Origin of the sequence: Veillonella parvula (genome assembly GCF_032550495.1) — a bacterium.
GTDB classification, from domain to species: Bacteria; Bacillota; Negativicutes; order Veillonellales; family Veillonellaceae; genus Veillonella; species Veillonella parvula_G.
In genome coordinates this window covers 57,672-115,342 of the sequence record NZ_JAWFZJ010000001.1, presented here as the reverse complement: position 1 = coordinate 115,342, position 57,671 = coordinate 57,672, and the positions used below count along the sequence as shown (strand labels likewise).

67 protein-coding genes (2 of these 67 cut by a window edge) are annotated in these 57,671 nt (G+C 41.8%); 4 read left to right on the top strand and 63 right to left on the bottom strand.

Annotated features, from left to right (window positions below):
* Nucleotides 1-996, bottom strand: the 5' portion of a protein-coding gene (locus E6X37_RS00580; RefSeq protein ID WP_004696461.1) for an acetate/propionate family kinase. It extends 210 nt beyond the left edge of the window; the window shows 996 of its 1,206 coding nt (coding positions 1-996); its start codon is at nt 994-996; its stop codon lies beyond the left edge, outside the window.
* Between the two features lie 3 nt (nt 997-999).
* Nucleotides 1,000-1,563, bottom strand: a complete 564-nt coding sequence (locus E6X37_RS00575; RefSeq protein ID WP_077708578.1) for a hypothetical protein — start codon at nt 1,561-1,563, stop codon at nt 1,000-1,002.
* A 186-nt stretch (nt 1,564-1,749) separates the two neighbouring features.
* Between E6X37_RS00575 and E6X37_RS00570 the strand changes: the two genes are divergently transcribed.
* A complete protein-coding gene (locus tag E6X37_RS00570; protein ID WP_077708579.1) occupies nt 1,750-3,063 on the top strand; it encodes a tRNA(Met) cytidine acetate ligase in 1,314 nt (437 codons plus the stop codon).
* A 122-nt stretch (nt 3,064-3,185) separates the two neighbouring features.
* Here E6X37_RS00570 and pyrR read toward each other — a convergent pair whose 3' ends face one another.
* The 47 genes from pyrR to E6X37_RS00335 all read right to left on the bottom strand — a co-directional run bounded on the left by pyrR (nt 3,186) and on the right by E6X37_RS00335 (nt 43,226).
* A complete protein-coding gene (gene pyrR, locus E6X37_RS00565; RefSeq protein ID WP_004696466.1) occupies nt 3,186-3,707 on the bottom strand; it encodes a bifunctional pyr operon transcriptional regulator/uracil phosphoribosyltransferase PyrR in 522 nt (173 codons plus the stop codon).
* A 93-nt stretch (nt 3,708-3,800) separates the two neighbouring features.
* Entirely contained in the window at nt 3,801-4,724 is a 924-nt protein-coding gene (locus E6X37_RS00560) for an RluA family pseudouridine synthase (RefSeq protein WP_038125489.1), read from the bottom strand.
* An 86-nt stretch (nt 4,725-4,810) separates the two neighbouring features.
* Nucleotides 4,811-5,254: a signal peptidase II gene (gene lspA, locus E6X37_RS00555; protein ID WP_287507655.1), complete on the bottom strand. Its 444-nt coding sequence runs from the start codon at nt 5,252-5,254 to the stop codon at nt 4,811-4,813.
* A 228-nt stretch (nt 5,255-5,482) separates the two neighbouring features.
* Nucleotides 5,483-5,800, bottom strand: coding sequence for a hypothetical protein (locus E6X37_RS00550; RefSeq protein WP_316689363.1), 318 nt, complete (start codon nt 5,798-5,800; stop codon nt 5,483-5,485).
* A gap of 178 nt (nt 5,801-5,978) precedes the next feature.
* Nucleotides 5,979-6,452: a hypothetical protein gene (locus E6X37_RS00545; protein WP_316689362.1), complete on the bottom strand. Its 474-nt coding sequence runs from the start codon at nt 6,450-6,452 to the stop codon at nt 5,979-5,981.
* 3 nt (nt 6,453-6,455) lie between these two features.
* Entirely contained in the window at nt 6,456-6,974 is a 519-nt protein-coding gene (locus E6X37_RS00540; RefSeq protein ID WP_316689545.1) for an N-acetylmuramoyl-L-alanine amidase family protein, read from the bottom strand.
* Nucleotides 6,946-7,299 (bottom strand): hypothetical protein, encoded by a 354-nt coding sequence (locus E6X37_RS00535; RefSeq protein WP_314985213.1) that lies wholly within the window; start codon nt 7,297-7,299, stop codon nt 6,946-6,948. The genes E6X37_RS00540 and E6X37_RS00535 overlap by 29 nt, the downstream gene beginning before the upstream one ends.
* Nucleotides 7,300-7,301: 2 nt before the next feature.
* A complete protein-coding gene (locus tag E6X37_RS00530) occupies nt 7,302-7,754 on the bottom strand; it encodes a hypothetical protein (protein ID WP_293909772.1) in 453 nt (150 codons plus the stop codon).
* Nucleotides 7,755-8,663 carry a lysyl-tRNA synthetase gene (locus E6X37_RS00525; RefSeq protein WP_316689361.1) on the bottom strand — a complete coding sequence of 303 codons (909 nt, stop codon included), beginning with the start codon at nt 8,661-8,663 and terminating at the stop codon, nt 7,755-7,757. It lies immediately after the preceding gene.
* 14 nt (nt 8,664-8,677) lie between these two features.
* Nucleotides 8,678-9,004 carry a hypothetical protein gene (locus tag E6X37_RS00520; protein WP_278469880.1) on the bottom strand — a complete coding sequence of 109 codons (327 nt, stop codon included), beginning with the start codon at nt 9,002-9,004 and terminating at the stop codon, nt 8,678-8,680.
* 15 nt (nt 9,005-9,019) lie between these two features.
* On the bottom strand, nt 9,020-10,018 hold the full coding sequence (locus E6X37_RS00515) for a hypothetical protein (protein WP_316689360.1): 999 nt from the start codon (nt 10,016-10,018) through the stop codon (nt 9,020-9,022).
* Nucleotides 10,005-10,310 (bottom strand): hypothetical protein, encoded by a 306-nt coding sequence (locus E6X37_RS00510; protein ID WP_316687653.1) that lies wholly within the window; start codon nt 10,308-10,310, stop codon nt 10,005-10,007. Before E6X37_RS00510 ends, E6X37_RS00515 begins: the two co-directional genes overlap by 14 nt.
* An 8-nt stretch (nt 10,311-10,318) precedes the next feature.
* Nucleotides 10,319-14,269 carry a host specificity factor TipJ family phage tail protein gene (locus E6X37_RS00505; RefSeq protein ID WP_316689359.1) on the bottom strand — a complete coding sequence of 1,317 codons (3,951 nt, stop codon included), beginning with the start codon at nt 14,267-14,269 and terminating at the stop codon, nt 10,319-10,321.
* A gap of 3 nt (nt 14,270-14,272) precedes the next feature.
* Nucleotides 14,273-14,599, bottom strand: a complete 327-nt coding sequence (locus tag E6X37_RS00500; protein WP_278621825.1) for a C40 family peptidase — start codon at nt 14,597-14,599, stop codon at nt 14,273-14,275.
* A complete protein-coding gene (locus tag E6X37_RS00495; RefSeq protein ID WP_278621826.1) occupies nt 14,583-15,188 on the bottom strand; it encodes a DUF1833 family protein in 606 nt (201 codons plus the stop codon). The genes E6X37_RS00500 and E6X37_RS00495 overlap by 17 nt, the downstream gene beginning before the upstream one ends.
* A gap of 1 nt (nt 15,189) precedes the next feature.
* Entirely contained in the window at nt 15,190-15,522 is a 333-nt protein-coding gene (locus E6X37_RS00490) for a hypothetical protein (RefSeq protein WP_316060849.1), read from the bottom strand.
* A 2-nt stretch (nt 15,523-15,524) separates the two neighbouring features.
* Nucleotides 15,525-18,722, bottom strand: a complete 3,198-nt coding sequence (locus E6X37_RS00485) for a phage tail tape measure C-terminal domain-containing protein (RefSeq protein WP_316689357.1) — start codon at nt 18,720-18,722, stop codon at nt 15,525-15,527.
* Nucleotides 18,712-18,897 carry a hypothetical protein gene (locus E6X37_RS00480; protein WP_315307183.1) on the bottom strand — a complete coding sequence of 62 codons (186 nt, stop codon included), beginning with the start codon at nt 18,895-18,897 and terminating at the stop codon, nt 18,712-18,714. Before E6X37_RS00480 ends, E6X37_RS00485 begins: the two co-directional genes overlap by 11 nt.
* Before the next feature lie 143 nt (nt 18,898-19,040).
* The gene (locus E6X37_RS00475; protein ID WP_004697615.1) at nt 19,041-19,319 is read right to left on the bottom strand and encodes a hypothetical protein; all 279 of its coding nucleotides are present in this window, start codon (nt 19,317-19,319) and stop codon (nt 19,041-19,043) included.
* A gap of 11 nt (nt 19,320-19,330) precedes the next feature.
* A complete protein-coding gene (locus E6X37_RS00470; RefSeq protein ID WP_316603902.1) occupies nt 19,331-20,293 on the bottom strand; it encodes a phage tail tube protein in 963 nt (320 codons plus the stop codon).
* A 14-nt stretch (nt 20,294-20,307) separates the two neighbouring features.
* Complete coding sequence (locus E6X37_RS00465; RefSeq protein WP_316689355.1) at nt 20,308-20,784, bottom strand: hypothetical protein; 477 nt, start codon at nt 20,782-20,784, stop codon at nt 20,308-20,310.
* 6 nt (nt 20,785-20,790) lie between these two features.
* Nucleotides 20,791-21,471, bottom strand: coding sequence for a hypothetical protein (locus E6X37_RS00460; protein WP_316689354.1), 681 nt, complete (start codon nt 21,469-21,471; stop codon nt 20,791-20,793).
* Nucleotides 21,471-21,776: a hypothetical protein gene (locus E6X37_RS00455; RefSeq protein WP_316102063.1), complete on the bottom strand. Its 306-nt coding sequence runs from the start codon at nt 21,774-21,776 to the stop codon at nt 21,471-21,473. The genes E6X37_RS00460 and E6X37_RS00455 overlap by 1 nt, the downstream gene beginning before the upstream one ends.
* Before the next feature lie 52 nt (nt 21,777-21,828).
* Nucleotides 21,829-22,167, bottom strand: a complete 339-nt coding sequence (locus E6X37_RS00450; RefSeq protein WP_316689353.1) for a DUF2190 family protein — start codon at nt 22,165-22,167, stop codon at nt 21,829-21,831.
* 28 nt (nt 22,168-22,195) lie between these two features.
* On the bottom strand, nt 22,196-24,085 hold the full coding sequence (locus tag E6X37_RS00445; protein WP_316689352.1) for a prohead protease/major capsid protein fusion protein: 1,890 nt from the start codon (nt 24,083-24,085) through the stop codon (nt 22,196-22,198).
* On the bottom strand, nt 24,085-25,566 hold the full coding sequence (locus tag E6X37_RS00440) for a phage portal protein (protein WP_316689351.1): 1,482 nt from the start codon (nt 25,564-25,566) through the stop codon (nt 24,085-24,087). Before E6X37_RS00440 ends, E6X37_RS00445 begins: the two co-directional genes overlap by 1 nt.
* Nucleotides 25,563-25,769 carry a hypothetical protein gene (locus E6X37_RS00435; protein WP_316689350.1) on the bottom strand — a complete coding sequence of 69 codons (207 nt, stop codon included), beginning with the start codon at nt 25,767-25,769 and terminating at the stop codon, nt 25,563-25,565. Before E6X37_RS00435 ends, E6X37_RS00440 begins: the two co-directional genes overlap by 4 nt.
* A gap of 15 nt (nt 25,770-25,784) precedes the next feature.
* Complete coding sequence (locus tag E6X37_RS00430; protein WP_394802672.1) at nt 25,785-27,425, bottom strand: terminase gpA endonuclease subunit; 1,641 nt, start codon at nt 27,423-27,425, stop codon at nt 25,785-25,787.
* A 145-nt stretch (nt 27,426-27,570) separates the two neighbouring features.
* A complete protein-coding gene (locus E6X37_RS00425) occupies nt 27,571-28,107 on the bottom strand; it encodes a hypothetical protein (protein ID WP_316689348.1) in 537 nt (178 codons plus the stop codon).
* Nucleotides 28,108-28,398: 291 nt separating this feature from the next.
* Complete coding sequence (locus E6X37_RS00420; protein ID WP_293909725.1) at nt 28,399-28,653, bottom strand: DUF1492 domain-containing protein; 255 nt, start codon at nt 28,651-28,653, stop codon at nt 28,399-28,401.
* A 309-nt stretch (nt 28,654-28,962) separates the two neighbouring features.
* Nucleotides 28,963-29,217, bottom strand: coding sequence for a hypothetical protein (locus E6X37_RS00415; RefSeq protein WP_278471841.1), 255 nt, complete (start codon nt 29,215-29,217; stop codon nt 28,963-28,965).
* The gene (locus tag E6X37_RS00410) at nt 29,189-29,734 is read right to left on the bottom strand and encodes a DUF3310 domain-containing protein (RefSeq protein ID WP_278471842.1); all 546 of its coding nucleotides are present in this window, start codon (nt 29,732-29,734) and stop codon (nt 29,189-29,191) included. Before E6X37_RS00410 ends, E6X37_RS00415 begins: the two co-directional genes overlap by 29 nt.
* Before the next feature lie 16 nt (nt 29,735-29,750).
* Nucleotides 29,751-31,133, bottom strand: coding sequence for a DEAD/DEAH box helicase (locus E6X37_RS00405; protein ID WP_316689347.1), 1,383 nt, complete (start codon nt 31,131-31,133; stop codon nt 29,751-29,753).
* Nucleotides 31,133-31,429, bottom strand: a complete 297-nt coding sequence (locus tag E6X37_RS00400; RefSeq protein WP_316689346.1) for a VRR-NUC domain-containing protein — start codon at nt 31,427-31,429, stop codon at nt 31,133-31,135. Before E6X37_RS00400 ends, E6X37_RS00405 begins: the two co-directional genes overlap by 1 nt.
* A 271-nt stretch (nt 31,430-31,700) precedes the next feature.
* Nucleotides 31,701-34,175: a virulence-associated E family protein gene (locus E6X37_RS00395; RefSeq protein ID WP_316689345.1), complete on the bottom strand. Its 2,475-nt coding sequence runs from the start codon at nt 34,173-34,175 to the stop codon at nt 31,701-31,703.
* A gap of 12 nt (nt 34,176-34,187) precedes the next feature.
* A complete protein-coding gene (locus E6X37_RS00390) occupies nt 34,188-36,152 on the bottom strand; it encodes a DNA polymerase (protein WP_316689344.1) in 1,965 nt (654 codons plus the stop codon).
* Between the two features lie 12 nt (nt 36,153-36,164).
* Nucleotides 36,165-36,884 carry a DUF2815 family protein gene (locus E6X37_RS00385; protein WP_316687625.1) on the bottom strand — a complete coding sequence of 240 codons (720 nt, stop codon included), beginning with the start codon at nt 36,882-36,884 and terminating at the stop codon, nt 36,165-36,167.
* A gap of 2 nt (nt 36,885-36,886) precedes the next feature.
* Entirely contained in the window at nt 36,887-38,071 is a 1,185-nt protein-coding gene (locus tag E6X37_RS00380; RefSeq protein ID WP_316689343.1) for a DUF2800 domain-containing protein, read from the bottom strand.
* Entirely contained in the window at nt 38,071-38,640 is a 570-nt protein-coding gene (locus tag E6X37_RS00375; protein WP_316689342.1) for a RodZ family helix-turn-helix domain-containing protein, read from the bottom strand. Before E6X37_RS00375 ends, E6X37_RS00380 begins: the two co-directional genes overlap by 1 nt.
* Entirely contained in the window at nt 38,633-39,598 is a 966-nt protein-coding gene (locus tag E6X37_RS00370) for a DNA-methyltransferase (protein ID WP_316689341.1), read from the bottom strand. Before E6X37_RS00370 ends, E6X37_RS00375 begins: the two co-directional genes overlap by 8 nt.
* Nucleotides 39,573-40,055 carry a DUF4406 domain-containing protein gene (locus E6X37_RS00365; RefSeq protein WP_316689340.1) on the bottom strand — a complete coding sequence of 161 codons (483 nt, stop codon included), beginning with the start codon at nt 40,053-40,055 and terminating at the stop codon, nt 39,573-39,575. The genes E6X37_RS00370 and E6X37_RS00365 overlap by 26 nt, the downstream gene beginning before the upstream one ends.
* Complete coding sequence (locus E6X37_RS00360; protein ID WP_316689339.1) at nt 40,052-41,428, bottom strand: DEAD/DEAH box helicase; 1,377 nt, start codon at nt 41,426-41,428, stop codon at nt 40,052-40,054. Before E6X37_RS00360 ends, E6X37_RS00365 begins: the two co-directional genes overlap by 4 nt.
* A 158-nt stretch (nt 41,429-41,586) precedes the next feature.
* A complete protein-coding gene (locus E6X37_RS00355; RefSeq protein WP_316689338.1) occupies nt 41,587-42,093 on the bottom strand; it encodes a hypothetical protein in 507 nt (168 codons plus the stop codon).
* A 13-nt stretch (nt 42,094-42,106) separates the two neighbouring features.
* Entirely contained in the window at nt 42,107-42,340 is a 234-nt protein-coding gene (locus E6X37_RS00350; RefSeq protein ID WP_316689337.1) for a hypothetical protein, read from the bottom strand.
* 97 nt (nt 42,341-42,437) lie between these two features.
* On the bottom strand, nt 42,438-42,740 hold the full coding sequence (locus tag E6X37_RS00345) for a hypothetical protein (RefSeq protein ID WP_316689336.1): 303 nt from the start codon (nt 42,738-42,740) through the stop codon (nt 42,438-42,440).
* A gap of 12 nt (nt 42,741-42,752) precedes the next feature.
* A complete protein-coding gene (locus E6X37_RS00340) occupies nt 42,753-42,962 on the bottom strand; it encodes a hypothetical protein (RefSeq protein ID WP_287511831.1) in 210 nt (69 codons plus the stop codon).
* Nucleotides 42,963-43,019: 57 nt separating this feature from the next.
* The gene (locus tag E6X37_RS00335; RefSeq protein WP_316689335.1) at nt 43,020-43,226 is read right to left on the bottom strand and encodes a helix-turn-helix transcriptional regulator; all 207 of its coding nucleotides are present in this window, start codon (nt 43,224-43,226) and stop codon (nt 43,020-43,022) included.
* Between the two features lie 171 nt (nt 43,227-43,397).
* On the opposite strand from E6X37_RS00335, the gene E6X37_RS00330 reads away from it, so the two are divergent.
* From E6X37_RS00330 to E6X37_RS00320, 3 genes are read left to right on the top strand one after another with little or no spacing between them, the layout of a single operon-like run.
* Nucleotides 43,398-44,048 (top strand): XRE family transcriptional regulator, encoded by a 651-nt coding sequence (locus E6X37_RS00330; protein ID WP_316689334.1) that lies wholly within the window; start codon nt 43,398-43,400, stop codon nt 44,046-44,048.
* Between the two features lie 24 nt (nt 44,049-44,072).
* Complete coding sequence (locus E6X37_RS00325; RefSeq protein ID WP_316689333.1) at nt 44,073-44,795, top strand: PDZ domain-containing protein; 723 nt, start codon at nt 44,073-44,075, stop codon at nt 44,793-44,795.
* A 52-nt stretch (nt 44,796-44,847) separates the two neighbouring features.
* The gene (locus E6X37_RS00320) at nt 44,848-45,945 is read left to right on the top strand and encodes a tyrosine-type recombinase/integrase (RefSeq protein ID WP_316689332.1); all 1,098 of its coding nucleotides are present in this window, start codon (nt 44,848-44,850) and stop codon (nt 45,943-45,945) included.
* Nucleotides 45,946-46,015: 70 nt separating this feature from the next.
* Here the strand turns inward: E6X37_RS00320 and E6X37_RS00315 are convergent, their stop codons facing one another.
* The 14 genes from E6X37_RS00315 to E6X37_RS00250 form a co-directional block, all read right to left on the bottom strand.
* Nucleotides 46,016-46,180: a DUF362 domain-containing protein gene (locus E6X37_RS00315; RefSeq protein ID WP_004696472.1), complete on the bottom strand. Its 165-nt coding sequence runs from the start codon at nt 46,178-46,180 to the stop codon at nt 46,016-46,018.
* Nucleotides 46,181-46,671: 491 nt separating this feature from the next.
* Nucleotides 46,672-46,935 (bottom strand): SemiSWEET family transporter, encoded by a 264-nt coding sequence (locus E6X37_RS00310; RefSeq protein ID WP_004696474.1) that lies wholly within the window; start codon nt 46,933-46,935, stop codon nt 46,672-46,674.
* Nucleotides 46,936-47,175: 240 nt separating this feature from the next.
* Nucleotides 47,176-48,477: an SLC13 family permease gene (locus tag E6X37_RS00305; protein ID WP_004696476.1), complete on the bottom strand. Its 1,302-nt coding sequence runs from the start codon at nt 48,475-48,477 to the stop codon at nt 47,176-47,178.
* Nucleotides 48,478-48,515: 38 nt separating this feature from the next.
* A complete protein-coding gene (locus tag E6X37_RS00300) occupies nt 48,516-48,773 on the bottom strand; it encodes a hypothetical protein (RefSeq protein WP_004696478.1) in 258 nt (85 codons plus the stop codon).
* A 193-nt stretch (nt 48,774-48,966) separates the two neighbouring features.
* Nucleotides 48,967-50,088, bottom strand: a complete 1,122-nt coding sequence (gene mmdB, locus E6X37_RS00295; RefSeq protein ID WP_004696480.1) for a methylmalonyl-CoA decarboxylase subunit beta — start codon at nt 50,086-50,088, stop codon at nt 48,967-48,969.
* Between the two features lie 70 nt (nt 50,089-50,158).
* Entirely contained in the window at nt 50,159-50,542 is a 384-nt protein-coding gene (mmdC, locus tag E6X37_RS00290; protein WP_008601436.1) for a methylmalonyl-CoA decarboxylase subunit gamma, read from the bottom strand.
* Nucleotides 50,543-50,643: 101 nt separating this feature from the next.
* Nucleotides 50,644-50,811 carry a methylmalonyl-CoA decarboxylase subunit epsilon gene (gene mmdE, locus E6X37_RS00285; RefSeq protein ID WP_004696483.1) on the bottom strand — a complete coding sequence of 56 codons (168 nt, stop codon included), beginning with the start codon at nt 50,809-50,811 and terminating at the stop codon, nt 50,644-50,646.
* A 23-nt stretch (nt 50,812-50,834) separates the two neighbouring features.
* Nucleotides 50,835-51,182, bottom strand: a complete 348-nt coding sequence (mmdD, locus tag E6X37_RS00280) for a methylmalonyl-CoA decarboxylase subunit delta (protein ID WP_008714293.1) — start codon at nt 51,180-51,182, stop codon at nt 50,835-50,837.
* A gap of 73 nt (nt 51,183-51,255) precedes the next feature.
* A complete protein-coding gene (mmdA, locus tag E6X37_RS00275) occupies nt 51,256-52,785 on the bottom strand; it encodes a methylmalonyl-CoA decarboxylase subunit alpha (RefSeq protein WP_008714294.1) in 1,530 nt (509 codons plus the stop codon).
* Between the two features lie 150 nt (nt 52,786-52,935).
* Nucleotides 52,936-53,358, bottom strand: coding sequence for a methylmalonyl-CoA epimerase (gene mce / locus E6X37_RS00270; protein ID WP_004696488.1), 423 nt, complete (start codon nt 53,356-53,358; stop codon nt 52,936-52,938).
* A gap of 51 nt (nt 53,359-53,409) precedes the next feature.
* Nucleotides 53,410-54,348 carry a methylmalonyl Co-A mutase-associated GTPase MeaB gene (gene meaB, locus E6X37_RS00265; protein ID WP_004696489.1) on the bottom strand — a complete coding sequence of 313 codons (939 nt, stop codon included), beginning with the start codon at nt 54,346-54,348 and terminating at the stop codon, nt 53,410-53,412.
* A gap of 79 nt (nt 54,349-54,427) precedes the next feature.
* Nucleotides 54,428-54,823 carry a cobalamin B12-binding domain-containing protein gene (locus E6X37_RS00260; RefSeq protein ID WP_004696492.1) on the bottom strand — a complete coding sequence of 132 codons (396 nt, stop codon included), beginning with the start codon at nt 54,821-54,823 and terminating at the stop codon, nt 54,428-54,430.
* 28 nt (nt 54,824-54,851) lie between these two features.
* Nucleotides 54,852-56,498 (bottom strand): acyl-CoA mutase large subunit family protein, encoded by a 1,647-nt coding sequence (locus E6X37_RS00255; RefSeq protein ID WP_004696495.1) that lies wholly within the window; start codon nt 56,496-56,498, stop codon nt 54,852-54,854.
* Nucleotides 56,499-56,526: 28 nt separating this feature from the next.
* On the bottom strand, nt 56,527-57,671 hold the 3' portion of the coding sequence (locus E6X37_RS00250; RefSeq protein ID WP_118091359.1) for an acetyl-CoA hydrolase/transferase family protein. It continues 361 nt past the right edge of the window; only the last 1,145 of its 1,506 coding nucleotides appear in the window; its start codon lies beyond the right edge, outside the window — the gene reads right to left on this strand; its stop codon occupies nt 56,527-56,529.

The window sequence follows — 57,671 nt, the reverse complement described above, 5'->3', positions numbered from 1 at the left end:
AATACCAGCAGTAAAGATGATAGCATCTACACCGCCCATAACAGCAGCAAAGGCACCGATTACACGGCGAACTTTGTAATGGAACATATTCAATGCCAATTGTGCGCGTTTATTGCCGTTAGCAGCAGCTTCTTCAATCACACGGAAGTCATTGGATACACCAGAAATCCCTAATACACCGGATTCTTTATTCATAACTCTATCGATTTCTTCATAGGTCATACCTGTTTTTTCCATCAAGAATGGAACGATAGCAGGGTCAATATCACCTGTACGCGTACCCATGATCAAACCGGACAATGGAGTAAAGCCCATTGTAGTATCGATGGAGCGACCACCTTTAATAGCAGCCACAGAGGAACCATTACCCAAGTGGCATGTGATGATACGAAGATCAGTCATATGTTTACCCATTAATTCTGCACAACGTTGTGCTACATATTTATGGGACGTACCATGGAAGCCGTAACGACGAATACCATAATCTTCATAATAAGAGTAAGGAAGCGCATACATATATGCTTCTTTTGGCATAGTTTGATGGAATGCAGTATCAAATACAGCAACTTGAGGTACACTCGGCATAATAGCTTCACAAGCTTCAATACCTTGAATGTTTGGTGGGTTATGTAATGGTGCAAGAGAAGCACATTCTTCCAACGCTTCCATAACTGCTGGTGTAATCAATACGGAATCAGCAAATTTTTCACCGCCGTGTACTACACGGTGACCTACAGCATCAATTTCATCCATCGAAGAGATAACACCAAATTCAGCATCAACTAAAATATCTAGCAAAATACGAAGCGCTTCTTTATGGTTCAAAATTGGTTCAACGCGTTCTAATTTATCTGCATTAGGACGTTTGTGAGTGAAGATAGCATCTTGATCACCAATCTTTTCAAAAAGGCCTTTTGCCAATTCTGTTTCAGTTGTCATATCAAGTAATTGATATTTCAAAGAAGAACTACCGCAGTTAACTACTAATACGTTCATCGATTAACCCTCTTTCTGTTGTGTAACTTGAATCTTGTTTTGAATTTCTTTGCTGATATCAGCACCTACCTGATCCTTTTCAGGATATTGGTAGATTATATTCCACAATACGCCATGATCTAAGAATACGTATTGAGAAAAGCTAAATGTTTGCCCTTGTGTTGTATACGTCACATCAAGCTTCTTTGCAGATGTACCTTGTAAAGCTACAGATTCTTCCTTGATGGTTGCGCCCATCTTCGTGAATTCAGACTTGCTGCGATTTAAAAACTCATCAACCGTAGGCAATGGTTTATTGTCACCAGCACGCAATGCTTCAACTTCAATCACCATATGTTCTGTAACGGAACCATAAATATCAATTGGATACCCATCATCAGTCATATTTTTTGTACTTTTACCCATTTCATAAGGCAAGGCAATGGTAATTTCAGATTGACCAACACGGATAACTTGATGGCCAAAACTATATGTATCCATTACATTTGTAGAGCCACATCCCGCCATTGCTAGCAGCACAGCACCGAGCAGAGTCCCTTGTAATGTACGTTTCCAATTTTGTTTCATCATATACCTCACATCAATTCAGCATTTACAGTTAATTATAGCCTATAGTGTCAAGAAAATCTATACTAAACTTAATATTTACACATAACATCATTTCTATAAACAAGCCTTTTATATGGATATCATGAAATGTAGTTTACAGCATTTCTTCGCTTTGTTACACTAACAATAATGAAAGGAGTCACTATGAAAACAATCGGTATCATCTGTGAATATAATCCATTTCACAATGGACATGCGCATCAATTACATACCTTAGCACAAGAGCATCCTGAAGCGCTGCGCATTTGTATCATGAGTGGTTCCTTTGTACAACGAGGAGAACCTGCTATTTTTTCTAAATTTGACCGTGCTCGTTGGGCTATTCTCGGTGGTGCAGACATCGTTATCGAGCTACCTACACTCTATTCTTTGGGTAGTGCACAACTGTTTGGAACAGGCGCTATTCGCATGGTAAAAGCTTTACATATCGATGCACTCTCCTTTGGTTCTGAAACGGCTGATCTAGATACACTCGTTGATATAACTAAACGTATGGATTGTGAAAGTACTCAAATAGTATTACGGACCTATATTAACGAAGGCATGTCCTATGGCTCTGCCTTCCGTAAAGCCCTTAATACAGAGATGCTCAACACCCCTAATGCACTGTTAGGACTTGAATATATTCGGGCAGGACTTACCTATTATCCTTCCTTAAAATATATACCAATCTTACGCACATCAGATCATCACGACGCGAATATTACAAAAGATTTTCCTTCTGGTACAGCATTGCGTAAACTCATAACAGAAATGGCTACAGGTAGTAACAATTGTAATAAAAATAGTATCTACACTTTTACAGATATAGATACAACGACAAGTACAAATTCAAATTCAACTGCAACTGCAACTACATTAACAAAATTAAATGCACTAAATAGTAAAATAAAATTACAACTTCAGTCAATCGTTCCTAAAACTATTGCAGACGATATGACTAATATAATTTCTAATGGTGCTTATGTAAACTATAACCGCTACTATGATATGGTCCATACCTTAAGTCGTCGTACTTCAACTAAGGAGCTAGAAAGCTTTGGAGAGTTCAACGAAGGCATTGAACACTTATGGTCCAAAGCGGCCCAACAACCTACGTGGAACTTGGCTATGAAGCAAATAAAATCAAAGCGCTATACCTATGCCCGTTTACAACGAATGGGAGCCTATCTCACCTTAGGAATACAAAAAGATTTACTACAAAGTGCTATACAGGAAGCGCCACAATATGCTCGCTTGCTAGCCTTCAACGATAGAGGTCGTCAATGGCTTCGAAATGATTTTGAAATACCACTTATTCAAAAATGGGCCAAAGCACCTAATGAATTAAATACGTTGGGACAAACGATGCATCAAATCGATACATTAGCTACAGATATACAAGCCTTATGCTTACATAATGAAGTTAAACGAATAGGTCATATGGACTACACCTATACGCCACAATACATAAAATAAGCAGAACTACAATCTGGTAGAAACATTCTGCACATAAATATAAGAGTCAAATAATTTAATTTTATTAAGATAATCATCTTATTATATGATAATACTCAAAAAATAAGGGGTTACAATACAGATTATTCCTGTATTGTAACCCCTTCTTCACCATCCAGATCAGCGACGGCAACGCGTACACTTTCAAGATGTGATGTAGGAATATTTTTACCTACATAGTCCGCTCGTATAGGCAATTCACGATGACCACGATCGACGAGGACGGCCAATTGAATAGATCTTGGTCTGCCAGCCGTCATTAATGCATTTAAAGCAGCACGAATAGTACGGCCCGTATACAAAACATCATCTACAAGGATAATTGTCTTTTCCGTTGTATCAATCGTACACGGTTCCCCCTCTTTAGGACGAGCATCACGATCATCACGATACACTGCAACATTCAAAGACTCACAATCAATATGAATACCTTCTATACGCTCAATTTCCGCTTGTAAACGTTTTGCCAAAATGACACCACGCCGTTCAATACCTACAATTAACGCATTAGATAAACCTTTATTGCGTTCTAAAATTTCATGACTAATACGACGAATCGCACGCATTATAGCGTCTTGATCCATTAGTAAGCGTTTCTTTTCCATATATACGCCCTTACAGCATAGGATTGTTCTATGCCCCTATATCCAAATAAGTAGTAAAAATAAGTACTTAGACAATCAATGTAAACATTTAGACTATTTTCGTTTATCTTCACGGTAGGTCTTAGCAAATTCTAAGCACGCCTCAAAGTCAGCTGGTACCGGTGCTTCAAAGTGCATTTCTTCACCTGTAATAGGGTGTTTAACATCTAACGATTTAGAATGTAATGCTTGCCCTTCTATAGGAAAATCCATACGTCTATATCCATAAAATGGGTCATTAACAACAGGATGTCCAATATGAGCAAAGTGAACACGAATTTGATGGGTTCTGCCAGTCTCCAAATTACATTCAACCAATGTTTGATGACCATAACGCTCCAATACTTTAAAATGTGTTACTGCATCTTTACTGTTTTCAAAGACAACAGCCATTTTCATACGGTCCTTAGGATGGCGTCCAATAGGCGCCTTTATAGTCCCCTTTTCTTCTACAATATTGCCTTGTACTAGCGCCCAGTACGTACGTCTTGCAGAATGTACTTTTACTTGCTCTGCTAGACCAATGTGTGCTGCATCATTTTTTGCCACCATCATAACACCAGACGTATCTTTATCTAAGCGATGCACAATACCTGGCCTAATTTCACCATTAATACCTGATAGGTCCTTACAATGGAATAATAGAGCATTTACAAGGGTTCCAGAATAATTCCCTACTGCAGGATGTACCACCATGCCACGAGGTTTATTAACAATAACAATATCGTGATCTTCGTATAAATAATCTATAGGGATATCCTCAGGTTTAACCTCAATCGATTCGGGCTCTGGGATTTCTACATGAATGACAGTATCAGGTGTAAGCCGAAGATTAGCCTTTCCTACTTTATCACCTACTGTAACATGACCACCTTTAATTAAACTTTGAATATAGCTACGAGATCCTTCCATCTGTTCAGTTAAAAATACATCTAGTCTCATGCCTTCTTGCTCAGCACTTACAATATATTCATTCATCCTCTATTCCTCTTTGAGTCAAGTATAAGATATATATTTATTGACGAATCAAGTCAATGATCTATAAAGGACCCTAATAATGAAAGCTATTCATGGTCCTCTTTCAATGAAAACAAATAAAATACAACAAAAGCTACACCTATGCAAATACCAATATCTGCCACATTAAAAATAGGCCATACACGAAAATCAAAAAAGTCCACTACCCCATGAATCATGTATCGGTCAATGCCATTACCAATTGCACCTGCGACTAATAAGGCGGATCCGATTTGCAAAGTCCAATGGCCCTTAGCTAATCGCTTCCAATAAAAAGCACAAACAGCTAATAGAACAAAAGCCACTAGTAAGAAAAACCATCGTTGATTCGCTAACATGCCAAAGGCTGCACCGCGATTAATAATATAGGTAAGATGAAATACATTAGGAATAACAGGTAAAGATTCACCTAACAAAAAATGATTCATTACATAATATTTAGTTAATTGGTCCAATAATAACCAAATGATAAGTACTGTATAAAACAAGATTAACTCCCTTACTATAATATAATTCTTAATAGTCCTATTATACTAAGTTACGCAAATTTAGGCAAAATAAAAAGCCCCTCAATGAGGGGCGTGTTTTATTTGTGATTACTCAGCGGAAATTATTTAAAAGTGCCATCTATCCTCGTTATTACTGGATTTTATGTGTTTTAGGTTGAGCAACGGTTAAGCAACCGTTTTAAACTTAAACTGATTTTAAAGCTCTCACATTTATATTTCTCGAATAGAATAGTGAAGTCTAAAGAATTTGATAAGCTTTAAAACGTTGGCTCGATTATACTTTGACGGAGCAGAAATCATTAATGTTTTATCACTATTAACATATACTGCCTTTACATTATCTGTCCAAATAAAATCAGGAAAATGCTCGACCAATCTAAGGTCCTCCCATGTTTCCCTACCAACAAGAAGTATGCCTTTCCCTAGCTTCTGCTGCATGGAGCATATTATATCCCACGCAGCAGCGTAGTTATCTACGATTATTGCATCCCTCATGAAATGTGGGTCCTTGTTAAATACTTTCAGCATTACTCCCACCTCCTATTATTACCATAATTACACCATAATTTTATCTTATCTGCAATTACTATTTATAAACAAAAAAAGACCTTACCAGGACATACGCCCAGTAAGGTCTTTTGTGTATTTACCATTAATCCACACGTCCGCCCTCGTATGGTAGGGAGATGCTTGGATCACCTCTCAGTCATCGATGAATTACTACTCCGATTGTCGCACCCGCTCCCAGTATTTGGGATAGGTTGCGTTGCATCTTGAGTCGATGGATTGTTTTCTTGTCGTTCTCGACTTTCTCTTTCAATTCTATCAAAGAGCTCTGCATTTCTGATAAGGTAGCGTCTTGCTTCACTAAGTCCGCTTTGGCTTTGTCCAATTCGGTCGTTAATTTGTTGATTGTATCGTGTGCTTCGTTCAATTCTTGTCGCTGCTTCACGGCTATAGTCTGTGCTTCTGTCAATGGAACGCTGGATGCTTCGATTAAGCTCAACGCTTTCGCGTTGTTGCTTTTCAATTCGTTCCACTGACTCACGGGCACGCTGATAGTCGGTTCCGCTTGGTTGGTAGAAGATATATCTGAGGCAAAGACAGATGACGAGCCCAATACCACCGATAATAATATAGCGGTAAGTAGGGTGATTAAGTAAAATTTTGATTTTGTCATACATTATTCCCCTCCTATAAAGTCCGTAATGCCCCTTGCTATAGCACGCACTATAGTATCAAGGTCATTGTTAAGTAGTGCTAGGTCTTCATCATTATCAATGAATGCCATTTCAACTAACACGGCTGTTGCATCTGTGCCGTTTAATACCCATAAATCTTGACGTTCCTTAACGCCGCGATCCACGGTATTAATGCTGCGAATGATTTGTGATTGAATGTCATTCGCTAAGCGTTGCCCGTTAAAGGACTTAAATAATGTTTCAGTGCCACGTGCCTGCGTATTGAATGCGTTACAGTGGAGTGATACAAATATATCTGCGCCCCATTCATTGGATTCAGCACACACAAGACCTAAGTCATCATTTTGTAGGGTGCGCACTTCGCATCCTGCCGTTTGTAAATAACAAGCCAATAACTTACCCGCATCACGAGCAACGTCGCATTCACGACGTCCTGTGTTAGGATTTACTGCTCCGCTATCCAGGTCAATATCATGACCTGGATTTATAAATATTTTCATCATTATTACTACCTCCTTCTAATTTATCAGGGACACCATTATTGTTTCTATCCAACCAAAGTCCTAGGAAGCCTACTACGGCTGTCAATACACTAGGAATGAATATATGGTCAATAATATTGAGCCCAACATCAATCAGCTTATTAGTTTCACTTGATACATAGCCCCTAGCAAATGCCATAACATACTCTGTTATGACTAGCCAAATAGGAATTAGCATAACAAGTACTAGAATCCGTGTCGCTAGTACTCCAGTAGGTCTAATATTAGCAACACGAACAGCACCATATGCTGATTTCAGTCGGTTCATGATTTGATATTTCATTATCAGTCACCTCCTATATCGTCCGTATTAAGTGTGATACTTCTTCCTATTGGCATATTGTTTAGAACTTGGATATGCATCAGTTCAGTACTCAGACTTTGAACTGTGGTTTCAAGGTTATTAAGCCGGTGAAATTTCGCTGCATCTCGTTCTTCCAACTTGACCAATTGCTTTAGTATTTCCTGATTACTTTTTGTTAAATCAGCAATACTGTTGATTGCATCGGATAACTTATCGTCATAGTCCTTACGCTGCTTATCCAGGCGCCGAGCCAAATGGTCATCTAATTCTTGCTTAACCGCAACTAACGAGGTATGTTCTAAGAACCACACCATCGCACGAAACGAACCCCGCAGAGCAGCCCAGATGACCCCCAAGAGGGTCACCCAAAAGCCAATATCCGCAAAATATGGAGGTATTCCGAAGTCCATTAGCAATAATCTAATTTCGTCCATTTAGGCCTCCGTTTTCTCCCATTTCTCGTTATAAAGATTCCATTTTTTAGTATGGTCTGGATTGTAGACCTCTAATGAAATTCTCTGCATCATAACATTTCGTGGCGGATGAGATTCCTCGCTAACAGTCATTTTATTAACCCTAATGAGGTCATAAGATTTTAAATCAAGGTTATCATCTGCCCATACAAATGCGGGGATATTGATTACGGCAAGAGAACTGTTAGCGAAAGCATCCCTATCAATATCAGTGGCCTTCGGCAAATTGATAATGTTGTGATCGGTTCCAACGAATGCTAATGCACCAACCTTAACAACGTTTGGACAGGTAAGTTCACCCTCTAAGTCACTACGGCCATAGAACTGCTTAGGCAGAATCTCTGTGGCCGTTTCCGGATTGAATTCAACAAGACCTTTGATTTTAACAGTATCAACGACATGATCGATTAAGTTAAGATATTCAAGATAAATATCATCTGCACCATAAGGCTGAATTCTAATAGTGGCACTTCCGGATTGGATTTCAACAGACTCCTCCTCACCGCGCACTCGAACTTTAAAGCCATCTTGCCCAGTTACTCGAATTTCAGTATCCCCTTTTCTTGGTTCGTTAAATGTAAGTGGTGCATAAGGCTGTTCAGCCAACGCATGGACAATAGCAGTTAATATCGCTTCAAGGGTACCGCTATTAATAAGAATGTTCTTACCTTGAAGTGCTGACATAACTCCTGATAAGTTAGGCAGCTTTGCTTTTAAGGATTCCAACCACTGCTCCTCGGTTCCTACGAATCCATGTGCTAAAGCGATTTCATAAGCACTTTTTCCATTATCACCTACCATGGTTGCTTTTACTTCCGCCTCTACTTTAATCGGACTTTCAATTCTTACTGGTAACACTTTGTTTTGCATAATACATTCCTCCTCTAATCATGCATGGCCACATCCTGAATTATGTTGACTACCCCCATGCCCAGTTTGTAGTATCGGCTAGGCTCCGATTCCTTATATGCAAAAGCATCATACACATGCTCACCAAAGGACTTAATTTCTAGGGTATCCTTTCCGGAAATATTGAATGTCGCAATCTTCCCAGATGCTACCCCTTGCACTTTAATAACAAGCGGACCACTTGCTCGCTTTCGTATGGCGAATACTGACTTAAACCCTGTCAAATCCACATTGTCATCTTGGACTGCGTAAACTATCCCGAAATCCTCGCCAATATTGAGGTCTATATCTTTTACATTCATTATTTATCATCTCCCTTAATTGAATGGAATCGTACCTTGTTTATCGTACCCGGTCACATCGACCACCAAATACTGAGATGTGGTTTTACCCGAGCAACCTACAGGATACGTGGTGACTGTATTCCAATCAATGAACTGATACGATTTCAGCGATACGGTACTCTCATCGTGAAATCTGAACGTTTGCCACACTCGCCCCGTGTGTGACTTTTTATCTCCGTTATTGATATTGGGCCCCCAAACGGATACATCGATTACAGACATGGGTATAATCGCAACCTTGACGCCATAAGTCTTTGGATCACGGGCCATGTTTGTAAAAGTATCCGGAACGTAGTTTGATAACTGGTTATACCAATCATGCGCATAGTGATCGATTATGCGTAGGTACCTGATGCGGCTATCATATATCACATCATTCTGCAGATTGTAATCTGCTACCCAGGATGCTTTATAGTACTTGTGACGGCCAAGCACTTGCAATGCCGTATTAGGCTTACTACTTCCTACCTTGTCAACAAATCGAATACGAGGTGTATTTGCATTAGCCACAACATCCTCGAAATAGCCGAAGCAATAAAACTTGATGCCGGCTTTCACTTCATCAACCATTGCTTGCGTTACCTTTTCGCCTGGCTTAATTACATCCACTACCAGCACCATTAATCGTTCACGACGTTTATGAACCCACTGAGCTGCGAATTCATATCCTTGTGGAACTGATACTGCTATAAGAGGTGCATCACCATGATATGCGTAATTAGTGACATAAAAGACCTGGATTACATTAGCCTCCCCTGCGATATATCCGTATTGGAATTTACTTGTAGGTACCATCATAGGAGTGTAAGCTGCGGGCTTGAGTGGAATTTGAACTGTTGGCGTTATCCCCCTCATTGCCCCAGTGTAAAGAACTGCATCTTTTTGTTTAGGAAAGCTAAGATATACTAGATTATCATAGGTATCGTTTATAATCGTGACACCTTCTTTATTCTGGATGTTAATAAATTCCATACGCCAACCACCCTTCATATGTAAGATCTTTAAATTGACGATTGATATTATATTCATCCTGGGACACCGCAAAATAATATGTTATGACATTGCCCCTAACCTCTGCCACTAAGTACTGCCCCATGGCTGCGGCCCAGACATGTTGCCCAGACTGTAAACCATTCACAGTAATTTGTTGACGTCGATTTGGGATGTCAGATACATATATCCGCCCCTCGATACGCGTGAGCCTTTCCTTGAGATTTAGTATGATATTGCCGTTAGCATCATAAGCTAATACATGCGGTTCCATAATACCTCCTACCAGCATCCAAGCTTAATCCGAGGGTTGTTATCATCATCAAAGCCTGTAATAAGATTATCCTGAATCTCAACACGAGCGCCCGTCTCTTTCGAACGAAGTAACCCGATTGTACCGGACACCGCCGATAAACTATCAACATGTAATTTGTCGGCAGTAACTGCGTTAGCCTGAATCATCTTATTAACAATGACGTTATCGTCGAACTTAGTCGCTCCAGTGATGTGAATCAATTTCCCCGCAATGTATACTCCGGACTGACTGAGGTTAATGCGAGATACCAACTCACCACCATCAATCTCACCAATACTTTTTTTAACTTGCAAATCAATGCTACCAGCTAACTCAGTAATGCGAGATTCCGTATGTGACGCCAAATTCGTAATTCTTCTAGTGGTCTCTTCAGAATTCTTATTGAATTTCTTATCAAGCTCTTTAATTCGCTCATCAACTTTATTCAATCCAAGAGACTCAAGGTCTAGCAAGCTCGCATCAATTTGTGTCTTAATCACGACTTGCTTCTCGTTAACAAGTCCATCTCCGAACACATCAACAAACGAGCAACGTATCCGGTATATTCCGGCTGAGTTCGAATATGTCAGCATGGTGCTAGTAGTTTCAAAATCATCGGTGCGTTCATCTCCGATCACGTGGCATCTGATTGCGTATGCTTGTGCCGGCTTAGTAGAGAAGTAAAGATTAAATCCACCTAACTGGCTTTTTACTACAAGATTAGGCGCGGCCAACTGCGGAACGTTATACTCGTACATTGCTGCAGTCGAGTATTTGCCCAACGTGCTGCGAGCATATAAATAAACAGTATCCGCTCGTTTAGATAGGGTAAGTACAGCAGAGGTACCTTTAACTCTTGCCAATAAAGCATTCGTATCTTTACCAGGATTATTATCGGTACGTAATTCGTAATAGTCGACGTCAGCATTCAGTACCTCATCCCATGATGCGGTGGCATTTCTACCGAAAGTAATACCGAAGTTGCTAGGCATATCAGGTATCGCGTCCATCGGTTTGACTATCACATCAACCATTTGAGCTGTTTCTGCCCGGTTACCAAATCGGTCAACCGAAATCGCTTTGATTCTATACTCCTCACCTGGACCTAATGATTTGATAATAACCTGACTATTACTACTGCCAGCGTACTGCCATTCTTGCCCTGGCACAGGCTTTCCGCTTTTAGCGGTTAGCATATACCAAACCTCCGCCACATCAAAGTTAGCCGGATTACTAGGTGGATCAAATAGTACTTGTAAGTCGTAATACACGCTTTTATCTGCAGTCTGATTGTATCGACTGAGTACGTGCAAATTTTGCACATCCTCCGGTGCTTGCATTTTGGGTATATTAATCGATTTAGTGACACCTGTAGTAAGCTGCCCTAAATCATTAATTGCCTGCACGCGTACTTCATAGTTCGCGCCTAGCAGCACATCGGATATTGTGGTAGCGTTTGTGGATGCTGGGTAGTTTCCAACATATGTCCACGTATCGCTCTTTACATTTCGGTAATTCACGACTACATTTGAGACTTTTCCATCGCGAGGTAACTGCCATGTTACACCTATACGTGAGTACATGATGCCGTTAGCACCATAGACATCGCTCACTAACCCTACTGATTGAATATCAGATGCACCGTGATTCGTATAATCAATACTTGGCACCGTGCCATCATCTGATACATAGAGTTCTGGATAGTATTCCATGCATTGGATCTTACGAGTCATTTCTGATAGCGTCTTTGTAATAGCCAACACCCGAAATGGCTTAGCCGATTTAGAAATCTCTCCGAATGCATATACCGCATCAGGCTGCACTGGTATAGCCTCTTTAACAATCACATTGAAACCCGATACATTTACTACGTTAAACGTAGAGACGATATCCGTAGCGTTGCTACGAATCAGCAACTGATAATTCTTCCCTGGTTGTACCGACACTTCCTTGTCGAGTGTAATCGTCTGGCCACTTACCGCAACCACACGACCGCCCTCGCCCCATTCAGGTATGTCGTGCTGTATTAGAATAATATCTCCTACCGTGCACGCTATGGCATCCGTAAACGCCTCTATTGTCACAGTACGTATTTCATATTTATTGCATCGCAAGAAATGCTTACCGTGTTTATATGCCTGTTCAAGGCTAGTACACCCCATGAGTTCAACTTGTGCCGGATTTGTTAGTGTATCCGACTCGTCGTAAGTGTCACCATATACCGGAATGACGTCTCGCTCATAATCCTTATCCTTGTTAAGGAACGATATTTCAACAGAGTTAGCCCTAGCCTCCACACCTTGAAACTCTTCAGTAAAGCTGCCGTGTTTGATATTGGCTACAGTAAACAACTGTACCGGTGTAGATTGATAATCGCTAACGCATGTGAACCTGGTTCCTACAGGAATTACCTTCCCTCGACCTACTGCCTCTGGATACTTTAACGCATCCCATAATCGCATAGCGGTGTCGTATATATAATTGAATGTAAACCCATTCGTTTTACACTTATCCGCCCATGCCTTAAATGCGTTATAGTCAAGGCGCATATGGGGCTGTCCGAATACAATATATTCACCGCCAATCTTACGGCAGATGTGGATTAAATCATATGCAGCCCATGCCGGATTATCCGCTGGTTGAGCTTCGTACTTATTGATATACGGATTGAACACATACACCTCTGAACGTTCTTGAATCCATGTCACTTTTGGATCAGTTCCACTTAGTTGAGATGTGGCCAAAGCCTTAATTCCAATGAGGGCTTTCCCTGGATGCACGAAATCGTCATATATAATTTGAGTTAGTTGTACCCAGTAGACCTTATTAACATGACGCAGGCTTTTCCCATCTTTCGCACTGCATCGCATACGAATTTCGTAGCGAGCCTTTTCGAGATTGTCGAATCGAAATACACGATAAAACGCATTATTTGTCGCCTCTTCAATTCGTCCTGCGTAATCAGATGTATTCGTCACGCTATTGTCTGACTTAATAAAGTTCCACGCATCCCGACGCTTAATGTGACCGGCCATGCCTTTTTGATTTGCTAAAGGTAATGCCTGCCAGGACTCATCGCCTACCTTACGGATTTCTGCTTTCAACGTGACAGACGTACGGTCAGCGCCGCCGCTATCATTTGAATAATATAATCCGTTTGGGAATCCAACAGTTAACTCTATCGCGTCACACGCATCGCCTTGTACCTGTTGCGTATTCCATGATTCAGTCAATTCATAGTTTAGGGATTGATCCGCAAAGTTATCATTGAAATTTTGGATAACTGTTTGGTCATTTGTGCCCTTTCTGATATCCACCTGCACATCTTTATAATTACTGATTGGGTTAGCGTTTATACGAATATCTTCTATCTTTGATAACTCGCCCTCACCGGCACAGTATAAGAGATTAAGATATTGCTTTTCACCATCACTAATTACATGGCGGGATAATAATAACCCAGCGCTTTTCATTCGGCCATACGTAACGGCTAAAGGGTAACCTTGTCCGGTAACAGTTTCAGTACCTCCCCAGCCATATGTATTTGACTGTTCGGAATTCGAACGGTCAACCTTAGGGGCAGTTAACTTTGAAATGATAGCATTACCTATCATCCCTACCGCCATAGCAATTACTGACCGCCAAATTAAGCTTTGTATACCAAAGATAGCACCCGAAGCGATACCACCGGTAAATACAGCCATCCCGATTGATAGAAGAACACCAAAGAATTTACCCTCAACTCGGGGCATTACTACAATGTAGTCTTCATCGTTCACAACTGTATCAGGCGCTGCTTCATGTCCATTTACTGAGTACGCCCATTCACCAGGTGCACTGAAGTAATAGCTGATAGACTTGCCCTGTTTAAATGGCAAATATTTTGTATCCCGTTGCTCTGGCTTGAACGGATTATTTACAATGATTACATTAACCATCTGCTACTCCTTCCTTTCATAAATGTGCTTCAATCGAGGCACGTATTTTGATATATGCTCTATACAGGTGCCACTGTGTTCAGTAGCGTGTATAAATTTACCTTCACCAAGATAAACCCCTACATGATCGAGATTTTTACCATATAGCGCAAATACCAAAACACTCCCTGGCATTGGCTCACGAACCTCGCGCCATTCATCCATTTGGATTTGGGTATATTCGGGTAGTGATATTCCACTACGCCGATATACCTCAACAACTACATCCCAGCATTTCATTTCCGAGAATGGGGTACCTATCATATCAGTCAAATCACTTATTGGATGCATACAGTCCTCCTTGCGGGATAGTAGGTTCTCCGCCAAATCGTGTACTGTTCCCCAATTCACGACATCGCGCTAGGGTTTTATTGCATTGATTTTCGTGACCCTTATATCCACACTGAACCCCTTTAAATTTGAACGGACAGAAATCCTTCATCACACGGATTAATGGGAAGCGTCGAGTAAAGCTAAAGTCAGTACCCAGTGTAAACTCCATCCATTCTGCGTTTGCATGAGTTCCCGTAATTACGAAATGCTCCTCTTGCTCGCACACATCAGGTATGTTCGTATTCACTACACGAATGATGACATTGGCTCCAGTGAATCCATTATTAGACTCTGCCATACGCTGGATTGTCCGAGTAACGTTAGATACAGATAACTTAATATTAGGCAAATCCGTTGCGTTCTCGGTGACATCTTGAATGGTAAATGGAAATGCGATATAGGTATTGCCTTGAAATTGGATATTCTCCGTATTGTATACCAATCGAATCGTATCCCCTTTATAGGATATTTCTAACAGCATTAACCACACACCTGTGGCCGATATTTGGTTTTTCTCTAAAATCGATGCCGTTGAGAGCGGTAACATGTTATACCTCCTGTAATTTCACGGTTCCCATCCACACTCCGTAATCATTCGCCGCAAAGTCTAACTGATCAGCAAATCGTACATTTAGTGTTTCCCGTGTTTCCGGATGAACCCAAGCAAATATACCAGAGCAGTTGACTTCATCGAAGAATGACCGAAGTTTATAATAATCAGCTGTTGGTAACTTGTACCCTACGGAATATGTCCGCCGGGTCTTTGTCGTCTTCTTCCTTGTGATTAGCGTCATGTTTTCAACTTGGCCTTTATACGAAATATCTGGAGTAGTCTCCTGAATTGGATATATCGGCCATCGAATATCTGGAAATACTGCCATAGTTATACTGCGGATGCCTTGATGGCGTCACGCATACCTCCTTTGTTTGATTCCATAGCACGAACTACTACATCGATAACATAATTCTCACCATCAAACCGAGAGTTCTGCTGCTTGCTTTCAAGTTCTTGTCCGGATTGGTTAACGATATTAACAACCACATTATTACTTGTAGCTCCACCACCTACCAATCTACGAGTTTCGCTTGCTGTGTAAATACGATGGGATCCAGAGGACTGTAATAGTTCCGGTCCGTTTTCACCAACCAGCATAAGCCCTGGATTCGTTTTTCCTCCGGCAGCGAATCGATTTCCTGTAAATGCAGAACTAAACGAACTACCGCCGGCAAAGGACGATGTCCCTTTTGCAGCACCTAGTGAGCCAATACCACTTACTGCACCACCAAATAATCCTTGCAACTTAGGCATGATGTATTGTTGGAACGTTAACTGAATCATCATCTTAATAATGGCGTTCGTCATATCCTTGAATATGTCCTTAATTCCTTTACTAAACGACTTCGTTCCCGTTGCCATAGCCTCGAGATTATTTGTCCACGCAGAATTAATAGAGCTCATCGTACTATCAAAAGTAGATTTCGCTAAATCAGCATAATTGGTAGTCTCTTGCTTATATTGTCGAGCAGCTTCTTGTAAGCTTGTTTTAAGACTACGACCTGCAAGCTCCCATAACTTCTGCTGAGACTCCAATAGGTTCTTTTCAATCTGCAGTCTTTGAGTAGCCGTTAACTGGGCCTCATTGACTTCACTCCGCGCATAGTCAATATAGGTCTTTAGCTCTTCAGCAAGTAGTGCGTCCGCATCACTGCGAGATAAGCGACCAAGCGCAACCATATTGGTTAAGTGGTCAACGGTTTCACTCGTTTGCGTGTACGCCAACTCTCTGATTTTCTGCTCAGTATCAGACGCCACTTTTAGTCGCTCTGCTTGAGCTTTCTTTTCAGCGAGTTCCTTATCGCCTACCGCTTTTGTGTACTCACGAACATTATCATCAATTTGCGCTTTTTGTGCTTCAGCTTCAGCTTTGAGTAATTGTAAGCGGTCGCCTGTGCGTTCGAGATCAAGTTTCTTAATATCCTCGTTCATCTTGCGAACACGGATAGTCTGATTTCGTTGTGCTTCGGCTAATCTCTTTTGATACAGCTCTTCGTTTTTAGCACGAACGGAAGCAGTTAGGTCAGACTCAGCAAGCTTCTTGGCATTTGCCGCACTACCTGCTGTATCAGCCATATAACTCGAAGCACCTGCTAATAAGCTAGTGTCTACATACCCTGTAATAGCACCAAAATCGCCTGTAACAGATGGTTTAGCAATTACACCTGTGCTTGAATTAGCGCCAGTATATCCGCCGTTTCCGTTACTAATTACAATATGATTATCGCCAAGTACAACCACCCCGTCTCCGGCTTTAGGAACGTATCCATCGTCCTCATCATGCCAAGCACCAGCGGCTCTTGCTGCGTCCATGATAGATGGAACATATCGCGGTACATCCTTACCAAACGCTTGAAGTACAGAGTCAGAGAATAGCTTGCCGCAATCTGTTGCCCATGTACCATCTGCGCCTAACTCGTATGCCTTACCGAGTTGCTCGTTAGCTGCGTCCAGTACGCTTACAGCTTCTCCAGTAACGCCTCCGCTCAATCCAGAAACAGAGCGGATAATATCACGGATATTCTTATTGTTAGCTTCGTACTGGTTCTTGGCAGTTAGCTTATCGATTTCGTATTGACTGCCGTCAATTTGCAGACTTTGCAAAGTAAGAGACCGATATAGTTCAGACATACGCTCCACGGCACTCGTTAACTTCTCGGCGGCTTGCTGTGCTTTCTTTGCAGCCTGTTCTTGGGCTTTGGCTGCCTTTGCTGCTTCCTCATTTGCCTTATTAATAGCCTCGGTATTGGTTAAACCTCCACCGTTAGCAAGGTCCTCTTTTGCTTTTGCGAGTTCCTCATCGAGTTTCGCTTTTGCAGCATCCGCCTCTTCTTTTTGCTTTAAAGCCGCATCGATTCTAGCGCCTTCTTCTTTTGTAGCTAAGCGGTCATTCTTTACGAGTCCGAGCCACGCACTATCCTCAATCCAATATCGAGTATCATGCTTATCCATGTAGGCTTGGCTCATACCTGTAGTGGAATTAGTATTCTTGTGAATACGTTTACCGTCAACTTCTACGCCAGTATAAGATGCTTTTGTCTGTTCGTTATATCGGAAATCAAGTAGTGCTTTCCCAGCAAGTCCAATTACTGTAGCCAATGTTACCCACGGCCCTGCAGCCGCAAGTGTGGCTAACCGCATAAATCCGAGTGCACTGGTTAGTGATCGCATAACTACGATTACTGCTCCGGCTTCTGCACCGAATTTAACAATTCCGCCGATAGCTTCCTTTTGCTCAGCGGTCATCGACTCGAATTCTTTAGCGACGTCTAATACACCTTTTGCGTAGTCGTTAAATACAGGAACTAACTCATGTCCGATGGATACTGCAAGCCTTTTACCCGTATTTTCCAAATCTTTCAATTCCCGATTTAGCTTTGCAGATTTAGCTGCAGTCTCGTCGTCAATGATAAGCCCCATTGCTTTGGCACGTTCAGCCACTTTGTCCATCTGCTCAGCGGACATGTTAAGCATGGCGTGCATTTGATACCCGGTACGTCCAAAGAGTTCCATTTCGACACGCGTCTTCTCAGCCCCGTCCTTCATGCCTCTTAGACGTTCCTGTATCATCTTGAACACTTCAACGGTATTCTTACCTTGAATCTGTTCAAGCGTGTAGCCTAATTTACTAAATATATCAGTACCGAGTTTTCCCTCTGCCCGAGCGACTTCCATTTTCTCTTTGGCCGCCCCAACATTCTTTGAAAACTTAGCGAATGCCCCAGCACTATCCTCCATAGCAATCCCCATGTAATTGGCTACTGCTAATAGCTCACTGGTTTCTTTTGCTGTTGCCCCTGTGATACCGGATAACTTCTTAACGGCTACATCCCACTGAATAGCTTCCTTTGCGAGTTTGGCACCGATGCCTACAACACCAACACCGGCACCTATCGCCATGAGGTCATTCTTCATTTTGCCAAGAGCGGATTTGGCGCCTTCGGCACTTGCAGTAATTTTCTTGAGTCCGGCTTCCGTATTTTTATCTGTCAGCTGAACGACAATATCAATTAAATTATTGGCCATTCTTGTGCGCCACCTCCAACTCTTTAGCTTCCAAGATTATAAGCAAATCGATAAGGTGCGGTAGTGGCTCGATGCCGTAAGCCTTCGCCACTTCTAACACCGCAGGCATATCGAATCCAGCAATACCGCCTGAATGCCATCGTCGTTGCATACGACTAGCATTGTATACTCGCATTGCTTGTCTCGTTCCATCTAATTGGTGCGGGGAATTGAACTCACACTCCGAGCAGTCAAAATTCTGTTTAGTCTCGCGTTGCATCTTGATGCAATCAGAGCAGTATTTTGGTTTGTCGGAGTTGAGCCAACTCCACGCATCAATTAGTTTTTTTCGATTTCAGCCTTTTTTTCATTAGTGAAACGCATAGTTTCAATTGCTAATTCCATAACGCCATCGTTAGGTGCTTCTGCGATTTCACTATCAGACATCTTATACACATTTTTCATAATCCATTCGGCTAAATCGCGATACCACAATAATTTAGCCGGTTCAGGAGTTTCTTCCGGAAGAGGTGTGTATAACGGATCTAATTCAGCCTTAATCAATTCGCTACGCTCAGCAAATGTTAAACCTCTTAATTTAATATCTTCAAATGCCATGTTGGCACCTCCTAGTATTGTTCTTGATTATTAACTAATGTAATGATGGATGCAGAGCGACCGGCATCTGCACGATAGTATGCTTTAAACGGCAATTCAATATTGACGCCACGAGGACCATCGATGCCTGGAGATTGTCGTTCGTACACAAGTTCAGGCAATTTGAATGTAAGCGACCAGTCATCTTGTTCAAGTCGCAATTCCAAGCTGGATTCCGTACCGTTAACCGCTTTGTTTAAAAGATCCTTATTTTGGAAGAATGCTTTAATCGTCCCAGAAATTGACACAATACCTGGGTCGATGTATGTTCTAAAGCCTTTACCGCCGATAGCGTAAGAATCACCATCCAAGCCAAAATCAAAGTTGATATCGCAACTTAAAATGTTGGCCACCGTAACGCCGCCTTCTTTAATTGTTGCGTTTAGGTTTTGGAACGGTAAGAAATTAACTGCTTTTGCTGCAGCATCAAATGTAGTGGCCGCTAATGTTTCCTTACAGCCCATCACATCAACGGATGCAGTTAATTCGGCATCGCCGCCGAACTTAAATCCTAATTTACTAACTCGTGCGCCAGCAAATTGCTGGAACACGTTAACATCAGGGTACCCCTGCTCAATAGTTAACGACGGCATTGTGTTACCGATTTTAAACACATGCTCAGACTTCTTATTTGGCGCTTGGCCAGTTGTATTAGAAGTCGGTTGACCAAATGCAGCTTTTAGCCAGTAGCCGATGTCGACTACACCAACAGGCACGACCAAACTACCGGACGTGTCAATGTTGCCACGGAATGGCGCTGCAGGATTACGATCGCCACGTATTACGGTGGAATCGTTTAAATTTTGACTAGCTTTCACGGAGCTAGAAATGATTGGCGTGATTACACCACCAGTGGATGGCGTTGTACCAAAATCCGCCTCAAACGCAATCGCCACATGGGACTGAGAACCCTGTGCACGTTTTGCTGTTGCCATATGCATTTCCTCCTTTAATATTCAATATTCCCGCCGATTACATGCGGGATGGTAATAGTAGCTGTCAGGCGCCCAGTAAATACAGGACGCCAGTTCATGCTATCCAATTCATAATCTATATCGATAACCGGGAACGCCGTATTGACCCTGCAGATGCACTCGATAATTAGCTGCCCTAAATTATCTGATTCAAGGGCCCCATCATATCGAATGATATTCTTATCGCGAATTGCGCCTTTATGTACAATACCCCAGACAATCATCAACGAATAGTGATATTCGTCGTTAAATCCTTCTTGCTTGCTACTTGGCAGTAATATGATGCAAGGGCAGTCATCTTCAAGCGGGGCGTCAACATCGTCATAACCGACATACAGTTGCGCCGGCTTTCCGTATTTGTCATTACAAAATTTATTTAATCCTTCATCTGTCGATAAGGCTTCCGCCCATCGGTTCACTATACGTGACATGGGGATTGTTTGTTGTAACATTTAATATCACCTTACCTTATAGCTACGTCGAGATGCGGATTGTGCAGCTGGACCATAAATAGCGTAGTCGCCTATCTTATTTTCGATATAAGGTTTCAATTTAGGCTGTAACGCAGCTTTCATAGGACCATACGTATGACGTGGCTGAATTTTGAACATCGATTTTCCTTTTGGTAACGGTACACCGGCAGCAAATAACTTCTTGCGCATAGGCTCTGTAATCTGCTTAGTGTACCCCTCTTCAATTCGTTCACCCAATCGTTTTGCCGAATTGGATAACCACCCAACTCGGACGGATTGCTTGCCTTTGTCATATTGATATCCGACTGCATTCGATAGCTTACCGAGAGGACTGTAGCCGATTGTCCTGGCGCTAATTCCCATATCAAGTAAGGCATTTCGCGATTTCGAGCCCCAGGCTTCCCGTTCTGCCCGTCCTCCGCTTTGATAAGCTTTCCGAAGTTTCGCACCAAATGCTGACTCAAATGCCGCCCTGCGAGCCGGTGCCATGAAGTTAGGATATCTACGTCCACCTGGTGCACCCGACCGAATGCCTTGCTTAATTTCCTTTTGCATCATCCAACCTGTTGACTTTAACGCTTTACGCATCCAATCTGGTTTGGTTTCCGCGATGAAATTCAGATACGGTGTGGCTGTGTCTGTAATCGTAATAGGCTCGTTACTCATTACGGTCTCACCGCCCTCACGTTATGGACGATTTCCAAACAATACATTGTACCGTCGAAGTTGGAAATGTGATCAACGTACCATTTCTCGCCATTGATATACACTTCGTCTTTTGATCGTGGTTCAGGAACATCCTTAGCACGCACCCAAATCTGAGCTTTATCAGCTAATGCTTTATCGACAAACCCAGATCCTTTGCCGTCATATTCACCAATCTCCACGCTAGCTTTTATGGACTGGCCCTTGTAAGTAATCTTTTCGCCAAATACAGAAAGCAGTGCATTAGGCTTATATCCTAATTTCATAGTGCATTACCTCCTATGGAGTAGGCGGGCGTATGCCCGCCCTTATATTACTTTACTTTTCTACATTAGGTATAAGTGCGACTTCCAACACTGTAGTACCTGGGCGTTTTTCTGTGAGAGCCACGCCTAATACTGGGTTAGTGTCCGTCTTAGATGCTCGCTTTTGATCTTTGTCAAAATACACAGTATCACCTACCGCAAAAGAATCAGATGTTAATGCCGCTACTTCGAAGCAACCAGTTACCTTAACTGCACCGATTGAATTAGGACCAATGTTTGTAATTGCCACACCGTGCATTTTACCGATAGGCACAATGTCCCCTACTTCAATCATTTCGGATGTTGTATTTTTAAAATCGACGCGGTCTAGTTCTTGAATGAATTTAGCCATATCTATTTACCTCCTAATCAATTACTAATTATTTACCAGGATTTTTGTACAAGCCGCGGAAGTCGATTGCTGTTGCGTTGCAATCGATTGCTACTTTGTACTCGATGCCGTCAACCTTGAAGCCCGTTTGTGATTCTATTCGAGGCGTTTCAACACCATTTAAGTACGTTACTTCGATAGTTTGAACATCTGTAGGACGAGATGCCAAATACCAAGCATGCGGATCCGTTAATGCCGCATCTACGACGATAGTGAATCGACCACTGAATGGGTTGACTGTATCATTGCTACGAGCAGGGTCTACCACAGATTTAACTACTTGATATGCTAATGCTTCGAGCTCAGGTGGAACAATCAAATATGTAGGTGAGATATTCAAATTGCGATTTTCACCAATATGTTTTTGACGACGCATAGCCGCTACACCTGCAGCTAAAGATACAACACTTAACTCGGAGCCTGTAGTTGCCAAGTTCTTACGGTCTGCACTAAATAAGGCCTTTCCGTCTTCTAACACAGTATTGCCACTTAAAAGGTCATATACCATGTTATTGATTTTATTTTTTGCTGCACGACCGAATTTAGAAGAAATATCGTTAAATACACCCAAATCGTCATTAATAATAGCTTGTCGTGTTAAGCTGAACGTACGTCCAAATGTCAATACACTAACATTCGTACCTGCTTCGCTCATTTGGGAATCCTTGAATTGTCCGCCCTCAGGGACAAGTTTCAATTCAGCTGCTTCGGAAAGTAAAAAACGTTTTGCAGGTTTGAAGTCACGATTACTGCCTTTCCCCGCCCAAGTTGCAAATGTAGATGGTGCTGTTTCATAACCTTGCATCAAGGCTTTATTTGCTACATTAGACAACGCGATTGGGAAAGAGGATGTGGAGTTGATAGCTTCACGAGCTAATTCCAATCGATCGGAGTAATTAACAGTTAGACCTTCACGAACTATAGACTCACGTGCTAATTCCATCAAGGACATAGAACGAAGTTCATTCGCGCCTGGTGCAGGATTTGCAACGGGGATGCCAATAGACATCATCAAAGCGTCCTGCATAGCCATGCGGAACTTATCAGAATCTGCTTCGCCGACTTTAACAGATACTGGTTTATTGCGTTCACGCAACGCATCCATTACAGCCTCACGAACTTCGGCAACAGATTTGCCGGATTTGATAAATTCATCTACACCATCAACTTCGAAATCACGGCATAGACTTGTGATTGTGGATACACGTTCACGTTCTGCCGCAATCAATCTTTTAGCGTCATCCGCATTAAAACCTTTAACTCCGGACTCTGGTACTTCCGGTACTACTTGTGGCACGTTTTGCTCAGTGCCTTTTGCTTTTGCATCACCTTTCATAGGTTCCTCCTCATTATCATCTACACTTCTGCCTACCCCTACACTTGGATCCGCAGGGACAGATACAATACTAATTTCCAACGGCTCCCAGTCTGTGATTACATAACCCGGACCAGTGAACCGACCATTGGAGCTTTTAGAATCGGAATCAATTAATTCCTCGTATCGGCTTATGGAATACCCGACACTCACGCCCTGTAGCGTGCCTTTTAACACTTTTTGATAAATCTTTTCAGACTCATCGTCCTCGTCAAATTTAACGATTGCTTTGCCGCGATTGTCTTCAATCCACACATTCTCGATGTGTCCGACTACTGCATCACGGTCGTGATTGAATAGCACCGTACCCAAACCGTTATTAAAGCGGTCTAGGTTAATGCATTCGTCGTCATGACACAATATCTCCGTTCCGAACCATCTTTCATATGGCTCTTCAGAGGAGAAGGACAATTCGACGGTACGATCATCGTTCGCTTCGATATTTGTAATTTGCGCCTCTCGGGCATATTTACCTAAGAGCTGCTTCTTCGCAAATTTCCCCACTAGCTATCATCTCCTTTCATATCAGTGGCGTTATCATCCGCTAGATTCGTTATGTCCCCATTCATATCAAGGGCAACACCCAATTCCTTAATGCGGTCCTGTTCCAGCTTCCGCTGTTCGAGTACTTCTTCCCAGTCCTTACCAGATGCACTACATACGTCCTCGAGCGTTGTGAGTCCTGCCTTAATGGCTTCCTTGTTAGCATTAACTTCCTTAACAGGGTCAATCCAAGACCAGCCTGGAGCTAACCACGCTACTTTTTTGTAAAGTTTTGGGTTCGCCGCATAGTCATTGGCCGGGATAATTCCCTTTAGGTAGCATGCTTCAATGAAAGCCCGCCATACAGGCATGCAAAAATGCTCAATTATAAAACGCTGCATCTGCTTGAATGATTGCTGGTCCTCCAGCATATTCTGCCGAGCTGCGGAGAAGTTACCACTAATATTGCGCGTCACTATGTCCGCGCTTAGACCCATGCCCGACGCTATGCGTCTTGTTTGAGTCGCTGAGTATTCTGATGCGGTTCCTGCATTTCGCTTAGGCTCCGCAAACGAAATAGATTCACCGGCACGTAGATGCTGGATAATCCCTGGTGCCATCGAGCGGACTTTCTTGCCTTTGCCATCTGTTTTGTTGGCAATCATTGGGGTATTTCCAGTATTACTCGTCACAAACGCGCCGAAACATGCCGCTACACGAGCCGCTATAAGGTCAGCATCCATGTATTCATCTACATCATGAATACGCTTTAATACGAGGGCTAACATACTAACCCCGCGCAGTTCACTAGGTCTGCGAGGCTTATGTAATAGAAAAGCCCTATTACTTGGCAGCCTTGCCTCGTTAAACGACCGTATTCCTAATGGGTCTGTTTGGAATACGTGATAGGCTATTGGTCTTCCGTATTTATTAACTTCTACGCCATTAACAATACTGTTGCCATTCTCGCTTACCGATACGGCTCCGATATTCTCGCCCTCGATAAGCTGTAATGATAGTGGTATATCTGCGCCTTCGGAGGTCATATTAACTAGGATTTCCCCATCATAGACCATACGGCGCAGGGCCATCTCCTGCAATTCGTAGAACGTAGATATTCCTCGAATATCCGCGTTCTCTTTATCCACCCAGTCAGCCCAAGCCTCCTCAATTTTCTTATTGAGTCTTTCATTCAGCTTTCCTGCGCGGGTCTTGATTTTGCACTGCGGTTTTATACCGGTACCTACTACGTTTCGTAGTAATGCCAATACAACACTTTCAGCGAGGTCACTATTAAGTTCTGCTGCACGTGCGCGGCCACGGATCAAATCACGTTGGCCCGATGCTACCTGTTCAGCCGTACCAAATACGGGCATCCAGTCTCCACTTAATCGATCTGTTGACGCCGCATCATACCCACGTTCAAGCGAACTACGGAAATATGCCCTACGAGCAGCACGCTCTGGATTGAAATACGCTATTACCTTATCGAGTATGTTCATCGCCGCTCCCATGACACGTAGGATGTCGTACTATTACCTTCCTCATCATCAACGCGAGCCATTAGCTCACGTTCACGGGCGTATAATGTCGGTAGGTCATGTGTCTTAAAACGCTTACCGCCTACAGACATCTCGGCGTATCCATTCGTCTCGATTTCCTCGATTATCGTTTGAATACGCTCCAAGTCTTCTCTTGCGCTCATGGTCTCACCTCCTTCTTAGCTAAACCAACCTCTACTATCTGCATTAAAGTCTTCATCATCCGTATCGTCTTCCTCCTCATCAGTATCCGGATCATATTCGGGTAAGTATTTAACGCCTACCGAATCCGCCACCATGGCGTTGTATACACATGTATCCAATAAGTGATTTGTTGGATGACTGGTTAACGGTTTCCATTGCACTGTAACTGCACCGGTCTTTACATTTCGGATTTCCTGCTTTTCCTCCGAACGAAGGTGCTCCGAATATTCCTCAGGACAATCCTTAAATAAATGAATTGTGCCGGGCTCATTAGCCGGACGTACCATACGTGCAAATATAAAGTCCTTCCAGTAATCGGTATTCACTACGTACAGCTTCATGCCTCCGATGACGCCCTTCTCGATGCTGCTCATCTTATAAGGCGGCGCTAGAGGACTGTGCGAAGAATCACCTTTAACTGGCACACATACTTCTGGGTACTGTGCGCAGTACTGATATACATCGTCCGCTCGGTAGCCACTATCGATACCGGCTCTCACAATCTTACGGGCCTCCCCATACTCTGATGGATATTCTCTATCAATGAGTATCTCGGTTAAATCTGTCCAACTACTTGCTTGACCATAATCAACTAAGTAGCTTGATACACCGTGAGCGTAGGCTCTAACCTCCCACCAGAAATGATCTTGCTGCACGTCGACGGATGCAATGAGTAATGGTGCATGCTGTGGCACAACACCGCGAGGAACTTCTGATTGTGTAAACACGAGATTTTGTGTGCTTTTAGTTTTCGCAGATTTCCAAGGCTCCGCTAGCCACGAATTGATGAAGTTCATCAACGTAGCAGGGGCGTCCTTTGAATTTTTAAATTCATAAGCAACGTCTCCGAATGTGACCCACGGCGAATATATAGACGATAAGTGATACGATACTGAGCGGACTTTACTTTGCGATTCGTTTACCGCTCTCCATTCGCCACGTCTTAACATTTCCATTTTGTGCTTATCGTAAATACGTTCACCACAATGTTCACATTCGTAGTACGCTGTATCACGTATCATGTCCGCATTATCTTTGTGTTCTTCAGGCCATTTTATCTGCTTAAACTTGAGGGTCTGTGACACACCACAATGCGGGCATGGCACGTAATATTGTCGGCGTTCATTTGCACTCATGAACGCCTGCCAAATATTACCCGACTCAACCGTAGGAGTAGACACCATCACGATTTTTTTATCAACGAACGTTTTTGTACGTTCCGTCGCCAGTTTGATTGGGTCTGCCTCCTTACCTGCAAAGGCGGGGTATTTGTCAATTTCGTCAAAGAATAGATATTTGATTGAACGGCTTGAAAGACTACTCGGAGAGTTCGCCCCCACAAGCACCATGTAATTGCCGTTGTTGAAATCTAGCTCCAGCAATTTACTATTCTCGTCAAACTTGTCACTAATTGATTTGACGGACTTAATCATAGGCTGTACGCGCTTATCACTGGCGAACTTAGCGATGGCATCTGTTGGATACACCATCATGGTAGGGGATGATGTTTGGTCTAGCGCATACCCTATCATGTTAAGTTCTGTTTCTGTCTTACCTAGCTGTGCGCCAAAGCAAAGAACTATTTTTTCAATGAGTGGATCAGTGAATCTATCCATTGGTTCTTTGAGATACGGCGTTCGATTCGTACGCCATCTACCAGGTTCTGCCGATACACTTGTTAGTACCCTGAAATTATCCGCCCATTCCGAAACCGTATATCGTTCTGGTGGCTTAAATGCTTCAAGCTCTTCTGGAAACCATTCAACCTTTTGTCTTTGCTTTTCGACTGACTTTGATTTCCGGCGTGTACTCGCCTTTACGCGCGTAGCTTTCGAGGTAGTCTTCGACAACGTCATTCACCACCTTTTCTACATTCGCCCGTTCCTCTGGATCCGTGAATTCACTCGCAATTCGTTTCGACAATTTAGTAAATGACGATTTCAATTCAAGCACTCGCCCAGACCATTCCTTGGCGACATCTGCACGAGATATATATTCGCCCTCTAATATTTCGAGAAGCTTTTTCTCACGTGCTGCTTTAGATTCCTTTAAGTCAGCTTCAGCAACTAACTTTCGAGTGGCTGCAGATTGGTCTTTTGCTTTATCACCTTTTGCATGTCCAAGATACGCAAGCACCTCCCTAAGATTCCACCAACCTGTGGCAGCTTTCGGCATTCCTGATTTATGGTGCCTAGAAATAATCTCAGGGGTTACGCGTAGAAGGTCACAAAGCTGAGCACTTGATACGAGCAAATCGCCTGCGGTATTGAATTTGACTCTCGGTTTTGCGTCGGCCATTGTCGACCTCCTTTCTGTCTCTTGACATTCAACTTTCAACAGGATTTTTTCTCCTACACAGAGACAATCTTCGCGCGGGGGCGACCAGCGGCCATTTTTCGCCCGCGGAGTACCTTTTCCAAATTTTCATTTTCTCAATTAGGAGTTATCATTGATACTCAATAAAAAAGGGTAGACCTCAACTAAGTAAGGTCTACCCCGGGGCAGTGCAGCAGGCAGACATATTGTGCGGGCCAGACACTGCCTGCTATCTACTACACTTACATTATATTAAATTAAGAGTGTGCCATTCTATGCCATCTTTTCAAATTCAGCGATTGCTTTCTTGTGAAGTCTGTGAACTTGTCGCCACGAATACCCTAACTCGACAGCTATCTGCTCCCATGGCAATGCATTAATATATCTGAGATTCAATACATCCCTATATTGTCCGTCAGCTATTTGGTTGATGACTTGCTTGACCTTGTTTCGAGAATCAATCAACTCATCCCATTCTCTGTTCAGTTCCTCCCTACATTCTTGTAAGTGCTTACTAATTCGTGGCATAGCATCTCCCGATTCACATATCTGTATAGCTTCTGAATGTAAATCTCGGTTAATCGCACCTAGCTGAATCTCTAACGCACGCATTCGCTGCTCAGTATGGCGGACAGCTTGTAGTTCTTCCTTAGCCATCATACTCGATAATCTCCATATTTACTGATAATCATCTGTGCTCGTAGTAATCCGTCAATGTATCCGCTTTCACGAATTCTATCATCTAGCATAGGTGATCTCAGTTGCCTATTACGGGCTCGTATGATGGCAAGACTTAAATCTGACTGTATGGCACCTACAATCACATCTGCCCTACTCCTACGCTTTTGCATCCTTTACCTCCATACGTTCGACAATATCCTCAATGGCTTCTACCATGTCTGCTTTGCATTGCTCGACAGCAGTGAACATCTCCTCACACATGGCGTATGCATCATCACTCAGGTCATCATCTAATCTCTCGGCAACATTATCTTTGAGATTATCTACAACCTTAACTATATCCATGACAAGTTGATACGTGTCATCTAGATAGTGCCCTTTGTTAATTAGTAGACGCTCGACTTTTGTCATGCTCTTCCCTCTTTGCAATTTCCCGATTTAAATACCAACGGGCTTTTTTCAAATCCTTAATAGCATCATCCTTATGCCCAGCTCTGGATACATACTTCACAACATTACCTAATCGATATCCTAGTTTCTTGTCTTCGATGTAATCGATAACCTCGATATCGCCTTGTGTATAATGACTAGGATGGTTGATATCATCACATTGCTTATCTATGCGTCTAGGAGGTTCAGGAGGTCTGGAAGGTCTATGAGGTCTATCTAGTATATTTCTTCCCATATTTATACCAAATCGATTCGTTGCTTCTCCGAAACGTCTCAATTCTTCATTCGCTATGTAACGACTTAGCTCTTCACTAGCTGATAGCCTAGTAGGTGGCGGCGGGGGATTATTTGGTTGCTCATACAATCTACCTGGGGTTAACCCGTACACAGTCTTGTATTTTCGTTTATCAACAATATCTATAACTTGAATAGTCGTGTAACACACTATTATTACAATAGCTCCGAATAATCCCGCCATTATAAAATGATCCATATTAATCATCCTTTCTGTATTTATCAATTCTCGCTTTTAAACTTTGCAGCACATATTCCTGCGCCCGGTCCTTTTGCGCTAGTGCGTCCATCATATCCTCATCACGAGTTCCCTCACATATTAGATGATGGATAATTACCTTCTCCATTTGACCTTGGCGGTGTAGCCGCTTATTAGCTTGTTGATATAACTCAAGACTCCAATTTAACCCGAACCATATTACGTGGTTCCCGCCGTCTTGTAAGTTAAGCCCGTATGCCGTACTAGCCGGATGTGCTAATAGAATATCAATCTCTCCAGCATTCCACGCTATCTCATCATCGGCACCCTTTAACTCACGGACACGTAGTTTAGTCTTAGCTAATGCTGCTTTTAGTCGTTCACAGTCATGTTTAAAATTGTAAAACACTAATGCAGGCTTGCCGTTCAACTGTTCTACAAGTTCCATAAAAGCCTCAATTTTACAGCCATGTATCTCGTGAACATTCCTATCGCCATCATATACGGCGCCATTCGCTAACTGTTGTAGCTTTGTAGATAATGCTGCTGCACTCAAAGCTGTGATATCTTCGCCAGCTTCAATCAACTCTAATACAGATGTGCGTTCCATATCTTCGTATGCCTTTTTAGCTTTTGAATCTAACTGCACATATTTAATATCGTTGATGACTGGAGGTAGCTCCAAATAGTCACTGGCTTTCATGGATATACATAACCCAGATATTGCCGCCATGATACTGTCATTTGAATCGGATTTAGGTTTATAGGAGTACACCATTTCGCGTGACCTCTGATCGGGCTCGAAATAGTAATCTCTAAATCCTGTGTACGTTTTACCTAACGACTCGCCGCGGTCTAATAAATACACTTGTGCCCATAAGTCGATTAACCCATTAGGGGCTGGCGTACCTGTTAACAACACCATACGCTTGATGTGGTTATGCATATAGGCTAATGATTTAAAACGCTTAGCTGTGTGGTTTTTAAAGGAACTAGATTCATCCACAACTACCATGTCAAATGGCCACGCATTCTTGTAGTAATCAACTAACCACGTTACATTCTCGCGATTGATGATGTATATGTCGGCAGGTGTGTTTAAAGCCTTAATACGCTTTTTCAGGCTACCTAATACAGTAGATATCCTTAATATACCTACACCGTCCCATTTTCGTGCTTCTCGTTGCCATGTAGCCTCCGCTACTTTCTTAGGCGCTATGATTAACACTTTACGAATGGCGAATCGGGAGTACTTTAATTCGTATATGGCAGATAACGTGATAATCGTTTTTCCTAAACCCATATCTAGGAATAACCCTATCTTATTTTGATTAACGGTCTTGTCGATACAATATCGCTGATACGCATGCGGGATAAACTGCATTACGCTTTCACCCCGAATTCTTCTGCGAATTGATCCAAATAACCAGCCACGGCATCAGCACCTTTTAACACAAATATTTTTTGGTTTAGTTTTTGAAGTTCACGGGCTTGGGCTCCCTGCAATCTCGAAAGTACACCTTTGGATGTCTTCAATTCTACGAAATGAATAACACCATTCGGCCATATAACGATACGATCAGGCACACCGACATTGCCAGGGGATACAAACTTATATGCTTTACCTCCCGAACGTTTGACGCCTGCAACTAATTTTCTCTCGATATCCTTTTCTAACATTTCTCACCTCTGAAATTTTTAGACGTTAACATGTTTACATACGCGTATATGAGGGTTCAAATTAAGGCTGTAAAGGGCGTATTTTTTCTTAAAACTCTTTGTTTTGATATTTACCAGTATATAATGTTAACAATGTTAACCAACCTATATGAATATAGATAATTACTGACTTTATGCGTTAACATAGTACGTTAACATTCTCCGAATTCGTTAACATTCTAATGTTAACAAAAATACTGAGAATGTTAACGCTTAATTGAGAATGTTAACGTTATAATTTCAGTTTTGACTCGTTGATTCTGAACCCTCTTTGATGTCCATATTCACCAAATCTCATTAACTGACTTCCGCCCATTGTGTACGGGGAGTCCGCCAGTATTTGATTAATTTCCCTGGTCTCGATCTTCTTCATTCGGCTTGGGTCGTTACCGAAACACTCCCACCATACCTCTGCTGCACAAATACGGTCACGATATACTAACTCTTGACCCTCGGCAGGTTTAGCATTCATGCTAAGGTACGTCCTCCGGGCACTACGACTCATCACATTCCAATTTAAAGGTACCTTAATTAATAAAAACTCATTAATCAATCCTGCTTTGGTGTTTGATTCCATATGCGCCTCTCTAGCCGCATCAGCCAGTTTTAGTACAGTCGGGTCATCCTCGATAATGAGGCTTTCCCCGCTTTTATACCGATACAAGGCCTCCGCCCATAACTGGTCTACTTCTCCCGGAAGATTAACGAATATATTCTTTCGTGGAGTCGTCATTTCAAGATCAATAGGCCAAAATCGGCGATTACCTGTGATATCTTTTAGGAATTCATATTGATTCGTACTGCCAAAGAACACACACTGCCGTGGATACTCTTGCGTACGTCGGCCATAGGCTTGACGAAATACATCTACTTGACGACTTAGGAATTGCTTGGATGCATTTTCTTCAGCCCTCGAATACCCAGCCATTTCACCGGCTTCTATGATCCATTTACCTTGAATGCCTTCTGCAGCTTCCTTACCCTCAAATGTATTTAAGCCATCAGCGTACCACTTCTTGCCCATCGTGCGGATAAGAGTACTTTTACCGATACCTTGACCGCCAATAAGAATTGGCATCGTATCATACTTGCATCCAGGCTCAAACGCTCGCGCTACTGCCGCCGTAAAGGACTTTCTAGCGGCTGCACGGGTATATACATTATCCTCAGCCCCTAAGTAGTCGATGAATATGGTATCTAATCGGGCAATGCCGTCCCAGGATAATCCGTTAAGGTAATCTAGCACTTCATTAAACCCATTTTGTTCAGCGCACATAATGAGGGCATCCATGATTTTATCTTTGCCGGTGATATCATATTTATTTTCTAGGTACCACCGTAAGCCCGCATCATCTGCGTCTGTCCATATGCGAAGTCCTGGTGTTGGGTTCCATGGTAGGGCCCCTTTTGCCACGTATCTCGAACCAAATCTATCATAGGCAAGTCTACCGACAAGCGCCGGATCATGGTGCATGATTTTAAGCATGTTATCTAATGTGTTCTTAGGTCGACCATTCTCGTCGTACTTTAAAGTCGAACTTTTCATCCAGTCGACGTTTGTTAACGCATTAGGGTCGAGGTCGGATGTCTCAGCGTGAGCCGATACGTCCGTGATAATATCAGCAAATACATTTGATGCCGATTCTCGGGCACGGGCCATGTTGAGTTCGTTAACGACTACTGTATCTTGCATAGCTAGTTTAGACATAGCCATGAAAGATGGCAGCTTATGCCCAGGTGTCCCATCCTTAGCAGTCTCGTCTAAGCTGTGGAACTTATGCAGCCGGATAAGGTCAAAGGCATTAACTAATTGACCACTACACGGGTCAGTATTATGGTGACTGAACAGGAATGTATCGTCATCATATATAACTGCCCCGGCTACCGTTGAGCCAGTAACGAACGTTAATCGGTCCTCGCTGCCGTCAACATCGACGTATGCATGAGGTATGAATTTATCAATCGCCTCACGGATACCATATATTCGACAAAAGGCACCTACAATACCTGGCTTTTCTCTCGGATCAGCTTGTTTCGCAAGTAACTGTTTCTCATGCTGCGATGCTTCCTTACCTGGTACTTGTGGCCAAGAACGCACATCTCGCCAATCAGTATATTGACCGAGCATACCGTCAGTAGATAAGAATGCCCTATCGCCTACATAATATACATATTGAGCATCATTCGGGCATGATGGCCAATACATAAGCCGAGAAGCTTCGAACGTAGTTCCGTCCATCATACCGATGCCGATGAGCTCTGCCAACTTACGAGCAATAGGCTCATACTCATCAGGTGTCATCGTTCTATCAGTAGGGACGATAACACGTAACCGTGGACGATACACAGTGTGAGAACGGGTTGAGTATATGACATAAGCCATGCCTAGGCTGTCAATCGTGCGAGCGACGTTCTCAGTTTCCCCAGGCGATATGGCATCCATATCAAGGGTAATCAGATCACGCCCAGACACGTTAATAGCTTTACGCTGTAGACCGTTTAACGTACCACCAACAAAGCCGCCTATGTCCTTTAGCTTGCTTTTCTCAGATTTTGGCAATCTGTGGTATTCGTCCACGGTTTCTGTTGTACGAACGGGGATTTTGAGGCGTTCACAAAACTCGGACCATAACATCTCCGTACGGGTCCATTGCTTTGATGTGCGACTCGCACCGATACTGATGGTAATCAGTTTATCGTTTTGCAAGTGTATCCCCTCCTAATCTTTCATATAATAGTCGTTAGTAAATCCTGCGGATGATAATAGCAGCCCGTCTGCCCAAGGTATGGCGATTGAGAATATAGCATTAACATCATTTAACGTAGATTCTGCATTCTCCTTGTTGATTTCAAGTACAGCCTCATCATGGATGTGCATGATAATTTGATATCCTACATCCTCCAATCGGCGCAGTGTCAATGCTAAGCAATCTCGGGCGACGGCTTGTGTGATGTTTTCGACTAATTTGCCTCCATAGGTGCTTTCAGTAACCCATGCAGCATTTACCTTAGTCTTAAAATGTACAGCATCCTTACCGAATGCATTTTGCTTAATGCTTGGGCTAGGATAAAATAGCTTACGTCCGCTAGGTAGTTCAATCGTCATATAACGGTAACCATATATTGGATCAATTTCCAAACGGAACATAATGCCGTGGTCAAGGCCTATAGGATTCCCGGTAGTAACGGTGTACACGGCCGCATTCTCAACGGCATACCACAAATCTCGTATTCTAGGCGATGCGTTGCGCCACAAGTTTACGATTTCAGGTAATTCTTCCTCATGGAGTCCCATATCAAGAGCGCCCATGGCTTTTAATGCATTCACTCCGCCTTGATAGCCGAGTGCCAATTCAGCGACTTTGCCCTTTTGTCTAAGGTGACCATTCTCGCCATGCTTAACAACGGGAACACCAAACATCGATGATGCGGAAGCACAGTATATGTCTCCGCCCTCAGCGAATACTCGCTGCCGCCAATGTTCTCCCGATAACCAGGCAATAACACGAGCCTCAATGGCCGAGAAGTCTGCCACACATAATGTATTGTCCTTTTCAGCAATAATCGAGGTACGAATTAATTGAGATAGCGTATCCGATACGTCACCATACAGAAGTTCTAACCCTTGACGGTTTTTGGTTTTAACGAGATGTCGAGCCGTGTCAAGATTCTCGATGTAATTTCTCGGTAGGTTTTGCACCTGGATAAGACGACCCGCCCAGCGTCCAGTACGGTTAGCGCCGTAGAATTGCAATGTTCCTCTAAGACGAAAATCTGCGCCCATAGCACCGTCCATCATGGTGTATTTAGATACTGATGACTTCGCGAGTTTCTTCCGAATCATAAGCACTTTTGCGGCAACGTCATCCGCATCCGTCAGAGCATCGGCCACAGTGTCCTTAGTTAACTTCTCAAGACTGACATTAGTATTATTGTTCAGCCAATCAAGTAATTGATTTCGGCTGTTAGGGTTGCTAAGTCCTGTGATTTGGTAAGCCTCATTCATCAACATTTCTCGATTTTCCTCATCAATGTATAAGGCACCATCAACCAATTCATGGTCAATGCGTACACCTCTACTATTGATTTGGATATCAAGATACCAATCTTTCCACGTATCATCAGGTACGGGGAATGAGGCTAACCTGTGATAACATTCCATTTCAGTGATAACGTCCTGGCGGTTGTACTCAATGAATGCATTCCACTTATCCATATCGTGTCTAGGTAGATTACGGGTACGTCCCCCATTTCGTTTGGTAGGCTTACATGGTGTACAAAAGTACTTGATAAGTGCTTTCCCCGATGTGTCCTTTTTCTTATCCTGGGGTAGCCCCAGGGCCTTGCCGAGTAAGGCTAGGCCCATAGGGTATCCTAAGTAGGCACCGTGAATCATCGTGCACTGCCACTGATCAACAGATGTGATTAACCCTGCACGATTTAGACACGTAATTTCAAATTGTGCATTGTAAGCGTGCTTGATTACATCTGGGTTTAATAAATCACGAATTACACTGTCAGGAATTACTCCTCCCTGCGCTAAATCTACAACTTCAACAGGACCAAAGTCGTAGGAATATGCAAATAGTAATATGGCGAAATCAGGCGATTCAGTATATTTGTACACTCCGAATGAGATATCAGTCGATGAATATGTTTCTATATCAATACTTAGATGCCTCATATCAGGCACCTATTAGTAAGGTTGACCAGTTACAGGGTTAATCCCTACAGGAGCTTGTTGTACAGATTGCTGAGGTGTCGTAGTATATGCCGGTTGTACATAACCCTGTTGAGCTGCTTGTTGTTGCACAGGTTGACCTGCTGCTACTGGAGCACCGGTATAAACATTAGCCGCACTACCTTGAGGTGCACCAAATACAGAGGATGCTGCAACAGGCATGCTACCCAACGCTTCACCATCGCGTACTTTTTGAACAGGACCTAAACCGCATCCGATACCAGTGGATTGATTGGAGTAGAAGAAGAATCGAACGAGTACATTGACATACATGCCGGAGTATACTTGCGTAGGATTTGTGAGAGGATTACCTTGAAGATCTACTACTTCAACTTTATAGCTAGCATCTTGCGCTGCTGTAAATACCCAATGACCTTTACATTCAGGACCAAACTCCTTACCAGATTGTGTGTATCCATCGCCATCATGAATTGGCACTTTTGGCTGTGCTGGAACACGTGCGCCGAATTTAGTACGTGCTGATTGGATAGCAGCTTCGATAGCATTCATGAGAGCTTGGTGTTGAGCTACATCAGTTTTAGGTAAAAGAATAGTAGCTGAATATCTAGGTTTAGCACCAGGCTGTGTGGAATTAGCCCAAGGTTCTAATAGATGGCAGTAGGATACGCGAACATTTTGCAATAATACTTCAGTTGGTTGTGGAACGAATGACATAATTAATTACCTCCATTATTATCATTAGATACATTAAATATTTGCGCCGCAGTAGGTTGATTGGTAATCCGAGGGCGCTTATCGGATTCCTCAACTAGGGTAGGCTTGCCTGCTTTCTTAACTATCATGTCGCCTACCATATCATTAAATTGGGTTTTACCGATGGTCTTTTCCATCTGTGCCAATGTTAATGTCTTGCGTTCATATAGGATGCTTTCATCGATGCCAGCCTTGATTAAAGTATCAATAGCAGCATCAGTATCTTGAAAGGCTCGACTACCACGACCCTCTACAGCTTTCCAGCCAGGGACTGTCACTCCGTTAAGGGATTCGGTGAGTGCGTAGTCTTTCATATCTTCGAGCCAAGCAGCGACGTCTTTCCCTCGACGAAGGTATTCACCGAGTTCTGTCATCGAGATAAGTCGAGGATCATGATTAGCAACTAGCGCACTGTGCAATGAGTCGTTTGCATCATATCGGGCTTTGCACTGTTGTTTTGCCCTGCAGAATCTGCACCAGTCACCGGGTTCAAATTTACCGTTACCAGACATAGCCTCATCTGCACGCGGTTTGACAAATGCATTACCCCACTCTAGTAGTTCTGCCGTAGGGATTTCCCATTCGCTGATATTATTAACACGGGGCTGCACGATAGTCATTTTGACCGTATTGAACATATAGAGTAATCTATACGCATCAATCGCACCAAGAGCATATAACATCATTTGCGGATTGTGTTCCGCATCAACGACTACCCCTTTTCCGTGCTTATAATCAACGATGTGCAAGGTGTCGCCGGATAGAATGATACAGTCAGCCGTGCCGAATCCATCGGGTACATAACGACTAAAATCAACGCGTTTTTCAATGGCTACTACTGGAGTTGCCGTGCAACCTAACATAACACCTTTGACATATTCAAGGTATGTTTCCGAGGTATCGTCCATTTCTGATTGCCACAACTCATCCTTTTTGATTTTGTTGAACTTGCGAGTATATGTGGATTTAGCCATGGCCGTGGTATACTTCTGTAGTTTTAACTCACACAGTTCATGCGCCAGGGTTCCTTCCTTTGCATACACAGATGTACTATCGGGAAAGTTCTCCTCTAAAAGAGGGGCGGCTGTACAATGCAGCCACCGGTGTGACCCCGATGCGTTTAATAATGCATGTGATCGAGGTGCCATTAGATTCTTGCCCCCAATCCTCTAATCGCATTTACTAATTCAGGGTATCTGTCCTCAGGTACTTCACCCAAGTATTGAACACCGAATTGTGCCATTAATTGTTGCAGTTCTACAGCTTTTCCTGCGTCAAGTAATGGTGCAAGCGCCGCTTGAATTTCAGGCAATGTATACTTTTTAACTTCTTGAGATACTGGAGCAGTAACGGGTGTTTGCACCGGTGCGGTAACTGTTTGTACCGGGGTATCAGTTGTCACGTTGACAGTTGGTGCCGTAACAGCTACTTGAGTAGGAGTAACTTGTACAGCTGCATTAGGTGCCGTCATGGATATGGGGTTTGGTTGTAAAGCTACTGTTGTAGTAGGCACACCTTGATTTGTATCTTGCGGTGTAAGATTGGATACGCACACGGATGGCGCCGCTACTGTAGATACTACTGCGTCCACTATGCCAGGGGCTTTATCATCCATTGCTCTGTCGTTATCAACAAAACTTTTGAATTGATTTAACACAGCTTTTAGCTGATTGTATACATCTAGTACATTAACTCCTTGAACTTCAACTTTAATCATTATTTAACTCCTCCTGAATATTAATAATTGATTGGTTGTAATACGATTCTTTTAACTCAAAACCTAAAGCCCTACGGCCCATACGAAGTGCCATAACTGGGACCGTACCAATACCAGCAAATGGATCAAGTACGATATCATTTGGATTACTCCATAGTTCTATGCATCGAGCCACAGTATCTAGCTGCAGCGGGCAAATATGACGTTCGTCCTTATTGTCACGAGCTGCTTTATAATTCAGCGTATGTGTTTGGCGGATATCGGCCCATACAGGATTAGCATATCGACGCCATACCTGGTGGCTATACATAGGCTCCGTATTGTATTTTTGCTTTTTATCAAACAACTCTGGATCGGGCGCAGGCCTTTCAATTCCTTTAATACCCTCAGGTTCCTCTTGACCGAAAAACTGGGTAAATCCTTCCGGATGTGCGATGGGTTCCGGATTGTCACCAGGTTTACGCAATGTCACGATGTAATCAGGCGCCCCCATTCTACACATGGAAGAATCTTTTACAATTTGCTTGTGTAAAAGCCCTAGCGCCTTTGTCCGAGTAGCCTCAATGAGAGGGTCTTTCCAAATCGTGACACGAGAATGCATCACGAACCCAGCATCCTGAAAGGCTCGAATAATGTCACCAGGAAAATCTTTCATTCCGATAACACCGTCCCTAGATTTCGTGAGTGGTAAATCCATACAATGGACGGATACTAATCGCCCAGGCATTATTACACGATGTAATTCAGTAATTAAATACTTGAAGTGCTGCCAAAACTCGCTATCAGTAGATGAGTTGCCCATATCCCTATCAGAATTAGAGTAGACATACAAACTACTAAATGGAGGGCTAAATATAGAGTAATGAACGCTATCATCAGGTAGCCCTTTCAGCACTTCTACTGAGTCGCCATTATAAATTGCAAATTGGGACTCAATTAACTGATTTAGCACGTTCACGTTGTAGGTCCTCCTTTGCTTTCTTATTTAGCGCTTGCAGCATTGCAAATCCAGCCAGGGCAGCTATAGCTTTATCCATACCTGCATCAACAGATAATCTAGTTAATTTGGCTGCTTTTAATTCATTGATATGGATGACTCTTATGTTATGATCCTTAGCATAAGCTAATTCCAAATTGCACCCGGTTGAGTTCTCCCAGCCGTTGCACATTACGATTGCATCGCAACCACTTAGAAGGTCAATACACCAGCCTATGCCAGTATCATAATCAACCTTGTTATATAAATGCCCAAACATATGTATAGGTGATAGGAATATGTTATGCGTATCACTGCCAAAAGGTTCCTTTATCGGAAATACGCCCATATCGTCCTGCAGCCACTTTAATACAGAGTCAGCATTCTTTTTATTTTTAGCCAATCCTCCGAATGGATGGCTTACATAAATTTTAGTCATATAACAGCCCTCATTTCTGCCCAGTTAGGTAACACCATCGGCACACACGGATTGTATTCCGTTGATTCCCGTTTAGTTTTAGATAATTCAGTACGAACAGCGTCACGGGTTAGCGCAATCATAGCATCCCTCATTTTTATAGCATCCGCTTCCTTACGTTCGATATTCGCTTTAACCGCGCCTTCCTTTTCGGAAATTACAATATAGGCGTTCACCTCATACTTCTGGCCAAATCGCCAGCATCGACGAAGTGCTTGATAATACTGCTCATAACTATCAGACAGCCCTACGAATATCATATTGTGGCAGTTTTGCCAGTTCATTCCGAATCCGGCGATACTTGGCTTTGTTACCAAACATTTTAGGAATCCAGAACCAAAACCTAACATCATGCCCTGCTTTCGAGTCGCCTTATCACTACCTTTGACGTCCTCTGCGAGATCAATCATTTCTTTCAGCGTAGTTGATTCATCATTAAGGTCGCACCACACTAGCCATTGCTCATTAGATGCATTGACTAAATCAGCTGCTGCTCTACATCTTGATTCAAGAGATGCTTTGCGAGCCCTGCGGCGTTCCAGTAAGGATAAAGTAGGGACATCCTCATCTGTTTTATCAACAACAATTTCATGTACGTGTAACTCAGGCAACTCATAGCCATCATCTTCATAACCCAGGGATGCCGGATTATCTAGCACTACTGCCCATGACGCCATCCACTCCCAAAAGGTATTCTCTGCATGGCCTTTTAATCGCCATTTAGCGGTATCACTACCATCGTGTGTGAAATACATAGATAGCATCTCATTACGGCTCATAATGCCAAGGAACTCCGCATGATTGCCAAGCTCCATATAGTCATTTGGAGCAGGTGTTGCCGTACATGCCAAGCGATATGGTGTATTACTGAATCGGTTAATCAAATCCGTACGTACTTTACCAGTGAATGACTTTAGGATACTCGATTCATCAAGCACGACACCTATCAGATTGTCGGTATTAAATCGACCCAATTTCTCGTAATTCGTAATATTAACGCCTGGCACAATATCATCATCAGATTCGCATATAGTCACAGGAATATCGAAACGTTCGCCCTCGGACTGTGTTTGAGCGGCCACAGCTAGTGGCGCTAATATGAGTACTGATCCACCTGTATGTAGATAAATCTCATACGCCCAGGACAGCTGCATTAAAGTTTTACCTAATCCACAATCCGCGAATATGGCAGCTTTACCTTTTGCCAAGGCCCATTTAACGATATCTCGTTGAAAGTCGAATAGGTGTTTGTTTAACATACCTGTATTGATATCAAATCCGTGAGATTCTGACATTTTAGATTTAGCGGATATGAATTCTTCATATTGTTGCAAATACGTCCTCCTTTAGATATAATCAACGTAGAATAATATTTTTCTAATTTGAGCTTGTTGATGTTGCCGCATCATCAGGCTCATTTTTTATGTTCAAATCCTCGCATTCATCAGGAATGCAGTAGTCTCGCTTTGGACATTTGTTGCAGTCTCGCAATTTAATCTCCACCTTTCAAAGCGCTTAAATCAAGCACCATCTCAGGCTTTCTAGCTTCCCATGTATAATAATCTAAGCCTGCTTCTTTTAACGCATCCGCAGCAGCTCTACCTGTTTGTGCTTCATCAATAATTTTGTAAGCACCTTGTCTAGCTTTACGTACTTTTGTTAGTTGTTCCACGAACGGCTTTAAGAGCTTATAAATGGCAGCCCCTGCTTTTGGTGGTTCATGATAGAAACTTTTACCCCGACTAATCATGCGATCGATTAAAAAATCCGAAGTCGGAATATTAGCCAAAACGCTACCACCAAATCCCGCTTGCCTAATTTCCATAGCTGCTTTCCGTGCTTCGGATAGAGCATCTTCTAAACGTTTAAAGGCATCTAGTGATTTAATTTCTTTAGTTAATAGAGCTTCACATTCATTTTCAATTGCATCGGTTTTGTCAGAACTAACACGGGATACGAAGTCCCTCACTTTTTGTTTACTGATATAAGGTTTTGTCATTTTCTGTCTCCTTTTAGTTGTAATAAGGGTTTTTACAATAATCACCGTGAGTTCTCACTCTTGGGATGTGTGTGACATCTTCCTGCTCTTCTGCGTCAACTTCTGCCATATCTTTTTTAAATCCGTATAGAGATAGAACCAGTCCGATTAACGATTGCAATATAAACTGTTCCCAACCGATTTGGTCTACTTCTAAGGCCCCCATAGAGCCTGCAATGAGGAACGTCCCCAATAACATATAGCCCATAATTTGATCTCCCTTATAACGTCATCATTGATAAAATAGATGCTACTGCAGCAGTAGCAAAACTCAAGTGCATTCCCACGTCAATCCAGTTCATGATTTACATCTCCTTTAAACCTTTAAAATAATCAGGAACGTGCCTAAATCCAGAATGATACACAGTCGACACCTGACAGTTTGATATGTCGGTATTTTTAACATACCTGATAGCCTTCCGGATGGCGTTGTCAATTAATCGCGTTTTTAAGTTAGAAAATCCCCAATTCGAGATACCCAACTCTTCAAGCTCCATCAGCGCCCATCGTTTTGTATTACATTTTCTGTCGAGGCTATATTGAAATCCACCTACGATTCCTTTGATTACGGATATTGTGTAATGATAGGATGTGTTACTCCAGTTCATGATTAATTCCTCCTAATGAATTCCTGCGGATTTAAATTCCGCATCAACTACTTTCACATCCCAGCCTAATGAATGGACAAGGAACGTCCTAAACCCTTCTTTGTCAATAACAAAGCTACGGGATTTCTTACCCGGCGACTGCCAGGCGTATGCGAACGGAAATCGGTCTCTTGCGATGCCCTCTCGGATAGCCGTTAGGCTAACACCAAGAACAGTCGACATCTGGGCGACTGAAATCACTTTTCTAATCATGCGCACTGCCCCTCCTTTTACTTGATTTTAATTCAAGTCTCTAGTCAAAAAAATTTGGTCAACCGTACAGCCAAAGTACTCTGCCAGTGCCACTACTTTACTAATGGCCACATTGGATATATCCTTTTCCCACGCATTATACGTAGCAACAGATATACCAAGATCGGCGGCAACTTGCGCCTGTGTTGCCCCTTTCCGAGCTCTCAACTCGGAAATATAAAATTTGTTTGGCATTACTACCACCTCCTTATCGTGACCTCATAATAACATGAATTAAATTCAAGTGTCAATAATGAATTTGATTTTTTTTCAAGTTTACAATAAAAAATATAAAATCTAATTGAATTTAATTCAAATACAGTATATAATTAGTATATAAGTTTGGGAGATCGAGAGGAGGATATTATGAAACTTTCAGATAATATTAGGTACTTTAGGAAATTAAGGAATTTATCACAGGATGAGATTGCTAAACGGCTCGGGTATAAGTCATTTACTACTATTCAGAAATGGGAAACAGGAATGGCCGAGCCACCAGTAGGTAAATTATATGAACTAGCCGATATACTACATGTCAGTATCATGGACTTGCTAAAGGACAATTTAGATGCTGAAGAAGCTTTAACAGTGAGCACGAATTCCTATCACTACGTACCTACATCTGTATCAGCGGGCACGTTAACTACGATAGACGCCATTAACTTCATGCCTACTATAGATATCCCTGATTTCATGATGGGGCGCTATTCGGGCAATAAAAACATATTACTTATGACTGTCAACGGTGAAAGTATGAATAATGTTATCCAAAATGGATCCGTTATTGCTATCTTAACAAATATAGAACTACCAGATATTCATGACGGAGATATTGTAGTTATTAAGAATGGAGGAGATTATACAGTTAAAAGATTCTACAATGACAAACAACATCAAGAATTTGTATTTAAACCTGATAGCTCAGATATGGCATTTCGGGACATCATATTTAGTTACGAGAATACAGATGACTTATATCTGATTGGTAAGGTCGTTATGTACAATGTGACTTTGTAAAAAATTAATAAGGGAGATGTTAGTATGATTAAGGGATTCACTAAATGTTTAATAGCAGTATCAATTATTGGGGCACCCATATACGCATCTGCAATGTCATCAGTATTAATTAAAAATGCTACGCCGCTTCAAGTTAGGAATTTTATTATTTCAGGTATTTCAAAGACTCATACCAACGCTACGGTCGAGAATGTATCAGACAACAGTCTAACGATATTATTAACTCGGATGCATCAAGTAGGATTATTCGGCCAAATGCTAGCGTCTACTGAGAATAGAGCCACGTTTACATTCCTACCACAGGACGACGGATCCACTCAAGTAACATTTAACGAGGTGGCAACCGCATACAACCCAATGACAGGCGGGCAATTATCACGTCCTGTAGGTACGGCTCAATCCGAATTGGCTACACTAAATAATATAAAGATAGAGTTTGATGGTGGATACCGATTTGGGTATGACGTTGATAACAAAAAGTATAAAGGCGGATATCCAATATCTGCGGTAATTCCGGGCAGCCCTGCGGATGCTGCAGGATTAAAAGTAGGCCAAATACTACTTAAAGTAAACGGGGAAAAGATAAAATATGATAAAGTCAATGATATATTTAATTTCGTATCAGGTATTGACTACCCGAAAACTGATGTATTAACTGTAATGGACTCATCCGGGGCGCAACGAGATATATCAATCACGTCCTGGTTTATGGATCCTAAAAAGCATATGTTTGTTAAGCCTGAATAAATTCAGAAATACCCCTATCAAACGATAGGGGTATTTTAGGAGGTATGAAATTATGGCTATGAAACGTGCCAATGGTACTGGCACCGTATATAAGATGAAACATAAGGCTCTACGTAAGCCATATCGAGCCGTAGTGACTCTTGGATACAATTCTGAGGGTAAACCCTTACGGAAATCCATAGGTACCTTTGCAACGCAAAAAGAAGCGTATAATGCCCTTGCCTTATTCTCTACTAATCCACAAATTCAAGAGGAACGCAAAATCACTTTTGGGCAGTGCTTTGATTGGCGTATGGAAGAAGCTGAACGCCAGGGGCTATCTAAAGGAAGAATTAAAAGCATGCACGTTGTGCGAAAATTGGTAGAACCCCTATTTAATATAGAAATGAGAAACCTTAGGGCGGCGCATCTGCAGTCTATATTCGATAATTCGACGCACACAAAATCTTATCAAAAGTTAATTAAAGCGATCATAGTTTCGGTCGGCACACTTGCCGTAAAGCAGGAAGTCATCCCTCGTAACTACCTTTCTGATATTATCATCAACAAAAACGCAACGCCGATTAAGAAAGCTAACATATTTACAAATTTAGCGCTCTATGAGCTTTGGCAGCACGATGACGATATAATCTCCAAGCTAACACTCATATACGCCTACACGGGGCTCAGATTGAACGAATTACAAACAATTCGAGTTGATGATGTCCACATTAAGGAGCGGTATATGATTGGCGGTTCTAAAACGGAGGCTGGCCGTAATCGAGCTATCCCTATTGCAGAATGTATCTCCCCTTTCATCAAGGAACTCTACCAGCAAGCAAAATTTAAACGCTCCGAGTGCCTACTAGATGGCGTGATACATAAGGACATATACCGCAAGGAACTGCAAAAAAGATGTAAAGAATGGAACCTAGGAAATCACAAGCCACATGATACCAGACATACTTTTATATCAATGTGCAGCAATATAGGTATTGATGAGATTATAATCAAGCGGATCGTCGGCCACGCTAACAAGGATAATATCACTGCAGATGTCTATACGCATAAAACACTACAACAATATATTGATGCGGTGAATAAGTTACCTTACGGAGATGACCTATTAAAAGGTGAGCAACGGTTGAGCAACCGAGAAGAAATTAGGTGATTTTTACCGTTTTGCAAAAATAAAAAGACCAGTAAACATAAGCGTTTACTGGTCTTTTAGATTTGTTGTACTATTCAGCGGAAATTACAGAAACTGGGCAAACGGATTCGCAAGAACCGCAATCGATGCAAGCATCGCCAATTTCGTATTTAGTTTCGCCTTCAGTAATGCAGGAAACTGGGCAAACAGATGCGCAAGAACCACATTTAATGCAACCATCAGCAATAACTCTCATAATTAGGACCTCCATCAAAATATAGATCAGAACTTTTTATTATCATTTAGAAAGGCACTTGCCTCAACTTATGTTCTCATTATCACACAGTTCAAATTGAAAGTCAAATGAAAATGATAAAAAATTATAGAATATTTTGCATAATAATTGTTCCTTTTTATCATAAAAAGCCTATATTCATATGCATTTTGATATTTCTTTTCATTTATGTAATTGAGTTTAATAATCAATAATTGAGAATGCACTAATTATCATTTTAATTAAAATACGTACTATTATACTAGGAATTCAATTATCAATATTTATTATCATAAAAACTATTTTTTTATTACAACAGATTTAACGCTTATCTATATTTTAATCTAACATATAAACTTCACTCTAAAAAAGGCCGAATCATACGATTCGACCTCATTTATATTTATAAAGTAAAGTAATATCTTTACTATTATTCACTATATAACAATAATACTATTTTTTTCTTATAGCACTTAGAAAGATGTTAAGAATGTTAGTGTACCTAAAATAACGCCTGCAAGGTTTGGTACGATTAAAATATAATCACGTTTAGGTGATTTTGTCCAACCATATAATACCCAGATCAAACAGGATACTGCTGCAAATAATGGTTGCCATGGTTGACTAGGTTGACCATGAAGATTAGCAATTATTTGTGGGATATAGGCTAAAAATACAAATACACCAATAAATGCACCAATAGAACCAACTAACATGTTAAATCTTTCTTTTGTCATAGATGACCTCCTTATTCAACATTACATTATTATATCTTACACAATATACTATATCATATTTTTTTCGATGTAGTCAATTGTGTAAAATTAATCATGCAAATTAGTTTAATTCATATTGCTTTTGATTACACTTATATGTAATCTATATTAAAATCATATAGACTAAAATCATAAAAAACGAGGCCGAATCTTACGATTCGACCTCGTGTGTGCTTGTATAGTAGAGTAACCTATTCCCTATTATTTACCAGGGAAGAATGGCCATACCATTGGAATGATAATTAAGCTTACTACGAAGCAAACTAAAATCAATGGAACGCCAGCTTTTACATAGTCAGTAAATTTGTATTGACCAGGACCAAGTACTAATGTATTTGGAGGTGTACCTACAGGTGTACCGAATGCGCAGGATGCGGCAACGCCGATAGCCATCAATACAGCATGAGGATCAGCACCCATACCTTGAGCAATGGAGATACCGATAGGAGCCAATAATGCACAAGATGCAGTATTAGACATAAATTGCGTCATAACACAAGACAAAATAAACAATACGCCTGTTGCAAAGTAAGGACTAGGATCGGAACCCATAACACCAATTACTGCATCAGCAATCATTTTACCTGCACCAGATTGATCAAGTGCAGTTGCCACTGGCATCATACCAGCAAACAAGAAAATTGTTACCCAGTCAATAGATGTGTAAGCTTGTTTTTCATTCAAACAACCAGTTAATACGCAAAGCATTGCACCAATAACAGCAACCATGCTCAACGGTAAGTTAATACCAAAGTGTTCTTTCAATGGTTCACCTAAAATCATGGCAAGGATTACACCTAAAAGAATAAGTCCGGAGAACAATTGTTTCTTAGGATCGTTAGAAATATCTTCAGCAGCTACTTCTTGTTCTACATCACCGGCATCAGTAATTTCATGTTTAGGTAATAAATGTTTACCAATGAGCATCATGAATACGATAGTAGCGATAGTCAAAGGAATGCCAATCCAAGCAAACTCAAAGAAACCAAATGGTTCAATACCAAATTTAGTCAATGTACCACTTACAATGATATTAGGTGGTGTACCAACCATTGTAATGATACCACCGATACCTGCAGCGAATGCTAAAGGCATCAATTGACGAGATGCAGGAATCTTAGCAACAGCACAGATACCAACAACTACAGGAAGTAAAGCAGCTGTTGTACCAGTGTTAGATAAAAATGCGGACATGGTAGCTGTTACAAGCATAATCGCAAGCATCAAGCCATTTTCGCTAGTCCCTGCATGAGATACTACGGTTTCCCCAATTTTTTGAGCCAAACCAGTATAGAATAATGCAGCACCAACAACGAACATGCCTGCAAACAACACAACTGTACTATCAGATAAACCAGAGAATACAACCTTAGGAGTAATAATACCCATAAGGCCTAATGTAATTGCGCCGCCTAAAGAAGTAATAGCTAGAGGAATAATTTCCGTAACGAATAAAACAGCCATGACTGCAAGGACGATTAAGGTTTGTTCTGCAGTACCCATACATCATCATCTCCCTTCAGAGAAATGCACTGACATAATTATAAGAGATATAAAATATAACCTACGATACCAATGGCAGAGGCCATTATAAAAGTAATCCCATATCCCTCTCTTGTTTTAGGATACCCAAATAATAAAGTTTCACCAAGAAAACCTCGGCGATTAAACCAAGAATATTTAGTTCTCTGCTGAAACCATTTAGCTTTACCTTCAGCACCGATAATCAGTGCAGTAATAAAAAAAACAATAAATGCCCAAACAAAACAAATCAGTATTTTTAATTCAATTGATAACAAGTGACCACCTCTACTATATTTAAAGCACTAGAAGGTTATTCTGTGAAATCTTGCTAATCACCTAATGACCGATCTGAAAAGCATTTATTGCAAATATTCCCTTTTATGTATGATTACATAATGACCAAGGGCTTTTTGATTCACCAATAGGTGTACCTATTTAGGTACACCTGGGTGAATAAATATTAAAATATTAGTGGTTAGACAACATAGCAAGCATTGTACCTGCAGCTACTGCCGTACCAATAACGCCAGCTACGTTAGGTCCCATAGCATGCATGAGCAAGAAGTTAGCTGGGTTAGCTTTCGCACCTACTACTTGAGATACGCGAGCTGCCATTGGAACCGCGGATACACCGGCAGAACCAATAAGTGGATTTGTTTTACCACCATCTACTAAGCTCATCAATTTACCGAACAATACACCACCAGCTGTACCGCAAATAAATGCGAATAAGCCTAAAAGAATAATTTTGATGGTTTCTAAGCTTAAGAAGTGTTCCGCACTCATTGTCAAGCCAGTACCAGTTGCTAAGAAAATTGTAACTGTATTGATCAATGCGTTTTGAGAAGTATCGGATAAACGATCAGTTACGCCAGATTCACGGAACAAGTTACCTAACATCAACATACCTAAAAGGGATGTAATGGAAGGAAGCAATAAGGAAATGAAGATCGTTGCAACGATTGGGAACACGATTTTTTCAAAACGTGTTACTTCGCGCAATTGTTCCATAACGATTTCACGTTCTTTTTGAGTAGTGAAGAGTTTCATTACAGGTGGTTGAATCAACGGTACCAAAGACATATAGGAATATGCGGCAACCGCGATAGCACCTAACAAATGAGGAGCTAGCTTAGTAGCTAAGTAAATGGATGTAGGACCATCAGCACCACCGATGATACCAATAGCAGCCGCTTCTTGAGCTGTAAAGCCAAGCATCATTGCGCCACCTAAGGCAGCAAATACACCAATTTGAGCTGCAGCCCCTAAAAGCAATGTTTTAGGATTGGCAATGAGTGGACCAAAGTCAGTCATTGCACCTACACCAAGGAAAATTAAAGGTGGGAAGATTTCTTGGGAGATACCTGCACTAATAAGCGCCATAACGCCTTCTTCGAAACCGTTACGAGGAATATTGGCAAGTAAACAACCAAACGCAATCGGACCCAACAATAATGGTTCGAACTCACGAGCAAATGCTAAATACAATAGGATCAAACCTACAAGAATCATAATAGCATTGCCTGTTGTAAATGCGAGGAACCCGCTATCGTTAATAACAGATTGTATCGCAACAGCAAAAGCCTCCATATGCGTTCCCCTTTCACAAATATAAAATTGTTAGATGACGTGGCGCAGCCACGTCATACAACACTTGGTATTAGCCAAGAACAACCATGTCATCGCCAGTGGATACAGTTTGGTTAGCAGATACGCGAACTTCGGAAACTACAGCATCATGAGGAGCTGCGATTTCATTTTGCATTTTCATAGCTTCAAGAATCAACAAAGTTTCGCCTTTTTTAACTGCTTGACCAGCAGATACTGCTACAGATAAGATTTTACCAGGCATTGGAGCTTTTACAGTTTCAGCACCTGCTGGAACTGGAGCTGCTGCTGCAGCAGGAGCTGGTGCAGGAGCTGCTTTAGGAGCTGGAGCTGCTGCTGGAGCTGCTTTAGGAGCTGCTGCAGGAGCCGCTGCTTTCACTTCATTAACTTCTACATCATATGCTGTACCATTTACTGTAACGTTGAATTTTTTCATCTTAAATTCCTCCAAAATGTGTAGTTCCTACACAAAACTTATAAATATTTTTACACATATAAATTGAGTAATCCCACGGATTATCAAAATAGCCAATTATCTTATCGATTACCACGCAAACGGCCTTCCATTTTCCAATTGTAGCTTACGATTGGACGGATATGCGCGATTTGATCAGCGGAATAACCCATTGCCGCTAATGCACCAACGATTACTGCTACTACATCTTGAGATGGAGCTTTACCGTTAGTTGTTGTAGCATTGCTCATTACAAATGCCTCCTAAAAATATTTTAACCTCTACCGCTTAAGCGACCTTCCAAGCGCCATTTAGCACTAGTTGCTGTAGGTCGAATAGATGCAATTTGTTCAGATGAGTACCCCATCGCCACAATGGCACCTACGATAGCTGCTACTACTTCATCCTCATTTTGAGCAGATGCATTTGCTGGAGCTACAGGAGTAGCTGTTGGAGTAGCAACAGGAGCAGTTGCTGCTGGTGCTTCTTTTTTCTTCCTAGTAGGATCGATTAAATGTACGATTTCCATAAGAATACCTAAAGCTATCAATACAGCAAATACAACTGTCATATTAATCGCCATGATTAACCAAGGATTGGTAGTAACTGCTTGTCCTTCCATAATCATTCCCCTTTCTAAAAAAGTAGTAAAGAAAGGTATCTCCCAAATTCGATGATATGTTTACCGAATCGAATTATAATGGAATATTACCATGTTTCTTTGGAGCACGGTTTTCGCGTTTACTTGCAAGCATTGCCAAAGCGTTGATAACTGCTGGACGAGTTTGTTTAGGTTCGATTACAACATCTACGAAGCCACGTTCTGCAGCTTTGTAAGGAGTCGCAAACTCTTCTACATATTTAGCTGTTTTAGCATCTTTATCTTCGTCTTTCTTGAAGATAATATTAGCTGCACCAGCAGGACCCATTACAGCGATTTCGGATGTAGGCCAAGCATATACTTGGTCTGCGCCTAAATCTTGGGAACACATAGCGAGGTAGGAACCGCCATATGCTTTACGAGTGATAACAGTAATTTTTGGTACTGTAGCTTCAGAGTAAGCATATAACATTTTAGCACCATGACGAATGATACCGCCCCATTCTTGATTTGTGCCAGGCAAGAAACCAGGAACGTCAACGAAGTTAACGATTGGAATATTGAAAGCATCACAGAAACGGATGAAACGGGAAGATTTGTCAGAAGCGTTAATGTCCAAGCAACCAGCCATTACTTTTGGTTGGTTAGCAATGATACCAACGGATTGACCATCAAAACGAGCGAAGCAAGTAATGATATTAGTAGCATAGAATGGTTGTACTTCATAGTATTCGCCATTATCTACAGTAGCTGCAATAACATCTTTCATGTCGTAAGGCATGTTACTGTTATCTGGCAACAAGCTATTCAAGCTTTCATCCTCACGAGTTGGATCGTCACCAGTATCTACCAATGGAGCATCTTCCATATTGTTGGATGGCAAGAAGCCTAATAAGTAACGAATTTGAGCGATACAATCATCTTCATTTTCAGCTGCAAAGTGAGCAACACCAGACACGGAGTTGTGAGCCATTGCACCACCAAGATCTTCAGCGGTTACTTCTTCACCAGTTACAGATTTGATTACTGCAGGACCAGTGATGAACATTTGAGAAGTATTTTTAACCATGTAGATGAAGTCAGTCAATGCTGGAGAATATACAGCACCGCCCGCACATGGGCCCATGATTACGGAAATTTGTGGAATAACACCAGATGCATTTGTATTTTCAAAGAAAATTTTACCGTAACCAGCAAGGGCATCTACTGCTTCTTGAATACGAGCACCGCCGGAATCGTTGATACCAACAATAGGAGCACCCATTTTCATTGCTAAACGTTGTACTTTAACGATTTTAGCAGCATGCATTTCACCAAGAGAACCACCTTCTACAGTGAAATCTTGTGCGAATGCATATACTAAACGACCGTCGATAGTACCATAACCTGTTACTACACCTTCGCCTGGTAATTCTTTCTTGTCTTGACCGAAGTTAACACAACGATGTTTAACGAATTGATCAAGTTCAACGAAGGAATTATCATCGAACAATTTAGCCAAGCGTTCGCGAGCAGTCATTTTACCTTGAGCATGTTGTTTCTCAACGCGTTTTTCGCCGCCACCAGCTTTAACTTTAGCTAGTTTTTCGTGCAATAACTCGATTTTTTCCTGCACTGTTGCCATTATAGCACCTCCAAATAAAACTTGTTACAGTATCATTTTATTTCATAAATGAATAAAGTTCAAGAAGCATACATATTTAATATATAACGTAGGATTATATGTATATGTATATCTACAACTCATATATAATGATGTGAATTGGATACTGTATTATTTCATACGTTGACATAATTCAAGCAAAACACCGCCAGTTGCTTTTGGATGTAAGAAAGCAATTGAGGAGCCGCCTGCACCATAACGAGGTTTTTCGTCAATCATACGAACGCCTTTAGCCATCAAATCAGCAATAGCATTTTCAATATTATCAACGCGCAATGCAACGTGTTGGATACCATCACGACCGCCATTTTTTTCGATAAATTTACCGATAGGGCCATCTGGAGTTGTAGTTTCTAAGAATTCAAGTTCAGCATCACCACAAGGGAAGAAGGATACTTTTACCTTTTGTTCTTCTACGATTTCGTCTTCAGGAAGATGTTCAATGCCTAATGCATTTTTATAGAATTCTTTAGTTGCTGCTAAATCATTAACACCAATACCGATGTGATCCACTTGTAATACTTTAAAAGCCATTTTGATTATCTCCTTTTCAAGGCTAAATCTCTAATGCTATGTAGTCGCCGTCTACTTTAGCACGCTTGTCATTACGCCATTAACAACTGTATATGGATCGCTTTCGCGTTCATTAACAGCTGCCACTTGGCTATTAAATTCATCGCTTGTAACAATTTTATCAGCTACATAACGACCAATTTGTTCATTAATCATTGCGATGATTTCATCACGAGTACGTTCTGCCCGACGAGATTCCAATTCACCAGAATCTTCAAGATACTCAAAATGTTCATCTAAAGCGTCGATAAGTTCATCTACGCCTTGGTCTTTACTAGCAATTGTGCGCTTAATTGGTGGGCGCCATTTTACTTCACGAGAATCTAGGTCAAGCATCATTTCAATTTCTACATTCAAACGATCGCAACCATCTCGGTCAGCTTTGTTGATAGCAAATACATCGCCAATTTCAAGAATACCCGCCTTGATAGCTTGGATATCATCACCGAGACCAGGAACCAGTACAACCAATGTAGTATCAGCATTTTTTACAATATCTACTTCAGATTGACCTACGCCTACAGTTTCAATAATTACTAAATCCATGCCAAAGGCATCCATGAGTTTTACAACGTCTGCAGTCTTCTTAGATAATCCACCAAGACTACCACGCGTGCCCATGCTTCGAATGAATACATTTTCATTTAATGTTAAATCATTCATTCGAATACGGTCCCCCAAGATAGCACCTCCAGAGAATGGGCTAGTTGGGTCGATGGCAACGATGCCGATTTTTTTACCTTGATCTAAATAATGTTTAACTACCTTATCGGTCAAAGTACTTTTACCAGCACCAGGGGCCCCTGTAATACCGAGAATACGTGCGTTCCCCGTTTTAGGGTAAATTGCCTTCATAATATCGATGGCATTATCATACTCGTTTTCTACAGCTGTTATGGACCGTGCTAAGGCTAGTCTAGAACCTTCAAAAAGGCCTTTAACTAAATCCATTCGCCTCACCACCTATCTTCGAATATGGGAATAGAGGGGAGCCAACTATTCAAGTTGCACCCCTCTTTGCCCCAAGCAATTATTTTACGTTTTCTTTAATAAAGTTAACGATATCGCTAGTTGGTGTGCCAGGTGTGAATACTGCCGCTACGCCAGCTTTTTTCAAGCCAGGGATATCAGCGTCAGGAATAACGCCACCACCGATTACAAGAACATCCCCCATGCCTTTTTCTTTCAAAAGTTCAACAATTTTAGGGAACAATGTATTATGAGCACCAGAAAGAAGAGATAATGCAACTACATTAACGTCTTCAGAAAGCGCTGCTTCAACAATTTGTTCTGGTGTTTGACGAAGACCAGTATAGATTACTTCGAAACCAGCATCGCGAAGTGCGCGTGCTACTACTTTTGCACCACGGTCATGACCATCAAGACCTGGTTTTGCTACAATTACTCTAATACGTTTTTCTGCCATGATATATTACCTCCGAAATCAGCCGATATTATAATGTGGAATGAGCTTCGTATTCACCGAATACTTCGCGCAATACATTACAAATTTCACCCAAAGTAGCATATGTTTTAACTGCTGCAAGAATTAATGGCATCAAGTTAACAGATTCGTCAGCTGCGCCAGCTTTCAAATCAGCTAAGGCTTTATCAACTGCGGCTTGATCGCGGTTAGCACGAACTGCTTGAGTTTTCTTAGATTGGTTAGCACCTACGGAAGCGTCTACGCGAAGCAAGTCTTTTGGAGCTTCTTCTTCAACTTGGAATTTGTTTACGCCAACGATTGTGCGCAAGCCAGATTCAACTTCCATTTGCCATTTGTAAGCGGATTCTTGAATTTCTTTTTGGATGTAGCCTTTTTCGATTGCTACTACAGCGCCGCCCATTTCATCAATTTTCTTGATGTATGCCATAGCTTCGTCATAGATAGCGTTAGTCATAGCTTCAACATAGTAGGAACCGCCCAATGGGTCAACTACGTCAGCCAAACCAGATTCGTAAGCCACGATTTGTTGAGTACGAAGAGCTACTTGTACAGATGCTTCTGTAGGAAGAGCCAAAGCTTCGTCACGAGAGTTTGTATGTAAAGATTGAGTACCGCCCATTACAGCTGCTGCAGTTTGAAGAGCAACACGAACGATGTTGTTATCAACTTGTTGTGCAGTCAACATGGAACCAGCTGTTTGAGTATGTACACGAAGCATCATAGATTTTGGTTTTTTAGCACCAAAACGTTCTTTCATGATTGTTGCCCATAAGCGACGAGATGCGCGGAATTTAGCAACTTCTTCAAGTACATTATTATGAGCATTCCAGAAGAAGGAAAGACGACCAGCAAATGTATCAACATCAAGACCAGCTTTCAAAGCTGCTTCTACGTATGCGATACCATCAGCAATTGTAAATGCGATTTCTTGTGCTGCTGTGGAACCTGCTTCACGGATGTGGTAACCGGAAATAGAAATTGTATTCCATTTTGGAACGTATTGAGAACAATATTCGAAGATATTAGTGATCAAACGCATAGATGGTTTTGGAGGGAAAATGTAAGTACCACGAGCTGCATATTCTTTCAAAATATCATTTTGAATAGTACCTTTCAATTCTGTGGAAGGTACACCTTGTTTTTCAGCTACTGCGATATACATTGCCAACAAAACGGATGCTGGAGCGTTGATTGTCATGGAAGTGGATACTTTGCCAAGGTCGATGCCATCGAACAAGATTTCCATATCTGCCAAAGAGTCAATCGCTACACCTACTTTACCAACTTCGCCTTCAGCCATAACATCATCAGAGTCATAACCGATTTGAGTTGGCAAGTCGAACGCACAGGAAAGACCTGTTGCACCAGATTCGATTAGGTAGCGGTAACGTTTGTTAGATTCTTCAGCTGTAGCGAAGCCTGCATACATACGCATTGTCCAGAAACGACCACGGTACATAGTAGGTTGTACGCCACGAGTATAAGGGAATTCGCCAGGCATTCCCAAATCGCGTTCATAATCAAAGCCTTCAATATCAACTGGTGTATACACACGGTTGTATTTTAAGTTTTGACGTTCTGGAGTTTTTGCGCATTTTTCGTCACAAAGTTTGTTGTACTCAGCAATTTGGGCTTTTAAGTTTTCGTAAGCCATGTTTTCATCATCCTCCTAAAAAAACAGGTTATTTTTTCATGCTTCCAGTTTCTGTGAAGCGTTTATGCCAAGAAAGAGCTTCATCAAGCAACATTGGTGTATGGGCATTCTTTGTTGCAGCTAATGCTTTTTCTAGGTATTCAGTTAACATAGGTTTGTAGTCTGGGTGAGCACATTTTTCAATAATCAAACGAGCTCTTTCCACTGGGCTCAAACCACGACAGTCAGCAACACCTTGTTCTGTACAGAAAATCATAGTGTCATGTTCTGGATGATCCACATGGGATACATATGGAACGATAGAACTGATGTCGCCATTTTTAGCAACGGAATTGGTACAGAAGATAGTGAGATATGCACTACGTGCAAAGTCACCAGAACCACCAACACCATTCATCATTTTGCTACCCATAATATGAGTAGAGTTTACATTGCCAAAAATATCAAATTCGATAGCGGTATTCATGGCAATGACACCAATACGACGAGCAATACCAGGGTTATTGGAAATTTCTTGCGGACGAAGAATAATTTTTTTACGATATTCATCAATATTCGCATAGAAACGTTTCAATCCATCTGGAGAAGGACTCAATGCAGTACCGGAACATACAGTTACTTTACCAGCATCGATCAAGTCAAACATACCGTCTTGAATTACTTCTGTATAAATAGATAAATCTGTGAAAGGCCCTTGAGCCAAGCCACTAATTACCGCATTTGCTACAGAACCTACGCCGGATTGCAATGGAAGCAAGTTTTTAGGCAAACGACCTTCTGCAATTTCTTGTTCAAAGAATTTGATAAGATGTTGACTCATTGCCTTTGCATCATCATCAATAGCAGCTAAAGGTCTTGTTGTATCAGGTACATCACTTGGAACCACAGCAATAATTTTGCTAGGATCACAAGGTATTGCTTCTGTACCGATGCGATCGCCGGCCTGTTCCAACGGAATTGGTTTACGATATGGCGGATCCAACGGTTCATAGATATCATGCATACCAACTAAGGATAATGGTTGAGATACATTTACCTCTACGATAACCTTTTTAGCTTGACTAACAAATGTTGGAGAATTACCAACAGAGGTAGTCGGTACTAAAGAACCATCTTCGTTGATTTGACATACTTCAATTATTGCTACATCTAAATCTCCGAAAAATCCATAAC

Bases quoted from the DNA above. Each gene is read 5' to 3' on its own strand.
- E6X37_RS00500 (WP_278621825.1), bottom strand. From the start codon at position 14,599: ATGCATCCAATAAGTGATTTGACTGATATGATAGGTACCCCATTCTCG.
- E6X37_RS00375 (WP_316689342.1), bottom strand. From the start codon at position 38,640: ATGATTAAAGTTGAAGTTCAAGGAGTTAATGTACTAGATGTATACAAT.
- mmdB (WP_004696480.1), bottom strand. From the start codon at position 50,088: ATGGAGGCTTTTGCTGTTGCGATACAATCTGTTATTAACGATAGCGGG.
- E6X37_RS00365 (WP_316689340.1), bottom strand. From the start codon at position 40,055: ATGACTAAAATTTATGTAAGCCATCCATTCGGAGGATTGGCTAAAAAT.
- E6X37_RS00315 (WP_004696472.1), bottom strand. From the start codon at position 46,180: ATGAGAGTTATTGCTGATGGTTGCATTAAATGTGGTTCTTGCGCATCT.
- E6X37_RS00390 (WP_316689344.1), bottom strand. From the start codon at position 36,152: ATGAGGCATCTAAGTATTGATATAGAAACATATTCATCGACTGATATC.
- E6X37_RS00440 (WP_316689351.1), bottom strand. From the start codon at position 25,566: ATGAACATACTCGATAAGGTAATAGCGTATTTCAATCCAGAGCGTGCT.
- E6X37_RS00535 (WP_314985213.1), bottom strand. From the start codon at position 7,299: ATGAAATATCAAATCATGAACCGACTGAAATCAGCATATGGTGCTGTT.
- E6X37_RS00425 (WP_316689348.1), bottom strand. From the start codon at position 28,107: ATGGCCGACGCAAAACCGAGAGTCAAATTCAATACCGCAGGCGATTTG.
- E6X37_RS00575 (WP_077708578.1), bottom strand. From the start codon at position 1,563: ATGAAACAAAATTGGAAACGTACATTACAAGGGACTCTGCTCGGTGCT.
- E6X37_RS00450 (WP_316689353.1), bottom strand. From the start codon at position 22,167: ATGGCTAAATTCATTCAAGAACTAGACCGCGTCGATTTTAAAAATACA.
- E6X37_RS00350 (WP_316689337.1), bottom strand. From the start codon at position 42,340: ATGGGCTATATGTTATTGGGGACGTTCCTCATTGCAGGCTCTATGGGG.
- E6X37_RS00455 (WP_316102063.1), bottom strand. From the start codon at position 21,776: ATGAAATTAGGATATAAGCCTAATGCACTGCTTTCTGTATTTGGCGAA.
- E6X37_RS00340 (WP_287511831.1), bottom strand. From the start codon at position 42,962: ATGTCGACTGTTCTTGGTGTTAGCCTAACGGCTATCCGAGAGGGCATC.
- E6X37_RS00470 (WP_316603902.1), bottom strand. From the start codon at position 20,293: ATGGCAACAGCAAAACGTGCACAGGGTTCTCAGTCCCATGTGGCGATT.
- E6X37_RS00490 (WP_316060849.1), bottom strand. From the start codon at position 15,522: ATGGCAGTATTTCCAGATATTCGATGGCCGATATATCCAATTCAGGAG.
- E6X37_RS00305 (WP_004696476.1), bottom strand. From the start codon at position 48,477: ATGGGTACTGCAGAACAAACCTTAATCGTCCTTGCAGTCATGGCTGTT.
- E6X37_RS00570 (WP_077708579.1), top strand. From the start codon at position 1,750: ATGAAAACAATCGGTATCATCTGTGAATATAATCCATTTCACAATGGA.
- E6X37_RS00515 (WP_316689360.1), bottom strand. From the start codon at position 10,018: ATGGAATTTATTAACATCCAGAATAAAGAAGGTGTCACGATTATAAAC.
- E6X37_RS00380 (WP_316689343.1), bottom strand. From the start codon at position 38,071: ATGGCACCTCGATCACATGCATTATTAAACGCATCGGGGTCACACCGG.
- mmdA (WP_008714294.1), bottom strand. From the start codon at position 52,785: ATGGCAACAGTGCAGGAAAAAATCGAGTTATTGCACGAAAAACTAGCT.
- mmdE (WP_004696483.1), bottom strand. From the start codon at position 50,811: ATGAGCAATGCTACAACAACTAACGGTAAAGCTCCATCTCAAGATGTA.
- E6X37_RS00465 (WP_316689355.1), bottom strand. From the start codon at position 20,784: ATGTTACAACAAACAATCCCCATGTCACGTATAGTGAACCGATGGGCG.
- E6X37_RS00520 (WP_278469880.1), bottom strand. From the start codon at position 9,004: ATGAATGTAAAAGATATAGACCTCAATATTGGCGAGGATTTCGGGATA.
- pyrR (WP_004696466.1), bottom strand. From the start codon at position 3,707: ATGGAAAAGAAACGCTTACTAATGGATCAAGACGCTATAATGCGTGCG.
- E6X37_RS00355 (WP_316689338.1), bottom strand. From the start codon at position 42,093: ATGACAAAACCTTATATCAGTAAACAAAAAGTGAGGGACTTCGTATCC.
- E6X37_RS00550 (WP_316689363.1), bottom strand. From the start codon at position 5,800: ATGCTGAAAGTATTTAACAAGGACCCACATTTCATGAGGGATGCAATA.
- E6X37_RS00410 (WP_278471842.1), bottom strand. From the start codon at position 29,734: ATGGCGGGATTATTCGGAGCTATTGTAATAATAGTGTGTTACACGACT.
- E6X37_RS00385 (WP_316687625.1), bottom strand. From the start codon at position 36,884: ATGTCATTCGTTCCACAACCAACTGAAGTATTATTGCAAAATGTTCGC.
- E6X37_RS00460 (WP_316689354.1), bottom strand. From the start codon at position 21,471: ATGAGTAACGAGCCTATTACGATTACAGACACAGCCACACCGTATCTG.
- E6X37_RS00310 (WP_004696474.1), bottom strand. From the start codon at position 46,935: ATGACAAAAGAAAGATTTAACATGTTAGTTGGTTCTATTGGTGCATTT.
- E6X37_RS00330 (WP_316689334.1), top strand. From the start codon at position 43,398: ATGAAACTTTCAGATAATATTAGGTACTTTAGGAAATTAAGGAATTTA.
- meaB (WP_004696489.1), bottom strand. From the start codon at position 54,348: ATGGATTTAGTTAAAGGCCTTTTTGAAGGTTCTAGACTAGCCTTAGCA.
- E6X37_RS00415 (WP_278471841.1), bottom strand. From the start codon at position 29,217: ATGACAAAAGTCGAGCGTCTACTAATTAACAAAGGGCACTATCTAGAT.
- E6X37_RS00495 (WP_278621826.1), bottom strand. From the start codon at position 15,188: ATGTTACCGCTCTCAACGGCATCGATTTTAGAGAAAAACCAAATATCG.
- E6X37_RS00510 (WP_316687653.1), bottom strand. From the start codon at position 10,310: ATGGAACCGCATGTATTAGCTTATGATGCTAACGGCAATATCATACTA.
- E6X37_RS00345 (WP_316689336.1), bottom strand. From the start codon at position 42,740: ATGAACTGGAGTAACACATCCTATCATTACACAATATCCGTAATCAAA.
- E6X37_RS00480 (WP_315307183.1), bottom strand. From the start codon at position 18,897: ATGCGAGTATACAATGCTAGTCGTATGCAACGACGATGGCATTCAGGC.
- E6X37_RS00405 (WP_316689347.1), bottom strand. From the start codon at position 31,133: ATGCAGTTTATCCCGCATGCGTATCAGCGATATTGTATCGACAAGACC.
- E6X37_RS00505 (WP_316689359.1), bottom strand. From the start codon at position 14,269: ATGGTTAATGTAATCATTGTAAATAATCCGTTCAAGCCAGAGCAACGG.
- E6X37_RS00430 (WP_394802672.1), bottom strand. From the start codon at position 27,425: ATGGATAGATTCACTGATCCACTCATTGAAAAAATAGTTCTTTGCTTT.
- E6X37_RS00260 (WP_004696492.1), bottom strand. From the start codon at position 54,823: ATGGCAGAAAAACGTATTAGAGTAATTGTAGCAAAACCAGGTCTTGAT.
- E6X37_RS00435 (WP_316689350.1), bottom strand. From the start codon at position 25,769: ATGAGCGCAAGAGAAGACTTGGAGCGTATTCAAACGATAATCGAGGAA.
- mmdD (WP_008714293.1), bottom strand. From the start codon at position 51,182: ATGGAAGGACAAGCAGTTACTACCAATCCTTGGTTAATCATGGCGATT.
- E6X37_RS00335 (WP_316689335.1), bottom strand. From the start codon at position 43,226: ATGCCAAACAAATTTTATATTTCCGAGTTGAGAGCTCGGAAAGGGGCA.
- E6X37_RS00545 (WP_316689362.1), bottom strand. From the start codon at position 6,452: ATGACAAAATCAAAATTTTACTTAATCACCCTACTTACCGCTATATTA.
- mce (WP_004696488.1), bottom strand. From the start codon at position 53,358: ATGGCTTTTAAAGTATTACAAGTGGATCACATCGGTATTGGTGTTAAT.
- E6X37_RS00525 (WP_316689361.1), bottom strand. From the start codon at position 8,663: ATGCAAAACAAAGTGTTACCAGTAAGAATTGAAAGTCCGATTAAAGTA.
- E6X37_RS00320 (WP_316689332.1), top strand. From the start codon at position 44,848: ATGGCTATGAAACGTGCCAATGGTACTGGCACCGTATATAAGATGAAA.
- E6X37_RS00475 (WP_004697615.1), bottom strand. From the start codon at position 19,319: ATGGCATTTGAAGATATTAAATTAAGAGGTTTAACATTTGCTGAGCGT.
- E6X37_RS00400 (WP_316689346.1), bottom strand. From the start codon at position 31,429: ATGTTAGAAAAGGATATCGAGAGAAAATTAGTTGCAGGCGTCAAACGT.
- E6X37_RS00530 (WP_293909772.1), bottom strand. From the start codon at position 7,754: ATGGACGAAATTAGATTATTGCTAATGGACTTCGGAATACCTCCATAT.
- E6X37_RS00560 (WP_038125489.1), bottom strand. From the start codon at position 4,724: ATGAATGAATATATTGTAAGTGCTGAGCAAGAAGGCATGAGACTAGAT.
- E6X37_RS00420 (WP_293909725.1), bottom strand. From the start codon at position 28,653: ATGCCACGAATTAGTAAGCACTTACAAGAATGTAGGGAGGAACTGAAC.
- E6X37_RS00540 (WP_316689545.1), bottom strand. From the start codon at position 6,974: ATGAAAATATTTATAAATCCAGGTCATGATATTGACCTGGATAGCGGA.
- E6X37_RS00255 (WP_004696495.1), bottom strand. From the start codon at position 56,498: ATGGCTTACGAAAACTTAAAAGCCCAAATTGCTGAGTACAACAAACTT.
- E6X37_RS00485 (WP_316689357.1), bottom strand. From the start codon at position 18,722: ATGGCCAATAATTTAATTGATATTGTCGTTCAGCTGACAGATAAAAAT.
- mmdC (WP_008601436.1), bottom strand. From the start codon at position 50,542: ATGAAAAAATTCAACGTTACAGTAAATGGTACAGCATATGATGTAGAA.
- E6X37_RS00325 (WP_316689333.1), top strand. From the start codon at position 44,073: ATGATTAAGGGATTCACTAAATGTTTAATAGCAGTATCAATTATTGGG.